We start from the raw sequence: 56,433 nt of genomic DNA, 5'->3' as shown, positions 1-56,433 counted from the left end.
GTCAATGCTGAACAGCGCAATGTCGTCGCGGCTCAAGCCCAATTCGCGCATTGCCTGCAGCGCGCCCAGGGTCATCAGCGCGTTCAGGCCGAAAATGACATCGGGCCACTTGCCGCTCTGCAGGTAGTTGCGCACCGCGTCCCGGGCCGGCGCCTGGACGAAGTCGCCGTGCACAACCTCCAGAACGGTCGGTTCTGGCCACTGTTCCAGTGCCCGACGGATCCCGGCAAGGCGCGACAAGGAGATATTGGAGCGTTGCGGCCCGGCCACTACCAGCAGCCGGCGCAAGCCCTGTGCGAGCAGCGCCCGAGCGCCCTGGTAACCACTTTGCTCGTTGTCCAGGTACACGCCGGCGAATGGGGCGCCAGTCAGCTGACGGTCGATCTGCACCACCGGAATCGACGACATCACCAGCTTGGGCAGGTAGCTTGGCTGGTAGGTATCATCATCGCTGATAGCCGACAGGATCAGCCCCGCCACCTGATAGCTGAGCAGCGTATCGATCGCCCGCGCCTCCAGCTCTTCGGAGCCATCGGTATCGAACAACATCAAGGTGTAGTCGCGCTTCTTCGCCTCGCGCGTGATCGCCTTGATGATTTCACCGTAAAACGGGTTCTCCAGGCTTGCCGTCACCAGGCCGACCAACCGGCTTTCACGGTTCTTGAGGTTGCGGGCAAAGGCATTGGGCACGTAGTTGAGCTCGCGAGCCACTTTCAGTATCTGCTCTAACGTCTCCTTCTTGACCTTCTCCGGCTGGTTGAGCGCACGCGAGACCGTGACGGTGGTCATGTTCACACGCTTGGCGATGTCGGTGATGGTGGCTTTGACTGGTCTGGTCATGAACGCTCGGAAAGTGGCGAAGGCGCGGGTACGTTGATGACCGGATTTTCGCCGATTCGGGGCCAACCGACAAATCGCAGCAGATTGTAGGAGAAAAGATGCTGTGTTAGCTTCCGCAATGTAAACGTTAACATTGCACTGCCCAACGCTTGATCAGCCTGTCATTGAGCAAGATCCGGCTGATCTGCTTTTGCAATGCTGACAATCACCAAAACCCAACAGACCAACAACAAGGGTGTACGCATGGATTACGTGATCGGTGTCGACATCGGCACGCAGAGTACCAAGGCACTGCTGATGTCAACGCAGGGAGAAGTGCAGGCCCAGGCATCAGCCAGCTATCAGGTGGAGCAGCCCCGCCCGTTGTGGGCACAGCAATGGCCACAAGTATGGCTGGATGCGGTGTACGACACGGTAGCCGCCAGCGTCCGCCAAAGCCAGGTGCCAGCAGCCCGGGTCAAGGCCATTTGCATCAGCAGCCTCTACGGTGGCTCGGGCATCCCGGTAGACGCCGGCATCGAGCCTCTGCACCCCTGCCTGATCTGGATGGACCGGCGGGCTATCGCCGAGGCCGAATGGGTGCGTAGCCACCTGGACGTCGAACAACTGGCGCGCATCACCGGCAACGGCGTTGACAGCTATTACGTCTACACGAAGATGCTCTGGATCAAGCGCAACCTGCCAGAGGTCTGGAGCAGGACCCGCTACTTGCTGCCTCCCAACAGCTATGTGCAATACCATCTGACCGGCGAACTGGCGGTGGACCACAGTTCTGCAGGCAATATCGGTGGCATCTATGACCTGGCGGCACGCGCCTGGTCGCCCGACATGATGGAAGCACTGGGCATCGACCCCGCGCTCATGCCACAACGCCTGGTGGCGCCCGGGCAAATCATCGGCCACCTGCTTCCGGCGGCAGCGCAGCGGTTGGGGCTGCTGCCTGGCACGGCGGTGGTCGCTGGCGGTGTCGATGCGGCGATGGCAACGCTGGCAGCCGGGGTGGTTGCCCCGGGCAACCATGTGGCGATGCTGGGCACCAGCATGTGCTGGGGCTTTATCAAACAGCACAGCGATGCAAGCCCGGGCCTGATCAACATGCCTTATGTGCACGAAACCGCCACCACCACCTACAGCTTTGGCGGTGCAATTACTGCAGGCGCTGCAATCAGCTGGTTCCGTGAGCAGTTCTGTACCGAGGAAAAGCAGGCGGCGGCCCTGGCACCCGGCGTCGAGGTGCACCAGTTGATCGAACGGGAGGCTGCCAAGACTCCCGCAGGTGCAGAAGGCCTGCTGTTTTTGCCGTACCTCATGGGCGAGCGCACCCCTATCTGGGACGCCAGGGCCTCGGGTGCCTATGTCGGCCTGTCGCTGTTCCATCACAAGGCCCATCTGTACCGCGCGGTCCTCGAAGGCCTGGCCTTTGCATTGCGCCACAACATGCAACAAGGCGGTGATGCGGGGTGCAACCTTGACCCGCAACTGATCGTGGTAGGCGGTGGCACGGCATCAGACCTGTGGATGCAAATCATCGCCGATGTTACCGGGTATGACGTGTTCACCATCGAAGAGCAAGTGGAAGCACCTTTAGGCGGCGCCGTCCTCGCGGCCATGGCAATAGGCGCGGTCGAAAATGTCGAGGTCATCCGCCAGTGGCGCACCCTGCGCCTGAGGGCCCGACCAGACCCTGCGAACACAGCCTTGTATGACCAGATGTTTGCCCATTACTGCGCTTCCTATGACGCATTGAAACCGATCATGCATCGCCTGGCCGACCTGGCAAGGCAGCAGCTAGCACCTGCGCCTGCCACCCTGTCACGCACCGCCCAGCCACTTGCCGACTGAGATCAATCACAAGAGAGATGCCAACATGTCCACATGGCTTAGCCAGCTGAAGCAACACAGCACAGTGGTCGCCGACACCGGCGATGTCCAGGCGGTACGCCGTTTCGCGCCGCAGGATGCCACCACTAACCCTTCATTGGTGCTCAAGGCCATGAAGTCGGGCCAGTACGACACCTTGCTCGAAGACCTGTGCACCACTGCCGTCGCCTCCGGCTTGCCCACACCGGAGGCGATCGAATATGTCTGTGACCGCCTGGTGGTAGCCTTGGGCTGCAGCTTGATGCAGTACGTCCCAGGCCGGGTATCGAGTGAGGTAGACGCAAGGCTGTCGTTCGACACACAGGCAAGCATGATGAAAGCCCGGCGGTTGACCGCACTGTATGAGGCCGCCGGCGTCTCACGCGACCGCATCCTGATAAAGCTGGCGGCAACCTGGGAAGGTATCCGCGCGGCGGCTGAACTGGAGCGCGAGGGTATTCAGTGCAATCTGACGCTGATCTTCAGCCTGGCCCAGGCCCGCACGTGTGCGGAAGCCGGGGTGTTCCTGATTTCGCCATTCGTGGGCCGGGTACTGGATTGGCATCGCCAGGCCCTGCCTGAAACAACGTTCGTGCCAGCACAGGAGCCGGGGGTCGGGTTGGTCATGGCCTGTCAGCACTTCATGCGCCGCCACGGTTACGCGACATCGGTGATGGCGGCGAGCTTTCGCAACGTGGGGGAAATCGTTGCGCTGGCAGGATGCGATCGGCTGACGATCAGCCCGGCACTGCTTGAGGAGCTGGCTGGCACCGAGGGTAGTCTACCGGCTGCCCTCGTCGAAAACGCAGAATGCGAGACGCCGCCAGCACCACTGAGCGAGGCTGATTTTCGCTGGCAAATGAATGAGGACGCGATGGCGACCGAAAAGCTGGCTGAAGGGATACGCGGCTTCACCCACGATCAGCGGGCGCTGGAGGCAATTGTTGGGAAACGTTTCGGGGGATGAGGATGGGTGCTCACCCAGTTGCCTGAGCCAACCTGAAAGCGGGGCAATGCCCTCGGCAATGTATGGTCGCCGAGGGCTTTGCTCATCAGCCATCAACCGTCAATTGGTTTCCAGCTGATACGCCTTGCTCACGAACAACGCCGCAAACAGGCTCTTGCCTTCCTTGAAGGTGTACTGCTCTTCGAACTTGCCTTCCTCGACCAACTTCTGCCCGATGGCACATTCCGAGTCACTGTGGTTCTTGCCCTTGGAGCCAAAATCACTGCTCCACGATGACAGCCCAACCTCCTGGCAGAAAGCTGCGAACTTCGCCTTGGGGACTTGCTGCTGGTAATCGCTGAAAGCCTCTTTCAGCGGTTTGAAGCCGCTGTAGCTCACCGAGTAGTTCTCGACCTTTGCCTTGCGCGCAAAACCACTCACTGTTTCGGCCAATACCGACTGGCCGGTGTAAGGGCTGTATGCCCCGATCAGCATGGCACTGAGCGCACTCTTGAGCTGGGTTTCGACATCGTCCAGCTCCGGCAGCGACTGGAAGTCGGCCTTGCGCACGATCTCACCTACCTTGGAGCCATCGTTACGGTGGGTCACGACAAACGCCATCGAGCCTTCACCGTCACTGGAGCGCTTGATGGTGAAGTCCAGGTCAACCGTGGTGCCAAAATCGCCCGTACTGCTGACCAGAAACGCGCCAGTCACCGGCTGGCGGACCGCCATGTTGGCCCCCCAGGCGAACCCCGACTCAGTGGCCCGGCCATTGGCGGTCAGCTCTGCACGCGGCTGGATCTCGTCGCTGACATCAGCCACCAGAACCACTTCGGCGCCCTTGCTGGCAACGAACGGGTTGGCCATCTGCATGCCGAGCAACTGGATGTGAATGGTACCGTCCTTGCTGTCACCGTCGTGAGACAGCTTCAGCGCATCGGCTTTCAGGTATATGCCGGCAACATTACGGCTGACGTTGAGCTGGTACTTGGCCCAACCCGCCAGGCCTTCTTCCGTCGAACTGCCGCGAACCGATTCCATCAAGCCTGACAGGCCGCGCATGAACTGTTGGGCGCCGTTGGTCTGCGCCGCAGTGACACGGATCTCAGGCTCGGCGACGGTCAGGTTGCCCGAGAACGCCGAGTAGGAAATGTCACCCTCAGAGAGTACATCCTCAAGGAAGTAACGCTCCTTGAAGTCGTCGTAGTAGGCCAGCGCAGCCTTCTTGCCCGAGCTGGAGACCATCGCATAGCCACCGCCGAGCACCAGCACCGCCGCGGCCACACCGCCAATCAGCAGCTGCTTCTTGTTCATCTGTTTGATCATGGTGTTTGCCTCACTGGACCATCGCGGAAGCGTTGTTCCAGTCGTTCACGTACTTTTGGGAGACCTCGGGGGTCCAGCTGAAATCGATACCGGCGTTGGGGAATTCCTTGGCCAGTACGGCACCGAACGACACGCGGTCGGCACAGTGGTCCTGCTTGCAAGCCTCGGGCTCACCCACGCTGTAGGCCCGGTAGGTAGGCACGGCACGGCCATCGTCCAGCGGGTAGTACGGCGTGGCGTTGGCCACCTGGGTCACGTACCAGCCTTCGCTGTATTCCTCGTCCGCAACCAGACGGCCCTTGCTCGGGAAGTCGATGGTGTAGAAGTCGCCCTGCGTGCCGGTAACGTGCACCATCATCGGCGTCACGCTGGCCGAGGTCGCAGGGTTTTGCTGCTCCAATGGCGAAGCGAAGCGCACCTTGATGCCGGCCATTTGTGCCAGCGCCTCGGTTTCACGCCCCTTGAAGTCGCTCATGCCATCCTGCAACTGCTGGTAACGCTCCAGTACGCGGGTATGCACGCGGGCCAGTTCCTGTTGGCGCTGACGCTCTTCACTCACCCGCCGCTGCTCACGCTGAACCGCCCAGTTCGTACCCTCGCGCACATCGAAGAACAGGCCCTGACGGTTGATGCCGATGCGGTTGCGGGTAATCTTCTGCGCGTCATTGCCCCAGATGTTGTTCGAGATCGCCGACAGGTCCTTGACGATGAACAGGGTGGCCACATCAGTGGTGGTCGGCGAGGTGGTCTTGATCAGGTCGAAGATTTCCAGCGCGGCTTCCTTGTACTTGGCCGCGTCCAGGGCAAACGACTCGTCCGGGGTGACCACCACGTAGTACGGGTCGCTGCCGAACGGGCGCAGTACGCCGTAGCTGGAACGGCTGAAGGTCAGGTACACCTTCATCTGCCGGCCGGGGATTTCGCCCACCAGGAACGCGGCTTGGTCAGCTTGCGCGGTGAGGTAGGAAACAGCCTTGTTCTTCACCGCAGGCTCGAGGTTCCTGATGAAGATCAGGCCGCTCGGGTGCGCGTAGACGCGGTTCCAGTTATCACCCCGGTAGGTGCCCACGGCCTTCCAGCTGATTTTTTCGAAGCTGCCTTCGCCAAAGCCGGAGGCCGGGCACGGCATGGCCGGGGTGGTGCCGAACGACAGGGTGTCGCCGTCGCCGATGATCGACTTGCTGAGCACCCATTTGCAGCCGGCGCCGTCCGTTACCTGCATCAGGTTGCGGTTTTCCAGGACCACCGAGCGGCCGAAGTCCGAGGCGGGGGCTGCTGCTACTGCTGTGGCAGGTGCCGGGACAGGCGGCACAGCAGGGGCTGGTGCCGGGGCTTCGGCGGCCGGCGCAGGGGCCGGTTCTGCAGCTACGGCTGGGGCAGGCGCGGGTGCCGGGGTAGCTTCTGCTTTCGCGGGTGCGGCTTCAACTACCGCCGGGGCTGGCTCAGCAGCAGGGGCTGAAGCCGCTGCAGCAGCAACCGGTGCTTCTGGCTGCACAGGTGCCGGCACTGGCGCAGGTGCTGCAACCGGCGCAGGGGCAACTGCAGCAGGCGCGGCCGCCAGGGTGACCAGCCCCAAGTTGCTGGCATTGCCCGAGCCGCTGGCGTACAGGTTGCCCTTGGCATCGACCGCCTTCCAGTTCACCTTGGCAGTGGAGCAGTCCTTGGCGAACACGAACGGCAGCTTGGTCAGCAGGCCAGACAGCAGTTCCTGGTTGTCCCACGCCGGGCGGGTGATGGTCAGGTCGACCTGGGGCTTGCACCAGCTGGTGGCATCCCCAGGCACTTCGACCTTGATGTTGTCTTTCTTGGAAAAGGCCAGCTCATGGGCGAACGCCTGCGGTACCAGACCACAAGCGCCGATCACTGCCAGCGCGAGCGCGTGCTTTTTCATGGAGTTCCTCAGATCAGTTCCCAGGTGCCATTGGCTTGTTTGCAGAAGGTGTTCTGCTCTTGCTCAGTCTTGCCGCTTTGCGATTTCAGGCTGACGGTGACAGGGCGGCAGGCCGCTTCGGCGGCAACTGTCTGGGTCGGCAGCGACTGCACCGAGTCCAGGTCGAAGCCTTGGGTTTCCTTGCTGGCAGCAACGTCCAGCTCGTCCAGGTTCACCGCCGGGGTCACGCGCTTGGCCACGGCCTGGGCCTTGGGCTCGACGTAGTTCTTGTGCACATAGCCAACGGTCACACCCTTGCGCCCGACCAGGATCCAGTCACCGGTGGAGCCCACGGCAGTGAATTCGGTGTGATTCTTCAGGCTGCCGACCTTCTCGCCAGTCTGATTGGGCGCGGCGCGCACATTGAGGTTGTCGCTGGTGGTCACATACGGCTCGTTGATCAGCTTCATCGACGGCACCGCCTGGATCTTCGGCGCGCGCTTGACCTCAACCTGCTTGGTCTTGGTGTACTCCTTGCCCGGCACGATCTGCGCGGTGGCGCCGGAGTGGTCGGACTTCCAGGTCACTGGCTGGGCACTGGCAGTGGTTTGCTGCTGGCTCAGCACTTCCTGCGTACGCAGCGCCAGGGCTTGCTGGTCCTTTTCATCGAGCATGTGGCCGATGCGGTTGCCCACGTAGGCGCCAATGCCACCTGCGATCAGCGCGGCGGCGATCTTGCCGTTGCCACTGCCCATGGTCGAGCCGATGGCCACACCGGCCAGGCCACCGATCACGGTGCCCGCTTGCTCTTTGCTGATCCCGAGCTGTGCACAGGCCGTGGTAGAGGCGATGGCGACCGCCAGAAGGGACGCGACGAATTTCTTACGCAAGTGGAGCACTCCATTTTCGGTGGGGCGCACAGCCGCGTACCGCAGCCAATGGTTGGCGGCAGCATTCAAAGTTGTGCGGGGTTTTCAGAAAGTGTGCAGCACTGGCCGCAGACGACAATTCAGCCGTCCAGCGATGGGCGCAGGGGGAGACCAGTACGGCGCAAAGCATCCAACGAATCCATGTCAGGAAGAGTTCATCGCCCAGCGCGCGTAATCATTACGGCGTGTGGCCTGGGCGTGAGTGGCGTATCAGAGGGCCGCATTGTAGCCCAAGGTGCCATTGGCAGTTCAAGACAAAATGTTGCAGGAAGCCTGTCTGATTGATTAGTAGAAATCCGTCCTACAACTTGTACTCAGAATTATCCCCTTCCTTGTAGGGCGTTTCCCAAACATACTGCCAACCCGCTCAAACGGTTGCGACGGATTCGGTCGCGCTCTAGTCTCGGCTCGTCGTTGTGAAATCAGCGACCGGCTTTGACAGGCCGACTACTCAAGTTTCCGTTGCAGCGCTTAATGGCAGCTGTGCATGGGGCACATTCGTGTGCGCCGGGTCCTTGGGTACCGGTCTGTCAACCCATGTATAGCTGCCTCCATTCGTTTGACAGCGTTGCCAGGCGGCTCCACTACCCAAGGAGCTTACATGCGCAAGACAGTCCCCGATCCACCCTACTCCCCCCATTCCACCCAGATCCTGCAAGACACCCTGATCCAGTCCTCAGAGTACGTGCTCTGCGCCCTGTCCGTGGCCCGCCAATCCGTGCAACTCAAACCTACCGCCCACAGCTCGATCGTGATGCAGGCCGTGATCCATGAAATGGAAGCAGTACAGGGGCTGGTCGAGTCGGCGTTGATGCAGTTGCAGATGCGGCCGCATTTACCCACAGAGCCTTACACCTTGCATTAGCAGGTCAGGCCTCTTCGCGGGCACGCCCGCTCCCACAGGGTCATCACAGCCGTCACGCACTGCACAGTACCTGTGGGAGCGGGCGTGCCCGCGAAGAGGCCAGCCCAGGCAACCCAGAATCCAGGGAAACAAAACAATGCCCACCGACAACACGACAGAACCCACCACAGTTGGCAAGACCTGCTTCTACCAAGGCGAAAACAACACCCACCCGCTGTTCCGCATCGAACCCGGCATCCCCTGCCAGGACGCCCGCGAGCAGGCTTCCGAACTGATGGGTTACGTGCGCGACCTGATAATCACCGGCCTGATGGACGGCGACCAGAAACTGATCTGGGCCTCGCATTACCTGAGCGCAATGGCCAAGGCGCTGTTGGATGATGCTGAGTTGGGGATGATGAAAAAGTAAGTACGAGGAAGCCCTGGAAACGCAAAATATCCCGGGGCTTCACCGATTGCATCATGTCGCAAGCGCACCTAAGCGAGCCCCCACGCTGACAGCTGGAGTGCGACATTCTCTACCGCCATGTAGTCCATTTCCCAAACGCTCAGCAAACCCGCGCTATCCGTTGCCAGCGCTCCGCTCGCGCCCTAGCCTCATCACGTCGCGGCCAAACCAAGCGCCGACGATGGGAGGCGAACATCGCTGCAGGCGTATACACCCGTTGCGTAATGGGCAACCCACTCCGTTTATAGAGCCGCAGGCCCACTCGGCCGCTCACTCATCGACAAGGAGTAGCCAGTAGGCTACATTCAATGCATGCCGAATCAGATAGACACAACGTCTGAATTTGACGATTGGCTAGATGGCCTAAAAGATCCAATTGGCAGAGGTGCTGTTTCCTTGAGGATTGCCCGAGCAGAAAACGATTGCTTCGGTGATATCGAATCCGTTGGCGAGGGTATCAGTGAGATGCGCGTATTTGTAGGCCCCGGATATCGAATCTACTTCGTTCGAACGGGCTTAATCCGCTACCTGATGCTCTACGGTAGCGATAAAACAGATCAACGCAGAGCCATCAAACGAGCAAAGGAAATTTTTGATGCTTTACGAGGTAAAAAATGATGAGCAAAAAAATTTCGCCGCAAGACATGCCAATCCTTGATCTGGATTTGAGCAAAACAAGACGCTTCGAGGCCTCCCGGTTTCTCGACAGCCCGGAAACCATCGCGGCATTTCTGGCAGAAGCGATGAAGGCTAATGACGCTCAGACCCTGATGCATGCATTGGGTGAAGTGGCAAAAGCCAAGGGCGTGAATCAGTTTGCGCAAGACGCAGGGGTCAATCGAGAGTCTCTTTATAAAACGCTGAAGGGCGGAGAAAAGACCCGTTTCGCTACTATTCAAAAACTGATGGTTGCCTTAGGTGTAGAGCTCACGGTCAGGCCGCTCGAGAAGCTTCCGGGCTCTTGATTTAACCGCTCGGGCAATTAGCATGCTGGCTGTAAATCTTTGCCTTCCATAACGAAAAAGCCCCCGGAAGCTTTCGCTTCCAGGGGCTTGATCTTGTATGGCGGAGAGATAGGGATTTGAACCCTAGGTACTGTTGCCAGTACAACGGATTTCGAATCCGTCCCGTTCGACCACTCCGGCATCTCTCCAATGCCGCGCATCATACCAGCGTTCTTTTAAAACGCAAATCTTTTTTTCAAAAAAACCGCGTGGTATCAGGCGCTTGCGTGAACGCGCCGCTTACAGCGGCACGCCCAGGCGCTTGGCAACTTCTTCGTAGGCTTCGATCACGTCGCCCAGGCCCTGGCGGAAGCGGTCCTTGTCCATCTTCTTGCGGGTTTCTTTGTCCCACAGGCGGCAGCCGTCCGGGCTGAACTCGTCGCCCAGCACGATCTGGCCGTGGAATACGCCGAACTCCAGCTTGAAGTCGACCAGCAGCAGGCCGGCGTCATCGAACAGCTTGGTCAGCACTTCGTTGACCTTCAACGACAGCTTCTTCATTTCTACCAGTTGCTCGGCGGTGCCCCAGCCGAACGCGACAACGTGGGATTCGTTGATGAAGGGGTCGCCCTTCTCGTCGTTCTTCAGGAACAGCTCGAAGGTGGACGGCTCCAGCTTGATGCCCTCCTCCACGCCCAGGCGCTTGACCAGGCTGCCGGCAGCGTAGTTACGCACCACGCACTCGACCGGGATCATGTCCAGCTTCTTCACCAGGCACTCGTTGTCGCCCAGCAGCTTGTCGAACTGGGTCGGCACGCCGGCTTCTTCCAGTTTCTGCATGATGAAGGCGTTGAACTTGTTGTTCACCATGCCTTTGCGGTCGAGTTGTTCGATACGCTTGCCGTCGAACGCCGAAGTGTCGTTACGGAACAGCAGGATCAAGCGGTCGGCGTCGTCGGTCTTGTAAACCGATTTGGCCTTGCCGCGGTAAAGTTCTTCGCGTTTTTCCATGATTGGGCTCCGCTTGCTTGAGGTGTTGGGCTAGGCGATTTCGCGCCAGTCGAGCCCGTGTTCCTGATTCGCCACCTGGAGCCAGTCCGGGTCGCACCCAAGGGTGTCGACGAAGCACTGGCGGGCCAAGTGTGGCAGGTTGTTCTTGCTGCTGAGGTGGGCCAGCACCAGGTGTTGCAGGTTGTTCCAGCCCAACTCTTGCACCAGGCGCGCGGCCTGGTGGTTGTTCAAATGCCCTTGCATGCCACCCACCCGCCGCTTCAAAAAGGCCGGATAGTGACCGCGTGCCAACAGGTCGCGGCAGTGGTTGGCCTCGATCAGCAGTGCATCCAGGCCCTGGTAACGCTCCAACAGCAGCGCGTCGTACGAACCCAGGTCAGTGAGCATGCCAAAACGCCGCTGACCATCGCTGACCACGTACTGCAATGGCTCGTAAGCATCGTGCTCGACCCGCGCTGCGGTTACTTCCAGGCTGCCGACGCGCAGGCTTTGGCCACAAGCGAGAAAACCGGCCACCTCCACCGGCTTACGCATGCCGCGCAAGGTCCCTTGGCTGAGGTAGACCGGTACATTGTAGCGCCGTGACAGCAAGCCGACGCCATGCACGTGGTCGGCATGTTCGTGGGTGACCAGTACCGCACTGAGCTGGGCCGCCGACACGCCGAGCAGCGCCAGGCGCCGCTCGGTTTCGCGCAGGGAAAAGCCGCAATCGACCAGGATGAACGTGTCACCACTGGCGATCAGCGTGCCGTTCCCTTGGCTGCCGCTTCCGAGTACCGCGAAGCGCACTTAGCCCAGGTGGTCCTGAATGGCGCTCAGCACGCGGCGGGCGACATCGGCCGGAGCCACGGTGTTGATGTTTTTCTCGACCGTGACCTGCACGCTCTCACCCACCTTGCTCAGACGAACCTGGTAACGCTCGGCACGGGCTTCACGCTCTTCCTTGGTCGGCTCGCTGCCGAACAGGCGGCTGAAGAAGCCAGGCTGGTTCTGCTTGTCGTCAGGCTTTTCGGACAGGTTGATGTAGTACAGGCCCAGGCTGCGGTTGATGTCTTCAACACGCCATTCGCCACCCTGCTCCAGGGCACGGCCTACGCCAGACCAGGCGCGGTCCAGGTCAGAGCCCAGGTACAGCACCGGGTTGCCGCTGCCGTCTTCGCTCAGGCTGACGCGGCTTGGGGCGTCGAAATCGCGCGCGGCCAGCAGCGACACCGAACCACCCTTCTCGGCGCTGCGGTTCATGCTGGCAAGCATTTCGTCGACCAGCAGGGCATCGGTGCCGATATTGCTGGAGGTGGACGGGAACGCAGGATCGGCAGTGCTGCCCGCCGGGCGCTCGACGCTGACCACATACACCTCGGAGGTGTTGCGCTGCACGCCAGGCTCCATGCGCACACGCACACGCACCTCGCTGTCACCGCTGCTGGCAGTGCTGGCCAGACGCTGGCCAAGCGATGCCGACAGCTCATCGAAACGCTGCCAGGTTGTATTGAACTCACCTGTCTGCGGGCGCTCTTCAGCAATGCGGAAGCCGTTGTCCTCGAAGAACTGCCGGGCTACCGGCCACACTTCGGCTGGCGAATGCTGGGCCAGTACCCAGCGGCTGCTGCCGCTGCGCTGCAGGCTGTAGTCGGTAACCTGGGCGGCACCGCCAGTCAGCGGTTGCGGGCGAGGCACTTCGAACTCACCCTTGACGTTATCGTCAGCGACGTTACGCGGAATCGGCAGCAGCGGGTCAAGGCGCTTGACGTTGCTGGCGTCCGGCGGCAGTTGCATCGGCGCGGTCGGGTGGGCCTGCAGGTAGTCACTGCCGCGGTCGCGGAAATAGCCATCCTCGCCCCACAGCCAGCCACACCCGCTGGTGCTGGAGATAATCAGGGCAAGGGCGGAAAGACCAGCCAGTCGCTTCATGCGGTGTACTTCCTCTTAAACCAGTACGCCGGACTGGCGCAAGGCAGTACGGACTTTTTCGTGGCAGCCTTCGCTCAGCCAGGTCAGGGGCAGGCGAATACCTTTTTGCATCAGGCCCATTTCGACGAGCGCCCATTTCACCGGGATCGGGTTGGACTCGCAGAACAGGTCTTTGTGCAGCGGCATGAGTTTTTCGTTGATTGCGCGGGCCTTCTCGGCATTGCCCTCAAGGGCGGCCTCGCACAGGTCGGCCATTTCGCGCGGAGCGACGTTGGCGGTGACGGAGATGTTGCCCTTGCCACCCATCAGGATCAGCTCGACGGCAGTCGGATCGTCGCCGGACATGACGATGAAGTCCTTGCTGACGCCATCGAGGATGGCCTTGGCGCGGGCCAGGTCGCCAGTTGCTTCCTTGATGCCGATGATGTTCGGCACGGTCGACAGGCGGATCACGGTCTCGGCCTGCATGTCGCAGGAGGTACGGCCGGGAACGTTGTAGAGGATCTGCGGGATGTCGACGGCTTCGGCAATGTGCTTGAAGTGCTGGTACAGGCCTTCTTGCGTTGGCTTGTTGTAGTACGGCACAACCAGCAGGCATGCGTCGGCGCCAGCATTCTTGGCGTTCTGGGTCAGGTGCACGGCTTCGGCGGTGGAGTTGGCACCGGTGCCGGCGATGACCGGAATCGGTTTGGCGCTGCGTTTGACGCGCTCGACCACGTGCTTGATGACCAGGATGTGTTCTTCGACATCCAGCGTGGCCGACTCACCGGTGGTGCCGACAGCGACGATCGCATGGGTGCCGTTTTCCAGGTGGAAGTCTACAAGTTTGTCGAGGCTGCCCCAGTCAACACGCCCTTGTGCATCCATGGGTGTGACCAATGCCACCATACTGCCCGCAATCATGTAACTGCTCCTGCCGGAAAAAGAGAGCGGTAATGGTACTGGGGGCATCGACCTTGCACAAGCGAAGCAGGCGGGTGGAGCATTCCCCTCGGCGGCTTATTTCGCTACCCTTGACCCTTTGATCGGTGCAGCGCGGCCCGCCGGGCCGTCGACCTTGCTCCCCGCCAGCGTCCAAGACCTCGCATGCGAGCCCCGGGCCCTGCCGACAGGAGGCTTTTGCCCGTCCTGTGCCGACCGCTCATCGCTTTAGGAATGCTGCATGTCCACCCCCACCGTCCGCGAACAATTCCTTGTCATCAGTGCCCTGGGCCCGAACCCCATGGAGCTGGCCAACGTCCTCAGCCGCGCTGCCTTTGAAAACCGCTGCGCGGTGGTCACCTCGCGCCTGAGCCGCCACGGCGAGACCAGCGCCCTGGTGCTGCAGGTGGGCGGCAGCTGGGACGCCCTGGCACGTCTCGAATCCACCCTGCCAGGCCTGGGCAAGAAACACGGCCTGACGCTCGACGTGGTCCGCAGCGCCGACCAGGAAGTGCGCCCGCAGGCCCTTCCATATGTGGCCTACGTCAGCGCTGCCTACCGCCCGGACATCATCAACGAGCTGTGCCAGTTCTTCCTCGACCACCGCGTCGAGCTGGAAGCCATGACCTGCGACACCTACCTGGCGCCGCAAACCGGTAGCAGCATGCTCAACGCCCAGTTCACCGTGATTCTGCCGGCCGGCACGCAGATCAGCTGGCTACGCGACCAGTTCCTGGACTTTGCCGATGCCCTGAACCTCGACGCACTGATCGAGCCATGGCGTCCACAGAACCCAATGTAAGGAAACCGATCATGGCTGTAGCACTCGACCAACCTGTTGCCGACTTCCAGGCCCAGGCCACCAGCGGGCAAACCGTCAGCCTTGCCGAACTCAAGGGCCAGCAGGTGGTGGTGTACTTCTACCCCAAGGACAGCACACCAGGCTGCACCACCGAGGGCCAGGGCTTCCGCGACCAGCACGATGCCTTCACCGCAGCCAACACCGTGGTATTCGGTGTATCGCGCGATGGCATCAAGTCACACGAAAACTTCAAGGCCAAGCAAGGCTTCCCGTTCGAGCTGATCAGCGACAAGGACGAGGCCCTGTGCCAGCTGTTCGATGTGATCAAGCTGAAGAAGCTGTATGGCAAGGAGTACATGGGCGTTGACCGCAGCACCTTCCTGATCGACAAGGACGGTGTGCTGCGCCAGGAATGGCGCGGGGTGAAGGTGCCCGGGCATGTGGATGCAGTTCTGGCTGCTGCTCAGACCTTGAACAAGGCTTGAAATTGAATGGGGCTGCCTTGCAGCCCTTCGCGGGCACGCCCGCTCCCACAGGAATTGTGCAGGGCCCAGTGGGAGCGGGCATGCCCGCGAAGGACCGCAGAGCGGCCCCAATTACCTTCAAAGCATCGGTGAAACGCTAGGCTCCTGCTTGGGCCACGCATCCAGCACGGCCTTGATCAGCGTCGCCAGCGGGATGGCGAAAAATATCCCCCAGAACCCCCATAGCCCGCCAAACAGCAGCACTGCACAAATAATCGCCACCGGGTGCAGGCTCACCGCTTCAGAGAACAGCAGCGGCACCAGCACATTGCCATCCAGCGCCTGAATGATCGCGTACACCGTCATCAGGTAGATGAACTGGTCGCCCCAGCCCCACTGGAACAGCGCAATCAAGGTGACCGGCACAGTCACGACCACTGCGCCCACGTAAGGCACCACCACCGACAGCCCCACCAGCAACGCCAATAGCGCTGCGTAGTTGAGCCCCAGGCTGATGAAGGCAATGTAAGTGGCAATGCCGCAGATCAAGATCTCGATGCCCTTGCCGCGGATGTAGTTGGCGATCTGCCGGTTCATCTCGCTGCCCACCCGGCTCAGCAAGGTGCGCTGGCGCGGCAGGTAGCCGCTGACCCAGCGGCCAATGAGTTCGCGATCCTTCAGGAAGAAGAACACCAGAATCGGCACCAGCACCAGATAGATCATGGCATTGACCAGCAGTGGCAGGCTGGACAGCGAGAAGGTCAGCGCCCATTGACCAAATTTGCCAATTTCACCGCGCACCGACTCGATGGCGTGCAGCACCTGCTCGTCCGACACCAGGTGCGGATACCGCTCCGGCAGCAGCAACAACAACGACTGCCACTTGCCGAGCATCCCCGGCAGCTCGTTGAACAGCGTAATCAGCTGGTGCCACAGCAGCGGCACCAGCACCAGCATGAACACCGCCAGCGCCCCCATGAACAGGGCGAACACCAGCATCACTGCCAGCCGTGTTGGTACCCGCACGCGCTCCAGCGCGTTGACCAGCCCCTGCATCAGAAACGCCAGCACCATGCCCGCCAGCACCGGCGCGAGCATGCCGCCCAGGGTGAGCACTGCGGTAAACGCCAGGAACAACAGGACCGCCAGCACCACCGCTTCCTCATCGGAGAAGTAGCGCTGCACCCAGTCGCGAAAGACTTTGAACATTGACGATCCTTGGAAAAGACTCAGGCCTTGCGCAGCCAGTAAGTGTAGGTACCGGCCTCGGCCGTTTCATGCAGTAGGGTATGACCGGCCAGCTGGGCGAAAGTGCGGAAGTCGCGCTGGGAGCCTGCGTCAGTGGCGATTACCTTGAGCACCGCGCCACTGGCCAGGCGATTGAGCTCCATCTTGGCCTTGAGCAGTGGCAAAGGGCAATTCAGCCCGCTGGCGTCCAGTTCGGCGTCGCAGGTCAGGGTGTTACTCATCGCAGGGTCTCCAAAGGCATCGCCAGGCTGCTTCTTGGCATGGCTGGCTAGGATAGCGCCACTGGTCGTCAACGTGTGAGCCCGCTACAGTAGGTATCTTTGATCCGACGCGAGCTTCATGCATGAATCTACTGCGCCCTACCCTGCTGACGCTGGCCTGCCTGATGGCCCTTCCCGGCCATGCTGACGACCTGCCATCACTGGGTGATGCCAGTTCTGCGATCGTCTCGCCGCAACAGGAGCACCAACTGGGCCGTGCCTGGCTCAGCCTGCTGCGCGGCCAGGTCAATCAGCTCAACGACCCTCAGCTCAAGGACTACGTCGAAACCAGCGTTTACAAGCTGGCCGAAACCAGCCAACTGCAGGACCGGCGCCTGGAGTTCATCCTGATCGACAGCCGCGAGCTCAACGCCTTCGCCGCCCCGGGTGGCATTGTCGGGGTCAACGGTGGTCTGTTCCTCAACGCCCAGACCGAGGGCGAATATGCCTCAGTACTGGCCCACGAACTGGCGCACTTGTCGCAACGCCACTTCGCGCGTGGCGTCGAGGCCCAGCAGCGCATGCAGTTGCCGATGATGGCGGCGCTGCTGGCCGGCATCGTGCTGGCCGCAGGTGGCGCCGGCGATGCGGGCATCGGCATGATTGCCGGCACCCAGGCAGCAGCCATTCAGGAACAGCGGCGCTTCTCGCGCCAGAACGAACAGGAAGCCGACCGCATCGGTATCCAGAACCTGGAAAAGGCCGGCTACGATCCACGCAACATGCCGACCATGTTCGAGCGCCTGGCACGCCAGTACCGGTATGACGCCAAACCGCCGGAATTCCTGCTGACCCACCCGGTGACCGAATCACGTATTGCCGACACCCGTAACCGCGCCGACCAGGCGCCCAAGGGTGGCATTGAAGACAGCATGCGCTACCAACTGATCCGCGCCCGGGTGGCACTGATCTACGAGGGCACACCGGGGCTTGCCGCCAAACGCTTCCGTGCCCAACTGGACGAAGACCCAAAGCTGGACGCTGCACGTTATGGCCTGGCCTTGGCGCAGATCAAGGGTGGGCGATTGAACGAGGCGCGTGAAATGCTCAAGCCGCTGCTGGCCAAGGCGCCCAACGACATCACCTACAACCTGGCACAGATCGACCTGGACATCACCAACAACCGCCTGGCCGACGCCCAGCAGCGGGCCGAGCGGATGCAGGGGCTGTACCCGGGCAACTACCCGTTGAAACAGGTACGTGCCGACCTGCTGGTGAAACAGAACAAGCCGGCCGAGGCCGAGAAGGTGTTGAACGAGCTGGTCAAGAGCCGCCCGGATGACCCGGATGTGTGGTACGACATGGCTGAAGTGCGGGGCTTGTCGGGCAATACCATCGGCTTGCACCGGGCACGGGCCGAGTACTTCACACTGGTCGGCGACTTTGACCAGGCAATCCAGCAGCTGGATTACGCCAAGCGCCGGGCGGGTGGGAATTTCCCGCTGGCCTCACAGATTGACCAACGCCAGCGCGAGATCATGGAGCAGCGGCGCATGGTTCAGGAAATGATGGGGCGCTGAAGGCGATTCGCGGGCTTGCCCGCTCCCACAGGTACTCCACCGCCTTGGTAAACGGTGCAATATCTGTGGGAGCGGGTGAGCCCGCGAAGAGTATGACGCGGTCTGGCGTCAGGCATTACCAGACAGCTTCAGCCGCGCCGCCTGGGTAAAGTCCAGCATGCGATTCAGCGGCTTGATCGCCTTGGGCACCAGCGCCGGGTCGACAAAAATTTCGTTGGTGCCGTTACGCAGGCAATCCAGCACCCGCTCCAGGGTGTTCATCGCCATCCACGGGCAGTGCGCGCAACTGCGGCATGCCGCGCCGTTGCCGGCGGTGGGGGCTTCGACGAATTCCTTGTCCGGGCACAGCTGCTGCATCTTGTAGAAGATGCCGCGGTCGGTGGCGACGATGAAGGTTTTGTTCGGCAGGGTCTGGGCAGCCTTGATCAGCTGACTAGTGGAACCCACCGCGTCGGCCAACTCGATCACCGCTTCCGGCGACTCGGGGTGCACCAGGATCGCAGCATCCGGGTACAGCGCCTTCATGTCGGCCAACTGGCGCGACTTGAACTCTTCGTGAACGATGCAGGCACCGTCCCACAGCAGCATGTCGGCACCAGTCTGCTTCTGGATGTAACGGCCCAGGTGCTGGTCCGGGCCCCAGATGATGGTTTCGCCGTTGTCCATCAGGCTTTCGACAATTTCCAGCGCGCAGCTCGAGGTCACTACCCAGTCGGCGCGTGCCTTCACCGCTGCGGACGTGTTGGCGTAGACCACCACGGTACGTTCAGGGTGCTGGTCGCAGAAGGCCGAGAACTCTTCTACCGGGCAGCCCAGGTCGAGCGAGCAGGTGGCCTCCAGGGTCGGCATTAGCACGCGCTTTTCCGGGGTGAGGATTTTTGCCGTCTCGCCCATGAAGCGCACACCGGCCACGATGACCGTTTCGGCAGGGTGATTCTTGCCGAAACGGGCCATTTCCAAAGAGTCGGATACACAGCCGCCGGTTTCTTCAGCCAGCGCCTGGATGACCGGGTCGCAGTAATAGTGGGCAACCAGCACGGCATTCTGGGCCTTGAGCTCGGCAGCGATGGCCGCACGGTATTCGGCCTCCTGCTCGGCTGTCAGCGGGTTGGGCTGCTTGGCGTCGAGGTGGGCCTGAACCAAAAGGCGTTCGGAAATCTGGGTCATGATCGCTGGACCTGCAGGCGCGCTTGCGCGTCAAATCGAGTGTATCACCCGGCCCTGGCAGATCGGCTAAGGGTGCCGGACGGCACACTGACCGCCACGGCCCTCTGCGGGCGCGGATTATTATCGGAGGCCGAAGGCTACAGACAATCCAGCGATTACTAAAGTGGTTTTTGTGTTGCCTGTGCTGGCCTCTTCGCGGGTAAACCCGCTCCTACACTGTGAAATCCTTGTAGGAGCGGGTTCACCCGCGAAGGGGCCGCAACAGGAGAAACCATCACCCCTGCGGCGACAGGGCCGCCAGATGCGCCGCCATGAACATGGCAAATTCTTCCACGGTCATTTTTCGGCCATTGAAATCGACCATGCCCTCGGCATAGTGCAGGCTGCTGACCACATCATCGCCCTGCACGGTGGCCATGCCGCTCTGCAACGCCATCATGCCGACCATCTCCCCCGCCTGGCTCGATTGCATGGCAATCGCTTGGGCGTCGGTCTGGCCATCCAGCAACGCCTGCAAGGTCGCCAGGTCACCGACCATCGGCTTGGACAGCGACAGTTGGCTCTTCACCTCGGTAACCAGCTGCTTGCCCAGCTGATCCGGCGGCAGGTCGAAGCTGGCGGGTGCCGCAAAGTCCATGGACAGGTTGAAGCGGCTCTCGCCATTGGCAGTCTTGAACGAGAGATTTTCCAGCGCCACCCTGGGCTTGGCAGCCAGCAGCTTGTGCAGGTCACCCTGGAACTTGGCTTTCTCGGCATCGTCCATCTGGATCTGCGGCACCGGCTGGCCAGCCGCACTGGCGGCCTCGAACTCCGGCAAATGCGACTGGTACCACTTCGACAATGCCTGCAACGCCGGGGCGTTAACCGAAGTCACGCTCACCGCCATCTGTGCCTTGCCTACCGCGCGGCCATCCCAGCTGATGTCGCCGACCTTGTACTCCGCGCGCCCACCCACGGTGTCCGTGCCCTCGAGGGTTTGCAAGGCCTTCTGCTCCAGCCCCTTGATCAGCAGCACCTGCTGTTTCGGCCCAAGTGTGACCTTGGTTTCAGCCAACGCCAGATCGACGTTGCCCACATAGATGGCGTCGTGTGCAGTGGCTGCGAGGTTACCGCCAAACGTCAGCCCTTTGAGCTCGAACGTGGCCGGCGGCTGGTCGTCTTGCACCCTTTTAATCACGAGACTGTCGGCCTGGCCGTGGAACGTCGAGGCCTTGCCCTCCTTGTCCCCGCTGACTTCGAACTGCATGCCCGAGAAGTCCAGGCTGTTGCCATCCGCTTCATCCAACTTGAGCGGCGCCAGCTGAACCTGGCTGACCACACTGCCGCTGTAACCCAGGCTGGTCTGCGCACTGATCGGGGCCTTTTCACCCGCAGCGGCAAACCATGGCGCGACGGCCTCATCCTTCTGCAGCGTGCTGTTGCTGACCGCCATTACCGGCATCAGCTTCAGCGCCCTGACCCTGGACCAGGGAAACGGGCCGTGCTCGATCTGGTCGGTCACGCCCACGTCAAAATTGATCACTTCGCCCTCACCCACGTTGATGTCGCGAGCCTTGAGCCGGTACTGGGCAGTACTGCTGAAGAGGTGCTGCTCCAGCGACACGCGCTCGATGCTCATGCTACCGCCGGTGCTGACCAGGGCCTTTCCGAGTTCGGCGTTACTGCGGGCAAGCGCGTTGTCCAGCTCTGCCGGCAGCTGCTTGCCGGTGTACCAGGCGCCTGCGGTAGTTGCGACGGCAATGGCGATAGCCAGGCCGGAAAGGATGCCAACTGATTTCTTCATGAATAGAACCGATTGCTGTCCGTAAGGGCTTCGAAGGCGGCCAGAGGCCACGCAGAAAACGAAGAGTACCACCCCCGATTGGGCCGAGCGCTGGCCCAGGTCGAGAAATGCCATTTTTCGGACACGTCTGACACCGAGGCAGGCAAGCAAAGGATTCGTTAATTTTTACGAACACGCCAGTTGATCACAATCGCAAATAAACGCGCAGAAACCGAACAAAACCCGGATTTAATCGATAAATATTTCAATTCAGCAACATATTGTCATGTTTAACTTGACACCCACCTATCCATCGTTTTTTATTTTCACCACTTTGCGCGCTCCCCCCGCGCCTCCCGCCGCTCCAACATAAAAGGTGAACAACATGGAGCCCATCCGCTCGCCCTTGCCGCATGCGCAATACACCGTGCCCGTCGTTTACGCCCAGCAGCAGGAGCCATGCCAGCATGCAGCCTGACCAGAGCGCTTCCGGCCACGGCCAACTCCGCAAAACCCTGCGCCTCTGGCACGTGATCATCATCGGCCTGGCCTACCTGACCCCGATGACCGTGTTCGACACCTTCGGCATCGTCAGCGGGATTACCGCCGGCCACGTACCCAGCGCCTACATTCTGGCGCTGGCCGGCATCCTGTTCACCGCCGTGAGCTACGGCACCCTGGTAAAGCGCTTTCCGCAGTCGGGTTCGGCCTACACCTACACCCAACGCGCAATCAACCCGCACGTGGGCTTCCTGGTGGGCTGGTCTTCGCTACTGGACTACCTGCTGCTGCCTATGGTCAACGCACTACTGGCCAAGCTTTACCTTTCAGCCATGTTCCCGGAAGTGCCGGAGTGGATGTGGGTGGCCGGCTTCGTCACCCTGATCAGCCTGATCAACATGCGCAGCGTGAACCTGGTGGCACACTTCAACCTGCTGTTCGTGGGTGTGCAGGTGGCAATCATCGCCGTATTCATTTACCTGTGCGTGCGCGGCCTGGACCATGGTGAAGGGCTGGGTACCACCTGGAGCCTGATACCGTTCGCCGACAGCCAGACCCAGTTCAGCGCCCTGGCCGCCGGTGCGACCATCCTGTGCTTCTCGTTCCTGGGCTTTGACGCGGTCACCTGCCTGTCCGAGGAAACTCGCGATCCGGCCAAGACCATCCCCCGGGCGATCTTCCTCACCGCATTGATCGGTGGCGTGGTGTTCATCACTGTGTCGTATTTCATCCAGGCCTACTTCCCGACCATGGCCCGTTTCCACGACCAGGAAGCGGCCCTGCCGGAAATCGCCCTGTACGTTGGCGGTAAGCTATTCCAGTCGATCTTCATCGCCTGCACCGTGATCAACACCATCGCCTCGGGCCTGGCCTCGCAAACCAGCGTGTCGCGCCTGCTGTATGTAATGGGCCGCGACAACGTGATCCCGGCCAGCGTCTTCGCCCGCCTGCATTCGCGTTACAAGACACCCGTGCTGAACATTGCCGTGGTCGGCGTCATTTCGCTGTCGGCGATCTTCTTCGACCTGGTGACTGCCACCTCGATCATCAACTTCGGCGCCCTGGTTGCGTTCAGCTTCGTCAACCTGTCGGTGATCAACCACTGCTACCTGCGTGAAGGCAATCGCAAAGGCCTGAGCAACCAGTTGAAGTACCTGGTACTGCCTACCATCGGCTTCTGCATCATCGTCTCGCTATGGCTGGACCTGAACGCACATTCGCTGATGTTTGGCGGCATCTGGGCTGCGCTCGGGCTGGTCTACCTGGGCTGGCTGACCAAAGCCTTCCGCTCGGCACCGCCCAACTATGTCGCCGAATGACCCCTGCTGCCCACAACGCCCGCGCCTGACCGCGGGCGTTGTACTTGATCGATAAGGAAAGCCCTCATGCCGCTGCGTCGCCTCTCCATCCAATGGAAGATCACCCTGCTCGCCGGGCTGTGCCTGCTGGCCATTGTCGTCTTGCTGGTAGCCACCTCGCTGACCCAGGCGCATCGCAGCGCTGCCCTGGTCAACCAAGCCAACACCGCCATGCTTGAAAACAGCGCCCGCCAGCGCCTGCAGGCCCAAGCCGAAACCCAGGCCTTGCGTATCCAGCGCTACTTCATGGATGCCTACCAGTACGGCAATGGCTTTGCCCGCCTGGTGCAAGTGCTGAAGGCCCGGGGTGGTGGCGACCTGCGCGCCGAACTGACCCGCCAGGCGCGTGCCAGCCTGGCCGGCAACCCGGATGTGATCGGCCTGTACCTGGTATTCCAGCCCAATGCCCTGGACCAACAGGACAGCCAGTACCTCGGCCAGGACGCCATGGGCAGCAATGAGAGCGGGCGTTTCTCGCTGTACTGGTCACAACCCAGCCCCGGCACCCTGGAGCTTGAAGCCATGCCGGAAACGATGCTCGGTGACAACAGCATTGGCAGCAACGGCGCGGCGAAGAACCGCTGGCTGACCTGCCCGCAGGACACCGCCAGAACCTGCATGCTCGAACCGTACCTCGACGAGGTCAACGGCCGCCAGGTACTGATGACCAGCATCGCTCTGCCATTGCTGGAACACGGCAAGGTAGTCGGCGTGGTCGGCCTGGACATCGGCCTGGCCAATCTGCAGCAACTGAGCGTGGACGGCCGCCGCGATCTGTTCGACGGCCAGGGCCAGGTAAGCATCGCAACCGCCGCCGGCCTACTGGCCGGCAACAGTCGCGACGACAGCGCGCTCGGCAAGCCCATGGACAATGCAGTACCCGACGGCCTGCTGCGCGTGGCCCACCCCTTCACGCCCATCCCTGACACAGCCCCGTGGCAGATATTGCTGGAGCTGCCGGAAAGCGTGCTGCAGGCCCCTGCCGTCGCCCTCAACCAGCGCCTTGATACCCATAACCAGAACGCCAACCTCACCAGCCTGCTGATAGGTCTTGGCACGGCAATCGCGGGTTTGCTGTTGGTGTGGCTGACCGCGCGCGGCGTTAGCCGGCCAATCCTGGCCGTGGCCGCACGCCTGGAAGACATTGCCAGTGGCGAGGGCGACCTTACTCGCCGCCTGGACTACGCCCGCCAGGATGAACTGGGCCAGCTCACCAGCTGGTTCAACCGCTTCCTCGACAAGTTGCAACCGATTATTGCCCAGGTAAAAGGGTCGCTGCAGGAGGCACGCGACACCGCCGACCAATCGGCGGCCATCGCCAGCCAGACCAGCAACGGCATGCAGCAACAGCACCGCGAAATCGAACAGGTGGCCACAGCGGCCAACGAAATGAGCGCTACAGCCCTGGATGTCGCCCACAACGCCTCGCAGGCGGCCCAGGCCGCACGTGCTGCGGATCAGGCCAGCCAGGAAGGCTTGCAACTGGTGGACAGCACGCGCCAGGGCATCGACCGCCTGGCCGCAGGCATGAACACTGCCATGGACGAGGCGCGCGCACTGGAAGACCGCAGCGGGCAAATCGGCTCGGTGCTGGAAGTGATCCGCACCATTGCCGAGCAAACCAACCTGCTGGCACTGAATGCCGCCATCGAAGCGGCCCGCGCAGGCGAAGCCGGGCGTGGCTTCGCCGTGGTTGCCGATGAGGTGCGCGGCCTGGCCCAGCGCACGCAGGTTTCGGTGGAGGAAATTCGCCAGGTCATCGAAGGCCTTCAACAAGGTACACAGGACGTTGTCGGGGCCATGCATGCAGGCCAACGCCAAGCCCAGGACAGCGCCGCACGCATGGAGCAGGCGTTGCCAGCACTGCAGCGCATTGGCGAGGCGGTGGCGGTTATCAGTGACATGAACCTGCAGATTGCCTCGGCAGCGGAAGAGCAGAGCGCGGTGGCCGAGGAAGTGAACCGTAACGTGGCCGGCATTCGAGACGTGACAGAATCACTGGCCGGGCAGGCCGATGAATCAGCACGCATCAGCCAAGCCCTGAACCGGCTGGCCAACCAGCAGCAAGCGCTAATGGAGCAGTTTCGCGTCTAGCCTGTGAGGGCCTCTTCGCGGGTAAACCCGCTCCTACAAGGGATTTGCACTGCTCTTGTAGGCGGCGCCAGCCCCTGTAGGAGCGGGCTTGCCCGCGAAGAGGCCGGTACAGACACCACAGCATCATCGTTTTTACTGAGCACTATTCATGCAAACCGCAACCCGATCCACTTTCTTCGACATCACCAGCGAACAAGGGCTTTTACGCACCTCGATCGCTGCCACCCTGTTCATCGCCACCATCGGCATCGCCTTCGGCCTGGCCTCCGGCTCGTTTTCCATCGTCTTCGACGGCGTCTACTCGCTGGTCGACGCCAGCATGAGCGGGCTGTCGCTGGTGGTGGTCAAGCTGATCACTTCGCACACCACCAGCGTGCAGATGTCGCGCAAGCTGCGCGAACGCTTCACCATGGGTTTCTGGCACCTGGAGCCAATGGTACTGGCGCTCAACGGCATCCTGCTCAGCGGCGTGGCCATCTACGCGCTGATCAACGCCGTCAGCAGCCTGCTGCAAGGCGGGCGCCACCTGGAGTTTGGCATTGCCATGGCCTACGCAATGCTGACGGTGATCACCTGCGTGAGCATCGCCGTCATCGAGGCCCGCGCCAACCGCAAACTGAAGTCAGACTTCGTGCGCATGGACGTCAAGGGCTGGGTGATGTCAGCCAGCATCACTGCCGCGCTACTGATCGCCTTCTGCTTTGGCTATGCCGTGCAGGGCACTTCGCTGCAATGGGTATCACCGTACATCGACCCGGCGGTGCTGGCGCTGGTGTGCCTGGTGATCGTGCCGTTGCCGATGTCGGTGGTGCGTCAGGCGCTGTCTGAAATCTTCCTGGTCACCCCCGGCGACCTCAAACTGCACGTAGATGAAGTGGCCAAGGCCTTCGTCGCTCGCCACGGCCTGCAGTCTTACCGCGCCTATGTCGCCAAGGTCGGGCGCTCGAGGGAAATTGAGCTGTATTTCATCGTGCCCAAGGCCATGGCGGCCAAGACCATTGATGAATGGGATGCGTGGCGTAACGAGATTGGTGACGCGGTGGGCGGTGAAGGGCCGGACCGTTGGCTGACGGTGGTATTTACCGGGGATCCTGAGTGGGCCGAGTAAATCGGGGGCGCTTTGCGCCCCATAATTCCGAAAACGAAAAAGCCCGCGACCATTTCTGATTGCGGGCTTTGACGTACTGAGTATGGTGGGTCGTGTAGGATTCGAACCTACGACCAATTGGTTAAAAGCCAACTGCTCTACCAACTGAGCTAACGACCCGTTGGATGGCGCGTATAATACTGATTTCTAACGGGAAATCAATACCCCATCAAACTTTGTTCAAAAATACCGCGTCGGGTCTTCGATACCGGCCGCCTTGAAACCATCGGCGCGCAGGCGGCAGCTGTCGCATTTGCCACAGGCGCGGCCGTCATCGTCGGCCTGGTAGCAGGAAACGGTCAGGCTGTAGTCCACACCACGGGCCATACCAGCCTGCACGATCTGTGCCTTGCTCATGTTCTGCAACGGCGCCTGGATGCGGAAGCCCTGCCCTTCTACGCCAGCCTTGGTCGCCAGGTTGGCCATGCGCTCGAAGGCCTCGACGAACTCGGGGCGGCAATCCGGGTAGCCGGAGTAATCCACGGCGTTGACGCCAATGAAGATGTCGCGCGCTTCCAGCACTTCTGCCCAACCCAGGGCCAGCGAAAGGAACACAGTATTGCGCGCCGGCACGTAAGTGACCGGAATGCCTTCACCCGGGACTTCCGGCACGTCGATGCTGCTGTCGGTCAATGCCGAACCGCCTATGCCGTCGAGGTTCAGCCCAATCACCTTGTGCTCGACCACGCCCAGGTCCCGGGCCACGCGGGCAGCGGCGTTCAGCTCGGCACGATGCCGCTGGCCGTAGTCGAAGCTCATGGTGTAGCAGCTGTAGCCTTCGGCTTTGGCCATGGCAACCACGGTGGCTGAGTCCAGGCCGCCGGACAACAGGATTACTGCGCGTTTTTCGGTCATGTATACGTGCTCCTCAATCAACGTCCGGGCTCGTCGTTCCACAGCAGCTTGTGCAGCTGCAGCTGGAAGCGTACGGGCAAGTTGTCAGCAACGATCCAGTCAGCCAGGTCACTGGCGTTCACCTGATGATGGCTGGGTGAGAACAACACCTCACCGGCACGCTCAGCCAGGTTGTACTGAATCAGCTTGGATACCGCCCAGTCATAATCCTCGCGGGAACAGATGACGAACTTGACCTGGTCGTTACGTGTCAGCTGCTCGATGTTCTCGTAGCGGTTACGGTGCGACTCTTCGGAGCCTGGGGTTTTCAGGTCGACCACACGGCTGACGCGGGTGTCGGTGCCGGCAATATCCAGCGCGCCGCTGGTCTCCAGCGACACCTCGTAACCGGCGTCACACAGCCGCTTCAACAACGGCAAGGCGTTGGGCTGGGCCAGTGGTTCGCCACCGGTGACACAGACGTAGCGCGGCTTGAAGCCGGCCACTTGCTCAAGGATCGAATCAAGGGTGCGTACGGTACCGCCACTGAAGGCATAGGCACTGTCGCAGTACTGGCAACGCAGGGGGCAACCGGTGAGGCGCACAAAAACCGTGGGCAGCCCGGCCGTTCGCGTCTCACCCTGCAAAGAGTAAAAGACTTCGGTGATGCGTAATGTGTCTTGCATGCTCGCCACGGGCGTGACAGCTAAACAGGCTGTCCGCCTCCGTCAGGCACTGTCGCGGACTCGACATAGCGTTATCCGCAGCAGCGTGTTTACGAAAAAAGGGCAGTGATTCTAACGAAAAAACCCGCGACTGGCGCGGGTTTCTTTCGAGCGGTACAGCGGCAACGCCTAGAGCTTCTGCAGGTCACGCTGGGCCAGTTGAGCAGCAGAGGTGCCCGGGTACTGGGTGATGACCTGCTGCAGGATGCCCTTCACCTTGTCGGTATGGCCCATACGGCGCTCGACATCAGCCAGTTTGTACAGCGAATCTGGCACCTTGCTGTGCTTTGGGTACTTCTGGCTGACCTGGGCAAAGGCCTGGCTGGCGCCTTGCAGGTCGCCTTTTGCCAGGTTCACCTCACCCAACCAGTATTGGGCATTACCGGCATACTGGCTGTTGGGGTACTTGCGCAGGAAGGCATTGAATGCCTGACTGGCCTTGTCGAAGTCTTTCTGTTTGATCAGGTCGAACGCAGCATCATAGTAGAGCTTTTCTTTCGCCGGATCGCCGGGCTGGCTACTGCCGGCCGGCTGTTGCGCAGCAGCACCTGCTGCGGCATCGGGGGCGGCATTGGACGCACCACCACCGGAGGAATTGTCAGGGGTTGCGGCAGGCGCAGCGCCACTGTTGATGCGACGGTCCAGGTCCTGGTAACGCTCCAGGCTTTCCTGCTTCATGCGCGACACATCGTTTTGCAGCTCTTCGATGATGCCTTGCTGGCGGGAAATCTGATCCTGCATCTGTTGCAGCTGCATGAACAGCTGACCCTGTGCAGAGGCAGGGGCCGAAGCCCCTGACCCGGCATAGGCGCCGCTCGTGCCATAACCCGCAGGCGGATAGCTGCCTGCGTTGTCATCTACTACAGGGACCTCAGCCCAGGCCGCAAGCGGCAGACTGAGTGCGAGGACGGTTACTACACGGCGGCACATACGCATAAGAACTTACTTACGCAGTTCTACGCGACGGTTTTGAGCCCAGGACTGCTCGTCGTTGCCGGTAGCAACTGGACGCTCTTCGCCGTAGGAAACCAGTTCCAGCTGAGCAGGGGAAACGCCCTGCAGAACCAGGTAGCGCTGAACGGCTTTCGCACGACGCTCACCCAGAGCCATGTTGTACTCGCGGGTGCCGCGCTCGTCGGTGTTACCTTCCAGAACAACACGGTTGCCGTTGGCTTTCAGGTCCTTGGCGTGAACGTCCAGAGCGCGCATGGCTTCTGGCTTCAGGTCCGAGCTGTCGTATTCGAAGTAGAAGGTGGTGATTGCGCGCAGGGCGGCTTCTTCGCTCAGGGAGCCGTCAACAGCGCCAGTGTTGGCACCGTAGCCAGCGTTAGGGTCTACAGCAGCGCCTTCGCCCGCGTTGTCACCGCCCTTCGAGGAGCAACCTACAGCTACGGCCATGGCCAGGGCCAGCGCAGCAAATTTACCAAACTTCAGCATTTCCATCGTGAAACTCCTAATGAAACCCCAGTGTGTTAAGCAAAATGTATTACGCCGCAATCAGTTCAGGTAAGGGGACCAGGACGGTTCTCTGACTTCGCCTTGAGCGGTAGGAAGTGGGAGCCTCACGCGGCCATTAAGCGACACGAGCATCAAGACTCCCCGGCCCTGCTGGCGGGTGGCGTAGATTAGCATGGTGCCGTTTGGCGCAACAGTGGGAGACTCATCAAGACTTGTTTCAGACAGAATCTTTACACTTCCGCGCTGCAAGTCCTGTGCCGCCACTTTAAAGTTGGTAAACCCTTGTTGGCGATGAATCATTACCAAGGTCTTTTCGTCCGCCGAAAGTTTCGGGTTGGCGTTGTAGTTACCCACGAACGTTACGCGCTCGGCACCACCACCACTGACCGACTGTTTATAAATCTGCGGTTTGCCGCCACGGTCTGAAGTGAAGTAAAGGGTGTTGCCATCTTTGCCCCAGAACGGCTCGGTATTTATACCGGGGCCTGCAGTAACACGGCTGATCTGGCGCGAAGCCATATTCATCACGTAGATGTCCGGGTTGCCGTCCTTGGACAGCACGAACGCCAGGCGCGAACCGTCTGGCGACCAGGCTGGCGCGCCGTTCAGGCCTTCGAAGTTGGTGACCTGCTCGCGGCGGCCAGTATCGATGTTCTGCACGAAGATACGTGGGCGCTTCTGCTCGAACGAAACGTAGGCGATACGCTTGCCATCCGGCGCAAAGCGCGGTGACAGGATCGGCTCACGCGATTGCAGCAGGGTCACCGCACGCGCTCCGTCATAGTCCGAACGCTGGAGGGTGTAGCGGGTGTTGTTGGTGGAAAAACGCTCGGCCGTCACGTACAGCATGCGCGTAGAGAACGCGCCCTTGATGCCGGTGAGCTTCTCGAACGACTGGTCGGCAATGTAGTGCGCCATGTCGCGCAACTGGTCGGTGCTGCCCGCTACGCTGCCGGTCAGCACTTGCTGCTCGGTGGCGACGTTGAACAGCGCGTACTGCACCTGCAGGCGACCGCCCGACGGCACGATGCTGCCGACCATTACGTACTGGGCTCCCAGCGCTTTCCAGTCACGGAAGATCACTTCGCTGGCCTGCGACGGCTGGCTGATCATGTTCTGCCGCGGAATTGGCGAGTAGTAGCCAGAGTTGCGCAGGTCGTTGCCGATGATGTCGGCGATGTCTTCCGGCAGCACGCTGCCGCCCTGCAGACCGAACGGCACTACCGCGATGGGCGTAGCCCGGTCGCTGCCGCTGGTGACCAGGATGTTCTTTTCCTCTGCCACGGTCATGCCTGCCACGCAGCACAGCATGACCAGCAGTCCTCTCAGACGTTTAATCACAACGCTAGATCCTCAGGTGTAAATGTCATCTTGAACGAACGATAACGGTTGAAATCGCTCGGCTTCATACCCTGCATCTCGGTCAGACGACCAATGTTCTTGACCGCAGCCACCGCCGAACTGTCGTACGGGCCGTCACCACTGGAACGGGCCACGCTGACACTGGTAATGGTACCGTCCGGCAACATGCTGACCTGCAGGGTCACCGTCATGCCCTTGCGCGCGGAAGGCGGACGCGCCCAGCCCTCGGCCGCGCGCATACGGATCAGGTCGTCGAAATCACCAGCCACCTGATCGCCCTGCTCGTCGGCCAGCGCCTGCTGCCGCTCGGTGGTGTCAGACAACAGCTCGGCCAAGGCCTGGGCTTTCTTGTCTTCTGCCGCCTTGCGGGCCGCTTCCTGTGCCTTTTTCTTCTGGGCGTCTGCAGCGGCCTTTTTCTTGGCCTCTTCAGCTGCCTTCTTCTTCGCATCCTCGGCCGCCGCTTTCTTCTTGGCGTCCTCGGCTGCTTTCTTCTTGGCCTCTTCGGCTGCCTTTTTCCTGGCGTCCTCGGCGGCTTGTTTCTTCGCCTCTTCAGCGGCCTTCTTCTTGGCCTCTTCTTCGGCTTTTTTCTTGGCGATGTCGGCCTGCTGCTTCTCGGCGGCTTTCTTCGCCTCATCGGCTTTCTTGGCTTCGGCAGCTTTCTTTGCCTCGGCAGCCTTGGCGGCTTCAGCGGCCTCGGCTTTTTTCGCTTCAGCGGCCTCGCGAGCCTCTTCGGCCTTTTGAGCGGCGTCGGCCTTCTTTTGTTCCGCGGCCTTCACGGCCTCTTGCTCGACCTTCTTCTGTTCCAATTGCTCGACTTCGGTCTGGCGCGAGGCGGTTTTCTTCGCCTCCCCGGCAATCTTCTGATTGGTCTGGGTGGTCGCCTGGCTCTTGGACTTGAGTTGATACAAGGTAGCCTGAACAATCGGCTTGGATGGCGGCAGCTCGGGCGTCATGGCAAAACTGACGAACAGCAGGGCGAACACCAGTACATGCAGGCCGATGGCCCAGACACTGGGCCAGAAGTAGCTTTCCGAGGCGGATGGCTCTCGCTGTTGCATCAGGGCGCCTCGGTAATCAGGCCAACGTTACCGACACCGGCCTTCTGCAACCCGCCCATGGCACCCATGACCGCGCCATAGTCGACAGCCTTGTCGCCACGAATGAACACCTGGGTCTGCTTGCCCTGGTCACGGCCGGCAGCAATGATCTTGGTGACGGCATCGGTCATGGCCGGCAAGGTCATGGCTTTGTCCATCTGCTTGTCGGTATCGACTTCGCTGCCGAGGTTCCAGTAATAGGTTTTATCGGCCTTGATGGAGATGGTGAGGATCTGGACGTTGTTGTCCTGCGGCAAGGCTTCGCTGGAAACCTTGGGCAGGTCGACCTTCACGCCCTGATTGAGCATGGGCGCCGTCACCATGAAGATGACCAGCAGCACCAGCATCACGTCGATGTAGGGCACCACGTTCATCTCGGCGACGGGCTTGCGTTTGTGGCGAACTCGGGCCATGGGCTTCTACCTGATTACTCTTCGCTGGTGTGCACTTTGCGGTGCAGGATCGCCTGGAACTCGTCGGCGAAGGTGTAGTAACGGCCGATCAGCACTTCACTGCGTGCGGCGAAACGGTTGTAGGCAATGACAGCCGGGATTGCCGCGAACAGGCCGATGGCGGTTGCGATCAGTGCTTCGGCGATGCCCGGAGCAACGGTGGCCAGGGTGGCCTGCTGGGCGCTGGCCAGGCCGCGGAAGGAGTTCATGATGCCCCATACAGTGCCGAACAGGCCGATGTACGGGCTGGTCGAACCGACTGTGGCCAGGAACGGCAGGCTCTGCTCGAGTTTTTCTTCCTCGCGCGAAATGGCAACGCGCATGGCACGGCCAACGCCTTCCATGACCGCATCAGGATCAACGCCCGGCTGCTGACGCAGGCGCGAGAACTCCTTGAACCCGGCACGGAACACCTGCTCCACGCCAGAGTCCGGGTCTGGGTTGCTGCCTGCCTGGCGGTACAGCTTGGACAGGTCGATGCCCGACCAGAAGCGCTCTTCGAAGGCATCCAGCGCACGACGACCGGCGCGCAGCATGGTGCTGCGCTGGAAGATCATGATCCATGAGGTGACCGAGGCAGCCACCAGGGTCAGCATTACCAGCTGTACCACCACGCTGGCATTGCTGACCAGACTCCACATGGAGGTATGGTCGACGACGTTAGCTTCCACGCTTATTCTCCTGCATTCGATTGATTACCCGAGCCGTCCGCCGCAAAGGCGTCGCGCAGCTGGGGGGGTATGGCTCGGGGTTTGAAAGTGTCGGCGCGCACGGCGGCCACCAGGAACTGCCCTTCGCAAAGCAGTGTTTCATCCTTTTCCCGCCACACCTGCTGTACGAAACGCAGGCTGGCGCGATTGAGTTCAAGTACTTGCGCGGTCACCCGCAATTCGTCATCAAGCCGCGCCGGCGCGTGATAGCGCGCTTCGCTGGAATGGACCACGAACAGCAGGTTGTCTTCCGCCAGCTGCGACTGGGAAAAGCCCAGGTGCCGCAGGCGTTCGGTGCGCGCGCGCTCCATGAATTTCAGGTAGTTGACGTAATACACCACGCCGCCCGCATCGGTATCTTCGTAATAGACGCGACACCGATGTGCGAACGGTTCGAGCTGATTTTGCGCGCGCATACTCTAGTGCTTACTCCTCAGCTTGCCAATCCGCTATGGCAACTGTTTTTCTTCATTAATGTCTTATTGCCAGCGCACCAAGGGCATGCCAGCGGTAGGACCACAAAAAGTCGCTTTTGATCTGTCATTCATCGCCTGGCTCGGAAAAATCGCCCCCCTCCCCCAAGCGCCCGGGGATATTCAGCCCAAAGTGCAGGTAGGCATGCCGGGTGACCACGCGGCCGCGCGGCGTGCGCATGATGTAGCCCTGCTGGATGAGGTACGGCTCAAGCACATCCTCGATGGTATGACGCTCTTCGCTGATGGCGGCAGCCAGGTTGTCCACGCCCACCGGGCCGCCATCGAACTTCTCGATCATGGTCAGCAGCAGGCGACGGTCCGAATGGTCGAAACCACGCTCGTCGACGTCCAGCAGGTTCAGCGCCATGTCAGCCACGGCCTTGGTGATCTGGCCCTTGCCGCGCACCTCGGCGTAGTCACGCACGCGGCGCAGCAGGCGGTTGGCGATGCGCGGCGTGCCACGGGCACGGCGGGCAATCTCGTAGGCGCCCTGGTCTTCGATGGCCAGGCCAAGGATGTTGGCCGAGCGACTGACGATGGTGCTCAGATCCTTGTCGTTGTAGAACTCCAGGCGCTGGACGATACCGAAGCGGTCACGCAGCGGGTTGGTCAGCATGCCCGCACGGGTAGTAGCCCCCACCAGGGTGAAGGGTGGCAGATCAAGCTTGATGGAACGGGCTGCCGGGCCTTCGCCGATCATGATGTCGAGCTGGAAGTCCTCCATGGCCGGGTACAGCACCTCTTCGACAACAGGTGACAGCCGGTGGATTTCATCGATGAACAGCACGTCGTGCGGCTCGAGGTTGGTCAGCATGGCTGCCAGGTCGCCGGGGCGCTCGAGAATCGGCCCCGAAGTGCTCTTCACCGACACGCCCATTTCATGAGCGATGATGTTGGCCAGGGTGGTTTTGCCCAGGCCGGGCGGGCCGAAGATCAGCGTGTGGTCAAGCGACTCGCCGCGACCGCGGGCGGCCTGGATGAACAGCGCCATCTGCTCGCGCACTACTGGCTGGCCGATGTACTCATCCAGGCTCAGCGGGCGAATCGCACGGTCCTGGACTTCTTCGCGGTCGCGGCCACTGGCGGCAATCAGGCGGTCGGCTTCGATCACTTGGTAATCATCCCTTTCAGGCTGCGGCGGATCAGCTCTTCACTGCTCAGGCCGGCCTTGTCCTTGATCGCGGCGATGGCCTTGCTGGCTTCCTGCGGCTTGTAGCCCAGCGAGACCAGGGCACTGACTGCATCGGCCTCGGCACTGGACTCGCTGGCGACCGGTAAAGGCCCATCGGAGACCAGGGTGAACATGGCCGGCGAGGTTTCCCAGGCCTTGAAACGGTCCTTGAGCTCGACCAGCAAGCGCTCGGCGGTTTTCTTGCCGACGCCTGGCACGCGCACCAAGGCCGAGGTGTCCTGGGCCTGCACGCAGCGCACCAGTTCATCCACTTCCAGCCCGGACATCAGCGCCAGGGCCAGCTTCGGCCCTACGCCGTTCAGGCGGATCAGCTCGCGAAACAGCTCGCGCTCGCGTTTTTCGGCAAAGCCGTAGAGCAAGTGGGCATCTTCGCGCACGACCAGATGGGTATGCACCGTGACGGGTTCCCCCACTTTGGGCAGCCGGTACAGCGTGGTCATGGGAACTTCCAGTTCGTAACCCACGCCGTTGACGTCGATAATCAGGTGAGGCGGTTGTTTTTCCGCCAGGGTGCCGCGCAAACGTCCAATCACGTTCCGATCCTTCCTCTCGGGGAGCCGGTCAAAGACCGCTCAACCCTATCAGCAAATGCAGCAGGTGAACCTATCACCCGAACAAAATGTGTATCAGCGCATGAAGCGCTTACAGACGCAAGCGCCCGCCGCGTCGCCGCGCGGTGGTCAAGCCATGCGGCACCAGGCTGGAGCGGGTGTGGGCGTGGCACAGCGCGATGGCCAGGGCATCGGAAGCGTCAATCTGCGGCTTTTGCGTCAATTTCAGCAGATGCATGACCATCATCATCACCTGCTCCTTGTTGGCACCACCTGTGCCGGCCACAGCCTGCTTGACCTGGGTGGCGCTGTACTCGGCGATCTCCAGGCCAGCCTCGGCGGCGGCGACGATAGCCGCACCACGTGCCTGGCCAAGCTTTAGCGCCGAATCGGCGTTGCGGGCCATGAACACCCGTTCGATGCCCATGGTCACCGGGCCGTGCTGGGCAATGATTTCACTGACACCACGAAAAACAATCTGCAGCCGCTCGTGCAGCTCACCGCTGCCGGTGCGGATGCAGCCCGACGCCACGTACTCGCAACCACGGGCGGTCTGGCGTACCACGCCATAGCCGGTGATGCGCGAGCCAGGGTCGATACCTAGAATCAGAGTCATAAAGCCCGTCGAAAAAATGATGCATCTCTACAAACTGCGCCGGCCCTTTCGCGGGTAAACCCGCTCCTACAGGTACTGCACCACATTTGAAATGGGCGTAATACCTGTAGGAGCGGGTTTACCCGCGAAAGGGCCGGCACAGGCGCTATCAAACGCTCAGCGTTGGCACAAAATGCCAAATCACCTTAGCCTAGGTTTTCCATGATCTCGTCGGAAATCTGGGCATTGGAATAGACGTTCTGCACGTCGTCCAGGTCTTCAAGCATGTCGATCAACTTGAGCACCTTTTCGGCACCGTCCTGGTCGAGCTCGGCACTGGTGGTCGGCTGCATGACGATTTCTGCATCAGCGGCCTTGAAGCCAGCCTCTTCCAGGGCATTACGCACGGCATAGAAGCTGTTGAACGAAGTGAATACGTCGAACGAACCGTCGTCGTTGGCCACCACGTCGTCGGCATCGGCCTCCATAGCCGCTTCCATCAACGCGTCCTCTTCCACGCCCGGGGCAAAGCTGATCTGGCCTTTGCGCTCGAACAGGTAAGCCACCGAGCCGTCAGTACCCAGGTTGCCGCCACACTTGGTGAAGGCATGGCGCACGGCGGCGGCGGTACGGTTGCGGTTGTCGGTCATGGCTTCGACCATGATCGCCACGCCACCCGGGCCGTAACCCTCGTAGCTGAGCTCTTCGACGTTGTCGCTTTCGTTGGTGCCGGCACCACGCGCTACGGCGCGATCGATGATGTCGCGGCTCATGTTGGCGCCCAGGGCCTTGTCCAACGCCAGGCGCAGGCGCGGGTTGGATGCCGGGTCAGGGCCACCCTGCTTGGCAGCGACCGTCAGTTCACGGATCCACTTGGTGAAGACCTTGCCTCTTTTGGCATCCTGGCGCTCTTTGCGGTGCTTGATGTTCGCCCACTTGGAATGACCAGCCATAACGACTCCGAATCCTTTGAATCACAAACAGCCCCGCCCCATGACGGGGCGGGACGGGAAAATACCTGCGTCGAAACGCAAAGGCGCATCCATGTGGATGCGCCCGGGGACTGCTTACTCGACCTTGGTCTGTTCGCGCAGTCGGATGTGCAACTCACGCAGGGCCTTGGCGTCGACCATGCCAGGGGCCTGGGTCATGACGCACGCGGCGCTCTGGGTTTTCGGGAACGCGATCACTTCACGGATCGACTGAGCGCCAGTCATCAGCATGACCAGACGGTCCAGACCGAACGCCAGGCCACCGTGAGGCGGTGCCCCGAACTTCAGAGCGTCGAGCAGGAATCCAAACTTCTCTTCCTGTTCTTCTGCCTCGATACCCAGCAGGCGGAATACCGCCTGTTGCATCTCTTTACGGTGGATACGGATCGAACCGCCACCCAGCTCGGTACCGTTCAGGACCATGTCGTAGGCACGGGACAGGGCGCTGGCCGGGTTGGCTTCGAGCTCCTCCGGGGTGCACTTCGGCGCGGTGAACGGGTGGTGCAATGCAGTGAAGCTGCCGTCTTCGTTCTCTTCGAACATCGGGAAGTCGACGACCCACATCGGCGCCCACTCGCAGGTCAGCAGCTCGAAGTCGTGACCCAGGCGAATACGCAGCGCGCCCAGGGCTTCGCTGACCACCTTGAACTTGTCGGCACCGAAGAACACGATGTCACCGTCTACGGCGCCAACGCGATCGAGGATGTTGTTGAGGTTGGCCTCAGGGATGTTCTTGACGATCGGCGACTGCAGGCCTTCGACACCCTTGGCGCGCTCGTTGACCTTGATGTAGGCCAGACCCTTGGCACCGTAGATACCGACGAACTTGGTGTACTCGTCGATTTTGCTGCGCGGCATGCTGGCGCCGCCTGGCAGACGCAGGGCGGTAACGCGGCACTTCGGATCGTTGGCCGGGCCGGCGAACACTTTGAAGTCGACATCCTTCAACTGGTCGGCAACGTCGACCAGTTCCAGCGGAATACGCAGGTCTGGCTTGTCGGAGCCGTAGCGGCGCATGGCCTCTTCGAAGGTCATGTGCGGGAATTCGCCGAATTCCAGGTCGAGCACTTCTTTGAACAGCTTGCGGATCATGCTTTCGGTCAGGCCCATGATCTCGCTTTCATCGAGGAAACTGGTCTCGATGTCGATCTGGGTGAATTCCGGCTGGCGATCGGCACGCAGGTCTTCGTCACGGAAGCACTTGGCGATCTGGTAGTAGCGGTCGAAGCCGGCGACCATCAGCAACTGCTTGAACAGCTGGGGCGACTGCGGCAGGGCGAAGAAGCTACCGGCATGGGTACGGCTTGGCACCAGGTAGTCGCGCGCGCCTTCCGGAGTGGCACGGGTGAGGATCGGCGTTTCGACATCGAGGAAGCCGTTGTCGTCCATGAAGCGACGGATGCTGCTGGTGATGCGCGAACGCAGGCGCAGCTTTTCAGCCATTTCCGGGCGACGCAGGTCGATGAAGCGGTAGCGCAGGCGGGTTTCCTCGCCGACGTCGGAGTACTCGTTCAGCGGGAACGGCGGGGTTTCCGCCTCGTTAAGCACGGTCAGCTGGTAGCCGAGGATCTCGATGGCACCGGAGGCCATGTTGGCATTCACTGCACCTTCAGGGCGCTTGCGGACCTTGCCGGTGATCTGTACGACGTATTCGCTGCGCACGCGGTCTGCGGCGGCGAAGGTTTCGGCGCGATCCGGGTCGAATACGACCTGGGCCATGCCTTCGCGGTCACGGATGTCGAGGAAGATCACCCCGCCGTGGTCGCGGCGACGATGGACCCAGCCGCAAAGGGTGACTTCCTGGCCGTCCAGGCTCTCGTTCAGTTGGCCGCAATAATGGCTGCGCATCATGATGGTGGTTTCGCTTCTCGTGATTCGTGTATTCGGTGGAGGCCTTGGCCGCCCGGAGGGCTAATACTGCAAGACCCGGTCACAGCATTCAACTCAGTCGGCCTTGTCGCCGCCTGCCAGATTCTTTTTCGCCCCGGTCTTGAAGTCGGTTTCGTACCAACCGTTACCGCTCAGGCGAAAGCCTGGCACCGACAGCAGCTTTTTCAGTGCCGGCGCCTGACAGGCCGGGCAATCGGTCAGCGGCGCGGCGCTGATCTTCTGCAGCACTTCCATGCGGTGCTCGCAGGACGCACATTGATAGTCATAAAGGGGCATGGGTGTCTCTCGTCAACCATAACGCTGGCTGCCGGGGGGCAGCAAAAAGCGGGATTATATATGGTTAGCAAGCACTGCGCAGCCCGCCTGGCGATCAGCGCACACTTGGCGGGTCCTGCAGCCACGCCACGCAGATGACCCGGATCAGCCCGCTGAAGTTGCGCACTCCGCCCTGGCGCAGGTGCACTTCACGGTCCACGTAGGACAACACGGCACTGACCGAACAACGGTTGGCGGCGGCGATGCGCTCCAGGATACCCCAGTAGACAGCCTCCAGGCGCAGACAGGTAGAAAAGCCGTTGAGCCGTACGGAACGTGACACCGGTTGCGTCTGCAACATGTCGAAGTCCGCCTTGAACGGATCGATGCACTGTTTTCCTGGCCAACCGCCCTGGCCAGCCATACGTTTGCTCGCTTGCATCATGCGCCACACTTCCTCGTCACAGGTACCAGGTGGCCTATGAAGCGCTGACGGGCGAGCTTAAAGCAGCGGCAAAATGTTCCTTCGCAAATACCAGGTTGCCAGGCGGACCCTGTGGGAGCAGGCGATGCGGTGGATGGCACCGGCTGTGCCGGTGTTCGCGGGCGCGCCCACTCCCACAGGGGTTGCGCAAGTTTTCCGCCTTGAGCAACGGTTACTTGTCGTCGAGCAGTACTCGCAGCATCCAGGCGGTTTTCTCGTGCACCTGCATGCGCTGCGTCAGCAGGTCTGCGGTCGGCTCGTCACTGACCTTGTCCACCACAGGGAAAATGCTGCGCGCAGTGCGCACCACGGCCTCCTGCCCCTGAACCAACTGGCGGATCATCTCGTCTGCCGGAGGGACACCTTCTTCCTCCTTGATCGACGAGTGCCGTGCATAGAATGCATACGAACCCGGTGCCGGGAAGCCCAGGGCACGGATGCGCTCGGCGATCGAATCAACTGCCAGCGCCAATTCGTTGTACTGCTCTTCGAACATCAGGTGCAGGGTGCGGAACGACGGGCCGGTGACGTTCCAGTGAAAGTTATGGGTTTTCAGATACAGTACGTAGGTATCCGACAACAGGCGGGACAGCCCATCGACGATGGACTTGCGATCTTCTTCACTGATACCGATATCAATTGCCATGAAGCTCCCCTTTCCATAAGGCTTGAGACTCAAGCGGGCGCCGACCACTGTAGCAACACTTGCCGCATGCCGCATGTGACATGGCGCAACACATCGCCCACTGGGCGGCATGCGGTTTGAGTAGGCTGCGGCTTTACTGTTAAATAGGCACTGTGCCACCCGTGCGGACTGTCATTGCCGGGTGCATAGGCTGGCCTGCCACGTGTTCGCGCTCCATATCTCATGCGCACCGTGCTGCCAGCTCTTCCTGTGATCGGCCTTATCAACAGTGAGCCAACCCCATGTTCAAGATCGTCCATCTGGTGACGGGCGTGGCAGCTTTGCTGCTATCGCTCATACCCAGCCTGAAAACCGATGCGACACCCTTCCTGCAACAACCTGACGCGGTCTACCTGGCCCTGCTCGGCCTGCTCAACCTGGTGCTGGCGCCGGTGGTGCCACTGTATCATCGCGGCGCGCGGCAACAACTGCAGCATCTGGCCTGCGCCCTTTTGGTGGTCGCCGTCGTGCTGCAGACCCTGACGCTACTGGCCCGCCCGGAAATGGGTAACCTGGCAGCCCTGGTCTGCGCGGCGCTGGCCGTGGCCCTGCATCTGGCCGTGGGCTTTGCTCGCAGCCCGCGCAAGGCACGCAACAGCCAACACGTGGCACAAGATGCCGGCAACCGTGATACTGGCACCGTCAAATGGTTCAACACATCGAAAGGCTTTGGCTTCATCTCCCGCGACTCGGGTGATGACATCTTCGTGCACTTTCGAGCCATCCGCGGTGAGGGCCACCGCATCCTGGTCGAAGGCCAGCGCGTGGAGTTTTCGGTGATGCACCGCGACAAGGGCCTGCAGGCCGAAGACGTGGTTGCGGTAACCCGCCGCTGACCAACGGCTGACCGGCTGACGTCATCAACGGCAAGCCAGGCTCCACAAGGTCCGCGCTGCTCCTGAGGGCAGCATCATACCTGTGGTAGCTGGTTTGCCGGCGATATCAGCCTGGAAGGCCTCAATAATGGGGAGGCGGCGCCTCTTCCCCTTCACTGCCATACTGGCCAACCATCTCTTCATGACGCTTGATCAGCTCGGCCATCTGCAATTGCAGCCGCTCGATTACCCGCGCTTGCTCCACCACCACGTCATTCAGTGCCTGGATAGTGTCATCCTGAAACGCCTGACGGGTTTCCAGTTCGACCATACGCATTTCCAATGTCATCTCAGGCCTCTTGGTAACCAGCAAGCTGCAGCCCGCGCAGGCGCTGACGAACCGCTTGCAGTTGATCATCGGTGTAACCCACAGGCGCACACTTGCCCCATACTGGAGCCGGCCACGCGGCGTCGTCGCGCTGGCGCACGATCACATGCATGTGCAACTGGCTGACCACGTTGCCCAAGGTAGCCACGTTCATCTTGTCAGCTGCGTAGCTGGCCTTCAGCGCTTCTGCCAACAGGGTGGTTTCCTGCCACAACTGCTGTTGCTCTGCCGCATCCAGCTCGAACAGCTCACTGATACCCGCGCGCTTGGGCACCAAGATGAACCATGGGTAATTGGCATCCTTGCTCAGCAGCAACTGGCACAGCGGAAACTCCCCCAGCACCAGCGAATCCTGCTGCAAACGCGAATCGAGGACGAACACGGCATATCTCCTTCAGGCAATACCATCCCGCGTCAGGCGGAAAACAGGTCAGCAAGGATACCTTGCACACTCCCGGTAACACAGCGCTACTTTTCGCACCAAAATGAGGCCCCCTGACCACCTTCCCCACACCTGCCACCCCACAAATGCCCCTGGATTAACAAGTTGCGGTAACACCTTGACTCTAATGGCAGGTTTTTAAATTTTAATGATTCTCGATCCCAAAAAACACTCAAGCCGCCTTCGTCCCGCATTTACGGCACTTTCCGACCCTCGGTAGCAGGTTTTGTGAAAATTTCATGAAGTGTTGCGAATTTTGAGCACGCTTGTTGCATTCCCTTCCCGCCAAGTCGGCACGACATCTGCAGTGGCAGGTGACCGCGACAAATAACAACAGCGACATGGGTTACCAGGGAGTTTCCTCAACCGGAATCGGCAGTTACAGATTCGTTACGGTGCCAGGAACAGCGCTGAGGTTATACGGCCCCTGAACAGGGGCGTGATTTGCGACATGGAAATACTTAAAAGCGACACGGTGAAAAAGTTCCGCAAAGAGTGCTTATAGCCATATCGCCAACAACAGTCTGCGTGCTATACATTTTCGCCGACATAACAAGAAAGAGCTGCCCCATATAACTAAAAGACTTGGACGCAGCGGTACTCTTCCTAAAAACCAAAGGAGCAAATCACGATGCGCGTGATGAAGTGGAGCATGATCGCCCTGGCCGTTGCGGCAGGGACCTCGCAGTTGGCAATGGCCTCGGCACAGGACGAGTCCAAAGGTTTCATCGAAGACAGCAAGCTGAACGTCAAGACCCGCATGCTGTATTTCAGCCGTGACTTCCGTAACAACGATAGCGGCAAGAGCCGCGTTGAAGAAACCGGCCTTGGCTTCCTCGGCACCTTCGAATCGGGCTTCACCCAAGGCACCGTAGGCTTCGGTGTCGACGCCATCGGCATGCTGGGCCTCAAGCTGGACAGCGGTAAAGGCCGCGCCGGCACCGGCCTGTTCCCGACAGGTTCCGACGGCCGTTCGCAAGACGAGTACTCCGAAGGCGGCGGCGCAGTGAAAATGCGCATTTCCAACACCGTGCTCAAGTTCGGCGACCAGTTCACCGCCCTGCCAGTACTGGCTACCGACGACAGCCGACTGCTGCCGGAAGTGGCTGAAGGTGGCCTGATCACCAGCAACGAAATCGATGGCCTGACCCTGCATGCCGGTCACTTCACCGCGCTCAACGCCCAGGCTCAGACCTATCACGACAGCCTGAACCTGACTGAAGCCAACGTCTTTGGTGGCACCTATGCCATTACCGACAGCCTCAGCACCAGCGTCTACTACTCGCGTATCGAAGATCACTTCCGCAAGTGGTACGGCAACATCAACTGGGCACTGCCGATCAGCGACAAGCAAGGCCTGGTGTTCGACTTCAACATCTATGACACCAAGTCGATTGGCAACAACCTGACCGGCGCATGGGTAAGCAAGTCCGACGGCACCAATGAGCTGGACAACATCGCAGCCAGCCTGTCGGGCGCCTACAACATTGGCGCCCACACCTTCACCCTGGCCTACCAGAAAGTCAGCGGCGACGGTGATTACGCGTACGGCGTGGACGGTGGCGGTACCGTCTTCCTGGCCAACTCCGTTGCCCGCTCCGACTTCAACGCCGAAGACGAAAAATCCTGGCAAGCGCGCTACGACCTGAACTTCGCCGAGTTCGGTGTACCTGGCCTGACCTTCATGACCCGTTACGTTCGCGGTACCGGCGCCACCACCCGCACCACCGACAGCGGCAAGGAATGGGAACGCGACATCGACGTCAAGTACGTGATGCAAAGCGGCCCGGCCAAGGACCTGAGCTTCCGCGTGCGTCAGGCCACCTACCGCTCCAGCGACGGTGTGTACTACGGCTCCTCGTCGATCGACGAACTGCGTCTGATCGTGGAGTACCCGCTGAGCATCCTGTAAGCCTGGCTTGCAGTGCCCCGCACCTGAAAAAGCCCGGCAATCACGCCGGGCTTTTTCTTGGCTGACAAGTGTCACGCCCTGGGGCATCCTGTACGCCTTCGTTTCCCCCCCGTACAATGCGGGGCTATTTCAACGTCTTAGGCAATCGACACGGCTAACCATGCGCACCAGTCAATATTTGCTCGCCACCCAGAAAGAAACCCCTGCCGACGCAGTGGTCATCAGCCATCAGCTCATGCTGCGTGCCGGCATGATCCGCAAACTGGCCTCCGGCCTGTACACCTGGCTGCCGATGGGCTTGCGGGTAATGCGCAAGGTCGAAGCCGTGGTGCGTGAGGAAATGAACGCCGCCGGCGCCCTGGAAGTGCTGATGCCGAGCATCCAGCCCGCCGAACTGTGGCAGGAATCCGGTCGCTGGGAGCAATACGGCCCTGAACTGCTGCGCGTGAAAGACCGCCACCAGCGCGACTTCTGCGTCGGCCCTACCCACGAAGAAGTGATCACCGACCTGGCCCGTAACGAGCTGTCCAGCTATAAACAGCTGCCGCTCAACATGTACCAGATCCAGACCAAGTTCCGTGACGAGATCCGCCCGCGCTTCGGCCTGATGCGTGGCCGCGAGTTCATCATGAAGGACGCCTACTCGTTCCATGCCGACCAGGCTTCCCTGCAGGAAACCTACGATCGCATGCACCAGGCGTACACCAATGTGTTCACCCGCCTGGGCCTGGACTTCCGCCCTGTGCAGGCCGATACCGGCTCGATCGGTGGCAGCTACTCGCACGAGTTCCACGTACTGGCCGAGTCTGGCGAGGATGACGTGATCTTCAGCGACAGCTCCGACTATGCCGCCAACATCGAGAAAGCCGAGGCCATCCCGCGTGAAACCGTGCGTCCAGCGCCTACCGAGGAGCTGCGCCTGGTCGACACCCCGAACGCCAAGACCATCGCCCAGTTGGTGGAGAACCACGGCCTGCCGATCGAAAAGACCGTCAAGACCCTGATCGTGCGCGGCGCTGAAGCGGGCAAACTGATTGCCCTGATCGTCCGTGGCGACCACGAACTGAACGAAATCAAGGCCACCAAGCTGGAACAGGTTGCCGACCCGCTGGTCATGGCCACCGAAGCCGAACTGCGCGATGCCATTGGCGCCGGTGCCGGCTCGCTCGGCCCGCTCAACCTGCCACTGGAAATCATCATCGACCGCTCGGTTGCCCTGATGAGCGACTTCGGCATTGGCGCCAACATCGACGATAAGCACTACTTCGGCGTCAACTGGGAACGCGATCTGCCGGTTCCACAAGTCGCCGACCTGCGTAACGTGGTCGAAGGCGACCCAAGCCCTGACGGCCAAGGCACCCTGGTTATTAAGCGCGGCATCGAAGTGGGCCACATCTTCCAGCTGGGCACCAAGTACAGCGAGGCGCTGAAGTGCCAGGTGCTGGGCGAGAACGGCAAGCCGGTCGTACTGTCGATGGGTTGCTACGGCATTGGCGTGTCCCGCGTGGTTGCTGCTGCCATCGAGCAGAGCTATGACGACAAAGGCATCATCTGGAACGACGCCCTGGCTCCGTTCCAGATTGCCCTCGTACCGCTGCGCTACGAAACCGACGTGGTCCGCGACGCAACCGACAAGCTGTATGCCGAACTGACTGCCGCCGGCTATGAAGTGCTGCTGGACGACCGCGACAAGAAAACCAGCCCAGGCATCAAGTTTGCCGACATGGAGCTGATCGGCATCCCACACCGCATCGTCGTCAGCGATCGCGGCCTGGCCGAAGGCAACCTGGAGTACAAGCACCGCACCGAGCAAGACGCCCAGACGTTGCCGCTCAATGAAGTGCTGACCTTCCTGCAGGCCCGCGTTCGCCGCTGATAATCAATGCACGAGTGATCATGTTCAAGCGAAGTACCTTTACCCTGGGGGGGGCCGCACTGTGCGGCACCCTGCTCCTCAGCGGCTGCGCCAACCAGATGTCCCAGCGCAGCGACCATGAGGAGCGCGTCGAGCGCAAACTGCTCGAGCACACCCTGCAGATCGATGTCGGTGAGCCGAAGGTGATGGAGCTTCCGCAGCGACGTGTGCGCGTGCACGAGCAAAAGCGCTTCGAAGTCACCGAGTTCGAAGTGACCCGTCGCTATGACCGCTACACGCCGTACCAACCCTGGCGGGAGATTTACGAGATCCCGCTGGGTGCAGTGGCCGTGGTGGCGGGTGTCGGCGCCAATGTGGTCAACGTCTTCGCCCTGGGCAACCTGCCGCAAAGCATCACGCATGACTGGCTCAGTTATGGCGTGGATGGGCTCAACCCGTTCATGAATGTGCCATCCAACGGCCGCGCCCAGCAAAACCTGGCCGGGATCAGCGAAGTGCAGAAAGGCAAGCGCGAGGAATCCACCAGCCTGCCCTGGAGCGAGCGCCTGGTCGAGGTCAAGGCCGGTAAGATGACTCACGAGCTGACCACCGACCGCAACGGCGTGCTGCGTCTGAACCTGCTCGACAGCCCGTTTTCCGAGCAGAACCTCAACCACGTCGGCACCTTGCACCTGCAGGTACATGATGAGGACAATGCGGTAAGAGGCGATGCCAGCCTGCTGGTCAGCGCTACCCTGCGCAATAAGCTGCTTGAAGCACATGAGCTGATCTTCGATGACCTCGAAGATGATGATGTCGGCCAGTGGGTGCACCGGGTCAAGCGCTTGTCCGAGCTGGGCCTTGAAGAGGAAGCCAGTGAAATGGAACAGAGCCTGATCGAGCTGACCCGCAACGATCCGGAGCTGCAGCAGGAGTTCTTGCAGTCGCTGACCAAAGCCACTGGCCGGTTGGTGGCCGATCCGGGCGTGCATTAACAGAAGGGGCTGCGTTGCAGCCCCTTTCATTTATTAGGCGGGAACAGCTCTAGCTGTTCATGCGCTCCCCGCAAGTCACGCAACCGCACCCCTACCCCTAACAAGCGTACCGGCTTGCCACCACGGGCGAACGCCTGCCCCAGCAACTGCCGATAACTCTCCAGGTCCCGGCCCGCGCCCGCCTGCTCCATGGTGGTCTGGCTGAAGTCATGGAACTTGACCTTGACGAACGGTTTGTCTGGCCGGTAACTGCTGTCCATACGGGCGATGCGTTCGTTCAGGCTGTCCAGCAACTCGGGCAGCCGCGCCAGGCAACTGGCCAGGTCTGGCAGGTCGGTGTCGTAGGTGTTTTCAACACTCACCGACTGGCGTCGGCTGTCGTTGTGCACCGCACGCTCATCGATCCCCCGCGCCAGCCCCCACAGTCGCTCGCCAAAACTGCCGAACTCGCGCACCAACGCCAGCCGTGACCACTCACGCAAATGCAGGCAGGTTTCGATACCCAGCCGTGTCAATTTGTCGGCCGTCACTTTGCCCACCCCATGCAACCTGGCCACCGGCAAGGCTGCGACGAACGTTTCCACTTCATTTGGGGTAATCACGAACAACCCATTGGGTTTGCGCCAGTCACTGGCGATCTTGGCCAGAAACTTGTTAGGCGCCACGCCAGCCGACACGGTGATATGCAGGGTGCGGGCAACACGCCGACGAATATCCTCGGCGATGCGCGTGGCGCTGCCCGAATACCACTGACTGTCGCTTACATCCAGGTAGGCTTCGTCCAGCGACAAAGGCTCGATGAGCTCCGTGTAGTCGCGAAAGATCGTGTGGATTTCCCGTGAGGCCTCACGGTAGGCCTCGAAGCGCGGCTTGACGATCAACAGATCGGGGCAGAGCTTCAGCGCATGCCGCGACGACATGGCCGAGCGCACGCCATAGGCGCGCGCTTCATAGTTGCAGGTGGCGATTACCCCGCGATGGTCGGGCGAGCCCCCCACCGCCATGGGCCGACCGGCCAGGCGCGGATCGTCACGCATCTCGATCGCAGCGTAAAAACAATCGCAGTCGACGTGAATGATCTTGCGCAAGGACATGGGCGACCGTCAGCACTGTAAATTCATACAGATAGTATCGCATGCGCCCTGCTCTGAAACAGCTCACCTGCCTGGCTACACGATAATCGGCCTGAAAGCCCCGCCGTGCCTGAGCTGCATACTGTTATCAAGCGCTAAGGGTTTGAACAAAAAAGGTTTTTCCAAAACAATTGCTTGACATCGGAGCGCAAATCCGTAGAATTCGATCTCACAGGCGCGGGATGGAGCAGCCTGGTAGCTCGTCGGGCTCATAACCCGAAGGTCGTCGGTTCAAATCCGGCTCCCGCAACCAGATTCGAGAAAAGGCCACTGTTAACGCAGTGGCCTTTTTCTTTGCCCGCAAAAAAGCCTTTTCAAAAAAGCTCGAAAAATCAATGCCTAGCGCTTGACATATAAACTGTACGCTGTAGAATACGCCCCACTGACGCGGGATGGAGCAGCCTGGTAGCTCGTCGGGCTCATAACCCGAAGGTCGTCGGTTCAAATCCGGCTCCCGCAACCAGATTCAAGAAAAGGCCACTGTTAACACAGTGGCCTTTTTCTTTGCCTGCTGATAAGCGTTTTCGAAAAAACATCGGTAAATCAAAGCCTAGCGCTTGACATACAAACTACACACTGTAGAATCCGCCCCACTGACGCGGGATGGAGCAGCCTGGTAGCTCGTCGGGCTCATAACCCGAAGGTCGTCGGTTCAAATCCGGCTCCCGCAACCATATTCGTCAGAACAAACCCCGCCTGTGTAAAAGCAGTGCGGGGTTTGTTGCTTTATACCTTCCTGATTTTTGTCGCCTCGATTTTCCCTACCCTCATGCCAACTCGCAGGCTTGAGATGTCGTGCCCTGGATGAACTATCTTTAACCCTGCCAAGCCGCTGCAAACGCCTGAGGCCGGAGTAACATTGGATACGTTTTCCTAAGGGACTTTCACTTGGCCGCACCTCTCCTTCACCTCGCGCAGCATGCCCGGGGCAATTCATGACTTCGCACAATCCCGAACCTGCGGTGCCACTCGCTACGGCGCTACCCGGTGCTGTGCAGCGCCTGCCCTTGCTCGAACGCCTGAGTCGCTACCGCCAGCCCATAGGCCTGATGGTGACCCTGTTACTGTTCACGATGGCCTTGATTGCCTGCCGCCATCTGCTGAACGAGCTAGACATCTATGCCTTGCACGATGCGATGCTCAGCGTGCCGACCCAGTCATTGCTGGGCGCCTTGCTGGCAACGGTAATCGGCTTTGTGATCCTGCTGGGCTACGAGTGGTCGGCCAGCCGCTATGCCGGCGTGAAGCTGCCAGCACGCAGCTTGGTACTGGGCGGTTTCAGCGCCTTTGCCATCGGCAACGCCATCGGCCTGTCGATGCTCTCTGGCGGCTCGGTTCGCTATCGCCTGTACGCACGCCTGGGGCTTGGTGCTGGCGAAGTCGCACGCATGACCGTGTTTGCCAGCCTGTCACTGGGCTGCGCGCTGCCGCCCCTGGCCGCCCTGGCGACATTGAGCAACCTGCCGGCGGCCTCGACAGCACTCGGGTTGGCGCCCGGCCTGCTGGCAGCTGTTGCCAGCGCCGTGCTGCTGCTGTCTGCCTTGTTGGTAATTGGTTTGTACCGCCGACGCCTGGCCGAGCAACCGTTGACCGATAACCTGCTCGTTCAACTGGGCCGGCGCACACTTCGCCTGCCCAATGCGCGCCTGGCGGCCCTGCAACTGCTCATTACCGCGCTGGATGTAGCGGCGGCTGCCACCGTGCTCTACCTGTTGCTGCCCGAAGCCCCTCCTTTCGGCGCATTCGTACTGGTATACCTGCTGGCCTTGGCTGCGGGCGTGCTCAGCCACGTACCGGGCGGCGTCGGAGTATTCGAAGCGATCCTGCTGGCGGCCTTTGCCGACCAACTCGGTGCCGCACCGCTGGCCGCTGCCTTGCTGCTGTACCGGCTGATCTATGTGGTACTGCCACTGCTGCTGGCCTGCGTGTTGCTGCTGGCCAATGAAGCCCGACGCCTGCTGTTTGCACAACAGGCCATCAAGGCCGCTTCGGGTCTGGCCGCACCGGTCCTGTCGATTCTGGTGTTCCTGTCCGGCATGGTGCTGCTGTTTTCCGGTGCCACGCCCGAGATAGACACGCGCCTGGAGCACATGGGCTTCCTGGTGCCACACCGGCTGATCGATGCCTCTCATTTCGGCGCCAGCCTGATCGGTGTGCTATGCCTGCTGCTGGCCCAAGGCCTGCGTCGGCGCCTGTCCGCCGCCTGGCTACTGACCACCGTGCTGTTGCTGGTCGGCGCCCTGCTGTCGCTGTTGAAGGGTTTTGACTGGGAAGAGGCTTGCCTGCTGACCTTCACCGCCGCCCTGCTCGCTCTGTTCCGCCGCTCGTTCTATCGCCCCAGCCGCCTGCTGGAGCTCCCCTTCTCGCCGGTGTTCCTGGTGGCCAGCGCCTGTGCAGTAGGCGCATCGGTGTGGTTGCTGCTGTTCGCCTACCAGGATGTGCCTTACAGCCATCAGCTATGGTGGCAGTTCACCCTGGATGCCGACGCACCACGGGGCCTGCGCGCTGCCATGGGCAGTGCCTTGCTACTGGCTGCCGTGGCACTGACGTGGCTGCTGCGCACAGCGCCGCCGGTGATCCACCTGCCCGATGAAGAAGAGTTGCAACGCGCCAACCGTATCCTCCAGGCCTCCGACCAGCCCGACGGTGGCTTGGCGCTGACAGGCGACAAGGCGTTGCTGTTCCATCCGCGTGATAACGCGTTCCTCATGTACGCCCGGCGCGGCCGCAGCCTGGTGGCGCTGTATGACCCGATAGGCCCGGCCCAGGAACGCGCCGAGATGATCTGGCAGTTCCGCGACCTGTGCGACCTGCATAACGCACGGCCAGTGTTCTACCAGGTGCGCGCGGAGAACCTGCCGTTCTATATGGACATCGGCCTGACCGCATTGAAGCTGGGCGAAGAAGCCCGGGTCGACTTGCGCCGCTTCGACCTTGAAGCCAAAGGCAAGGAGATGAAGGACCTGCGCTACACCTGGAACCGCGGCGGACGCGATGGCCTGAGCCTTGAGATCCATGAGCCCGGCCACGCTCCGCTGGCTGAGCTGAAGGAAATTTCCGATGCCTGGCTCGGCGGCAAGAGCGTGCGCGAGAAAGGCTTTTCGCTGGGGCGCTTCAGCCCGGACTACCTGCAACACTTCCGCATAGCCCTGATTCGCTTCCAGGGCCGCCCGGTAGCCTTCGCCAACTTGCTGGAAACCCATGGAAACGAGCTGGCGAGCCTCGACCTGATGCGTGCGCACCCCGAAGCGCCAAAGCTGACCATGGAATTCATGATGATCGGCTTGATCCTGCACTACAAAAGCCATGACTACGGGCGTTTCAGCCTGGGCATGGTACCGCTGTCCGGCCTGCAACCAAGGCGTGGCGCCCCCTTGACCCAGCGCTTGGGTTCGCTGGTGTTCCGCCGTGGTGAACAGCTTTACAACTTCCAGGGGCTTCGACGCTTCAAGGACAAGTTCCAGCCGGACTGGGAACCCCGCTACATGGCCGTGCCAGCCGGGCTCGACCCGCTGGTGGCACTGGCCGACACCGCCGCCCTGATTGCAGGCGGCCTGACTGGATTGGTGAAACGCTGATGACCCGACGCTTTTGGCTGTACCTGCTGGTTCCCCTGTTGCTGGCCGCCTTGGGTGGCGCGCTGGCCTTCTGGCTGTGGACGCGCCCGGCCCCCGAGGCACGCCTGGAACAAATGAGCATCAACGACACCAGCATCACCCTTGTTACCCCTGGTGTGCACCCCAAGGTTCGGGTAGCCATCGGTGTGCCACAGGACCAGGCACTGACGGGCAAGCAACTGCTCGACCTGAGCCAGGCCGGTGAAGCCCAACTGGTGCAGGTGATTCTGCCGCCTAATGACTGCAGCAAGCAGCAACAGGCCATGGACCAGGCGCTGGCCCAACTGCCAGGAAAACCTACCCTGGTCGCCGGTATCGGCCCCGGTGCCGCTCAGGCCTGGCGTTGGCTGGCCAGCCAGAACAATGACAAGGCGCGGGCCATTTCCGTGGGCTTCGCCCTCGAACAGCCTGGCTGCCAGGCACCGCTGCCCAAATCGGCTGCCCATGGTCACTGGAACGTCGCCTGGAACGACAACCCGGATGACGCCAGCGCCGCCTTCGTGCGCGACCAGACCAATGCCGAAACCAGCATCAGCGACTACGACATCCACTTGCCACAAGTGCTCAAGGCGCAACTCACCCAAGCCCTGGTCGGCCATGACGGTAACGCACTGGCCATGCCGGTGGTCGAGGTGCCGGCCGGGCAAACGACAGACACGGTCACCTTGTTCCTTTCTGGTGATGGCGGCTGGCGCGACCTGGACCGCGACGTGGCCGGGGAAATGGCCAAGCTGGGTTACCCGGTGGTAGGCATCGACACGCTACGCTACTACTGGCAGCACAAGACCCCGGAACAAAGCGCCGCCGACCTTTCCGAGCTGATGCATCACTACCGGCAGAAGTGGGGTACCAAGCGCTTCGTATTGACCGGCTATTCGTTTGGCGCCGACGTGCTGCCGGCGATCTACAACCGCCTGCCAGTCGAGGACCAACAGCGTATCGACGCGGTGATGCTGCTGGCCTTTGCGCGCAGTGGCAGCTTCGAGATCGAGGTCGAGGGTTGGCTGGGCAAGGAAGGCCAGGAAGCCCCAACCGGGCCGGAAATGGCCAAGCTGCCAGCGTCCAAGGTCGTGTGTGTGTACGGCGTAGAGGAAACCGACGAGAGCGGTTGCACGGAAAACACGGCAGTGGGTGAGCGCCTGAAACTGCCTGGCGGGCACCACTTCGACGAGAACTACCCGGCACTCGCCAAGCGGTTGATTGGCGAGATCGAAACGCGCCAAGGCAAGTCCCGCGTAGCTGAGCAGAATTGACAGGCATCAGGGCCGCTTTGCGGCCCTGACAGTACCGTATAACCCAATTCAGATCTCGACCTGCGTCCCCAGCTCGATCACCCGGTTCAACGGCAGGTTGAAGAAGCGCAGGTTGCCGTTGGCATTCTTCAGCAAGAACGCGAACAGGTTGCCCCGCCAGCGCGACATCCCCTCCAGCCGTGACGCGATCACCGTTTCGCGGCTAAGGAAGTAGGTGGTGCGCATCGGCGTGAAGTCCAGGCCATCCAGATGGCACAGCTTCAACGCGGCAGGCACGTCCGGCTCATCCATGAACCCAAAGTGCAGCAACACACGGAAGAATCCGTCGCCATAGGCTTCCACCTCGAAACGCTCATGTTCCGGCACCCGGGGCCGGTCTTCGCTGACCACAGTCAGCAGCACCACCTGGCTGTGCAGCACCTGGTTGTGCAGCATGTTGTGCAGCAGCGCATGCGGCACGGCATCGGAGCGTGCAGTCAGAAACACTGCCGTACCCTCGACCCGGTGCGGTGGCTGAATGCGGATGCTGCTGATGAATAATGGCAATGGCAGCGCACCTTCATCGATGCGTTCGACCAGAATCTGCTTGCCGCGCTTCCAGGTGCTCATCAGCAGGAACAGCACACCGCCGGCCAACACCGGGAAGGCACCGCCCTGGGCGATTTTCGGCACGTTGGCGGCGAAGAACAGCCCGTCGACTAACAGGAAGCCGACCAGAATCGGCACTGCGAGCAGCGGCGGCCACTTCCACAGCAGTAGCATTACCGCTGATACCAGAATGGTGGTCATCAGCATGGTACCGGTGACCGCAACCCCATAGGCAGCCGCCAGAGCGCCCGACGAGCCGAAGCCGATGACCAACAGCACCACGCCCGCCATCAGCGTCCAGTTCACCGCACCAATGTAGATCTGCCCCTGCTCGTCGCTTGAGGTGTGCTGAATGTGCATACGTGGGATGTAGCCCAGCTGGATGGCCTGACGGGTCAGGGAGAAGGCCCCGGAAATCACCGCCTGCGAGGCGATAACCGTGGCCATGGTGGCCAGCCCGACCAAGGGCAGCAGCGCCCAGTCCGGCGCCAGCAGGTAGAACGGGTTGCGCGCGGCATCCGGGTTTTGCAGCAGCAGTGCACCCTGGCCAAAATAGTTGAGCAGCAGCGCCGGTAGCACCAGGATGAACCAGGCCCGGGCAATCGGCTTGCGGCCAAAGTGCCCCATGTCGGCGTACAGCGCCTCGGCACCGGTCAGCGCCAGCACCACCGCGCCGAGAATGGCCACGCCGATGCCTGGGTGCACCACGAAGAAGTTGACTGCCCAGCCCGGGTTGAACGCCTTGAGCACTTCCGGGCTCTGCGAGATGCCATGCACACCCAACGCGCCCAGCGCCACGAACCAGGTAACCATGATCGGACCAAACAGCTTGCCGATCTTCTCGGTGCCGTGCCGCTGCACCAGGAACAGTGCCACCAGCACCACCAGCGAAATTGGCACCACCCAGTGGTCGATACCGTCGAAGGCCAGGCCTACGCCCTCCACCGCCGACAGCACCGACACCGCCGGGGTGATCATACTGTCACCATAGAACAGCGAAGCGCCGATCAAGCCACAGATCACCATCAGCGTGCGCAGCCGCGGGTACGCCGCCGTGGCCCGCCGCGCCAGTGCAGTCAGCGCCATGGTGCCGCCCTCACCCTGGTTATCAGCACGCAAGATGAACATCACGTACTTGAACGACACCACCCACAGCAGCGACCACAGGATCAGCGACAGGATCCCCAGCACGCCATCATGGTTGACCGAGACCCCATAGCCGCCGGTAAAGACCTCCTTGAGGGTATACAACGGACTTGTGCCGATATCGCCATAAACCACGCCGACCGCCGCCACGAGCAGGCCCACCGACCGCGACGCCCCCTGCTTCCCCTCGTGCCCGTCCTCAGCGTGACTGCTTGCCTGAACCATCGACCACTCCTGCAAACGGCCCTCACGGCCCTTGGTAATCACTTTGCCGCCAGGCCCTTGAAGGCACCCCGGCGCAACGGCGCGAAGCATAGCGCAGCGTTCGTCGTATTTCTGCTGGTCAAGCGCCCTTGCGCTCGCTAGAATTGCGCACTTTTTGATCAGAGGCGCCAAAAGCGCCCGTCAAGTTCGCCCCCGATTCCGGCCGGGCGACCTGCATTCAATACCGAGGTTAGTCATGTCCACCACGCCCGCCACCCCCAAGGTAGGTTTCGTAAGCCTGGGTTGCCCAAAAGCCTTGGTCGACTCTGAACGCATCCTGACCCAGCTGCGCATGGAAGGCTATGAAGTCGTGCCCACCTACGAGGACGCCGACGTGGTGGTGGTCAACACCTGCGGCTTCATCGACAGCGCCAAGGCCGAATCGCTGGAAGTGATCGGCGAAGCGATCAAGGAAAACGGCAAGGTCATCGTCACCGGCTGCATGGGCGTCGAAGAAGGCAGCATCCGTGACGTGCACCCAAGCGTGCTGTCGGTCACCGGCCCGCAGCAGTACGAGCAGGTGGTCAACGCCGTTCACGAAGTGGTGCCACCGCGTCAGGACCACAACCCGCTGATCGACCTGGTGCCGCCACAGGGCGTCAAGCTGACCCCGCGCCACTATGCCTACCTGAAGATCTCCGAAGGCTGCAACCACAGCTGCAGCTTCTGCATCATCCCGTCGATGCGCGGCAAGCTGGTCAGCCGCCCGGTGGGTGAAGTGCTGAGTGAGGCCGAGCGCCTGGTCAAGGCCGGGGTCAAGGAGATCCTGGTGATTTCCCAGGACACCAGCGCCTACGGCGTCGACGTCAAGTACAAGACCGACTTCTGGAACGGCCGCCCGGTCAAGACCCGCATGCTCGAGCTGTGCGAAGCGCTGAGCAGCCTGGGCGCCTGGGTACGCCTGCACTATGTGTACCCTTACCCGAACGTTGACGACGTGATCCCGCTGATGGCTGCCGGCAAGATCCTGCCGTACCTGGACATCCCGTTCCAGCACGCCAGCCCGAAAGTGCTCAAGTCGATGAAGCGCCCTGCCTTCGAAGACCGCACCCTGGCACGCATCAAGAACTGGCGCGAACAATGCCCTGAGCTGGTGATCCGCTCCACCTTCATCGTCGGCTTCCCGGGCGAGACCGAGGAAGACTTCCAGTACCTGCTGGACTGGCTGACCGAAGCCCAGCTCGACCGCGTGGGCTGCTTCCAGTACTCGCCGGTAGAAGGCGCCCCGGCCAACGACCTGGGCCTGGAAGAAGTACCGGACGACGTCAAGCAGTCGCGCTGGGACCGTTTCATGGCCCACCAGCAGGCCATCAGTGCTGCCCGCCTGCAATTGCGCATCGGCAAGGAAATCGACGTGCTGATCGACGAAGTTGAAGAACAAGGCTCGGTTGGCCGCAGCTTCTTCGATGCACCGGAAATCGACGGCAGCGTGTTCATCGATGGCGACCATGGTTTCAAGCCCGGCGACAAAGTGCGTTGCCGTGTGGTGGATGCCGACGAATACGACATGTGGGCTGAACCCATCTAAAACGGCTGAAGCCAGCAAAGCCCCTGCCCCGGCGTTCTACATAGGGAATGACCGGCGCAGGGGCTTTTTTGTCAGAACGTGTGAAACAGCATCAGGCCGCCCTCGGCATCCGGGCTGGCATCCGAGAAGCCTTTGACTGCGTAAAGTTGGACTTTCCACTGCGGGTTGAGCTTGTGGGTGAGGAACAGGGTAAGTTCCTTGATCTGCGCCCCGGTCGAGACCACTTTCTGCCGCCAATCGTAGGAGGCGCCGGCCGAAGTACCGACCGCCACCGGCAGGGCAAAACCGAGGCTGGCAAATACCGGGTCGTCGAAATCGCTATCGGGCGGGTCGCCGAATTTCTTCCAACCCAGTGTCGCGAAGCCGGTGACCGGGCCAAAGCCCTTGGTGATGTCGACCTGGGTGGTGTAGTCGTACTGTCCGGTGCCCAGGCACTGGTCTTCGTCGGCGGTGGGGAATTTGACCTTGCCGATCAGGTCCAGCATCAGGCCGCCGTCACTACCATCTAGCAATGCATAGGCGACGCTGGCAACCGTGTCACC

Annotated in this window: 53 protein-coding genes, 5 tRNA genes and 1 pseudogene (2 of these 59 running past the window's edge); 23 read left to right on the top strand and 36 right to left on the bottom strand. The window is 61.2% G+C overall.

All coding sequences use genetic code 11. The features are described from left to right. Positions 1-840, bottom strand: the 5' portion of a protein-coding gene (locus tag INQ47_RS18380; protein WP_209967569.1) for a LacI family DNA-binding transcriptional regulator. Its footprint begins 159 nt before the window's first position; the window shows 840 of its 999 coding nt (coding positions 1-840); its start codon is at positions 838-840; the stop codon falls past the left edge of the window. A 243-nt stretch (positions 841-1,083) separates the two neighbouring features. On the opposite strand from INQ47_RS18380, the gene INQ47_RS18375 reads away from it, so the two are divergent. After that, a complete protein-coding gene (locus INQ47_RS18375) occupies positions 1,084-2,682 on the top strand; it encodes an FGGY-family carbohydrate kinase (protein WP_404702288.1) in 1,599 nt (532 codons plus the stop codon). A 25-nt stretch (positions 2,683-2,707) separates the two neighbouring features. Next, on the top strand, positions 2,708-3,667 hold the full coding sequence (gene tal, locus INQ47_RS18370; protein ID WP_404702275.1) for a transaldolase: 960 nt from the start codon (positions 2,708-2,710) through the stop codon (positions 3,665-3,667). A 99-nt stretch (positions 3,668-3,766) separates the two neighbouring features. Here the strand turns inward: tal and INQ47_RS18365 are convergent, their stop codons facing one another. From INQ47_RS18365 to INQ47_RS18355, 3 genes are read right to left on the bottom strand one after another with little or no spacing between them, the layout of a single operon-like run. Next, positions 3,767-4,975: a hypothetical protein gene (locus INQ47_RS18365; RefSeq protein WP_392460375.1), complete on the bottom strand. Its 1,209-nt coding sequence runs from the start codon at positions 4,973-4,975 to the stop codon at positions 3,767-3,769. 10 nt (positions 4,976-4,985) lie between these two features. After that, entirely contained in the window at positions 4,986-6,866 is a 1,881-nt protein-coding gene (locus tag INQ47_RS18360) for a hypothetical protein (protein WP_404702274.1), read from the bottom strand. An 8-nt stretch (positions 6,867-6,874) separates the two neighbouring features. After that, positions 6,875-7,735 carry an SH3 domain-containing protein gene (locus INQ47_RS18355; protein WP_252459649.1) on the bottom strand — a complete coding sequence of 287 codons (861 nt, stop codon included), beginning with the start codon at positions 7,733-7,735 and terminating at the stop codon, positions 6,875-6,877. Positions 7,736-8,375: 640 nt separating this feature from the next. Between INQ47_RS18355 and INQ47_RS18350 the strand changes: the two genes are divergently transcribed. The 4 genes from INQ47_RS18350 to INQ47_RS18335 all read left to right on the top strand — a co-directional run bounded on the left by INQ47_RS18350 (position 8,376) and on the right by INQ47_RS18335 (position 10,052). Continuing rightward, positions 8,376-8,639, top strand: a complete 264-nt coding sequence (locus tag INQ47_RS18350; RefSeq protein ID WP_252459648.1) for a hypothetical protein — start codon at positions 8,376-8,378, stop codon at positions 8,637-8,639. A gap of 136 nt (positions 8,640-8,775) precedes the next feature. Beyond that, positions 8,776-9,048, top strand: coding sequence for a DUF3077 domain-containing protein (locus INQ47_RS18345; RefSeq protein WP_012051485.1), 273 nt, complete (start codon positions 8,776-8,778; stop codon positions 9,046-9,048). A 351-nt stretch (positions 9,049-9,399) separates the two neighbouring features. Next, a complete protein-coding gene (locus INQ47_RS18340) occupies positions 9,400-9,705 on the top strand; it encodes a type II toxin-antitoxin system RelE/ParE family toxin (RefSeq protein ID WP_404702273.1) in 306 nt (101 codons plus the stop codon). Next, complete coding sequence (locus INQ47_RS18335) at positions 9,702-10,052, top strand: addiction module antidote protein (protein ID WP_404702272.1); 351 nt, start codon at positions 9,702-9,704, stop codon at positions 10,050-10,052. Before INQ47_RS18340 ends, INQ47_RS18335 begins: the two co-directional genes overlap by 4 nt. A 98-nt stretch (positions 10,053-10,150) precedes the next feature. On the opposite strand, the gene INQ47_RS18330 is transcribed toward INQ47_RS18335, so the two are convergent. The 5 genes from INQ47_RS18330 to dapA all read right to left on the bottom strand — a co-directional run bounded on the left by INQ47_RS18330 (position 10,151) and on the right by dapA (position 13,856). Then, positions 10,151-10,240, bottom strand: a tRNA-Ser gene (locus tag INQ47_RS18330). A 91-nt stretch (positions 10,241-10,331) separates the two neighbouring features. Then, positions 10,332-11,042, bottom strand: coding sequence for a phosphoribosylaminoimidazolesuccinocarboxamide synthase (gene purC / locus INQ47_RS18325; protein WP_103444794.1), 711 nt, complete (start codon positions 11,040-11,042; stop codon positions 10,332-10,334). A 30-nt stretch (positions 11,043-11,072) separates the two neighbouring features. Next, positions 11,073-11,831, bottom strand: a complete 759-nt coding sequence (locus INQ47_RS18320) for an MBL fold metallo-hydrolase (protein ID WP_401102495.1) — start codon at positions 11,829-11,831, stop codon at positions 11,073-11,075. Then, entirely contained in the window at positions 11,832-12,953 is a 1,122-nt protein-coding gene (gene bamC, locus INQ47_RS18315) for an outer membrane protein assembly factor BamC (protein ID WP_252459646.1), read from the bottom strand. 15 nt (positions 12,954-12,968) lie between these two features. Continuing rightward, positions 12,969-13,856 (bottom strand): 4-hydroxy-tetrahydrodipicolinate synthase, encoded by an 888-nt coding sequence (gene dapA / locus INQ47_RS18310; protein ID WP_003254739.1) that lies wholly within the window; start codon positions 13,854-13,856, stop codon positions 12,969-12,971. Positions 13,857-14,115: 259 nt separating this feature from the next. Here dapA and INQ47_RS18305 point away from each other — a divergent pair, with 259 nt between their 5' ends. Together INQ47_RS18305 and INQ47_RS18300 are read left to right on the top strand one after the other, a co-directional pair. After that, the gene (locus INQ47_RS18305; protein ID WP_003254741.1) at positions 14,116-14,676 is read left to right on the top strand and encodes a glycine cleavage system protein R; all 561 of its coding nucleotides are present in this window, start codon (positions 14,116-14,118) and stop codon (positions 14,674-14,676) included. 11 nt (positions 14,677-14,687) lie between these two features. Continuing rightward, entirely contained in the window at positions 14,688-15,161 is a 474-nt protein-coding gene (locus tag INQ47_RS18300) for a peroxiredoxin (protein ID WP_176685092.1), read from the top strand. 117 nt (positions 15,162-15,278) lie between these two features. Here the strand turns inward: INQ47_RS18300 and INQ47_RS18295 are convergent, their stop codons facing one another. Beyond that, positions 15,279-16,349: an AI-2E family transporter gene (locus INQ47_RS18295; RefSeq protein ID WP_021783345.1), complete on the bottom strand. Its 1,071-nt coding sequence runs from the start codon at positions 16,347-16,349 to the stop codon at positions 15,279-15,281. Between the two features lie 20 nt (positions 16,350-16,369). Further along, on the bottom strand, positions 16,370-16,609 hold the full coding sequence (locus INQ47_RS18290) for a sulfurtransferase TusA family protein (protein WP_021783344.1): 240 nt from the start codon (positions 16,607-16,609) through the stop codon (positions 16,370-16,372). A gap of 122 nt (positions 16,610-16,731) precedes the next feature. On the opposite strand from INQ47_RS18290, the gene INQ47_RS18285 reads away from it, so the two are divergent. Then, positions 16,732-18,168, top strand: a complete 1,437-nt coding sequence (locus INQ47_RS18285; protein WP_209967580.1) for a M48 family metalloprotease — start codon at positions 16,732-16,734, stop codon at positions 18,166-18,168. Positions 18,169-18,276: 108 nt separating this feature from the next. Here the strand turns inward: INQ47_RS18285 and nadA are convergent, their stop codons facing one another. Then, positions 18,277-19,335: a quinolinate synthase NadA gene (gene nadA, locus INQ47_RS18280; protein WP_003254747.1), complete on the bottom strand. Its 1,059-nt coding sequence runs from the start codon at positions 19,333-19,335 to the stop codon at positions 18,277-18,279. Positions 19,336-19,609: 274 nt separating this feature from the next. Beyond that, positions 19,610-21,118, bottom strand: coding sequence for a YdgA family protein (locus INQ47_RS18275; protein WP_404702271.1), 1,509 nt, complete (start codon positions 21,116-21,118; stop codon positions 19,610-19,612). A 446-nt stretch (positions 21,119-21,564) separates the two neighbouring features. Between INQ47_RS18275 and INQ47_RS18270 the strand changes: the two genes are divergently transcribed. The 4 genes and pseudogenes from INQ47_RS18270 (at position 21,565) to INQ47_RS18255 (ending at position 26,158) form a co-directional block, all read left to right on the top strand. Next, positions 21,565-22,917, top strand: coding sequence for an APC family permease (locus tag INQ47_RS18270; RefSeq protein ID WP_404702270.1), 1,353 nt, complete (start codon positions 21,565-21,567; stop codon positions 22,915-22,917). A 66-nt stretch (positions 22,918-22,983) separates the two neighbouring features. Continuing rightward, a pseudogene (locus tag INQ47_RS18265) lies at positions 22,984-24,192 on the top strand (HAMP domain-containing protein); the annotation flags it as partial. 102 nt (positions 24,193-24,294) lie between these two features. Continuing rightward, positions 24,295-25,050, top strand: coding sequence for a methyl-accepting chemotaxis protein (locus tag INQ47_RS18260; protein WP_370688784.1), 756 nt, complete (start codon positions 24,295-24,297; stop codon positions 25,048-25,050). Between the two features lie 148 nt (positions 25,051-25,198). Then, positions 25,199-26,158 (top strand): cation diffusion facilitator family transporter, encoded by a 960-nt coding sequence (locus INQ47_RS18255; RefSeq protein ID WP_252459641.1) that lies wholly within the window; start codon positions 25,199-25,201, stop codon positions 26,156-26,158. A gap of 83 nt (positions 26,159-26,241) precedes the next feature. On the opposite strand, the gene INQ47_RS18250 is transcribed toward INQ47_RS18255, so the two are convergent. The 18 genes from INQ47_RS18250 to INQ47_RS18165 all read right to left on the bottom strand — a co-directional run bounded on the left by INQ47_RS18250 (position 26,242) and on the right by INQ47_RS18165 (position 39,916). Further along, positions 26,242-26,317: transfer RNA gene (locus INQ47_RS18250), tRNA-Lys, on the bottom strand. Positions 26,318-26,377: 60 nt separating this feature from the next. Next, a complete protein-coding gene (gene queC / locus INQ47_RS18245; protein ID WP_404702269.1) occupies positions 26,378-27,052 on the bottom strand; it encodes a 7-cyano-7-deazaguanine synthase QueC in 675 nt (224 codons plus the stop codon). A 17-nt stretch (positions 27,053-27,069) separates the two neighbouring features. Continuing rightward, a complete protein-coding gene (gene queE, locus INQ47_RS18240) occupies positions 27,070-27,717 on the bottom strand; it encodes a 7-carboxy-7-deazaguanine synthase QueE (RefSeq protein ID WP_252458638.1) in 648 nt (215 codons plus the stop codon). Positions 27,718-27,885: 168 nt separating this feature from the next. Further along, positions 27,886-28,692, bottom strand: a complete 807-nt coding sequence (gene ybgF, locus INQ47_RS18235; RefSeq protein ID WP_404702268.1) for a tol-pal system protein YbgF — start codon at positions 28,690-28,692, stop codon at positions 27,886-27,888. A 6-nt stretch (positions 28,693-28,698) separates the two neighbouring features. Next, positions 28,699-29,199: a peptidoglycan-associated lipoprotein Pal gene (pal, locus tag INQ47_RS18230; protein WP_003254755.1), complete on the bottom strand. Its 501-nt coding sequence runs from the start codon at positions 29,197-29,199 to the stop codon at positions 28,699-28,701. A 54-nt stretch (positions 29,200-29,253) separates the two neighbouring features. After that, complete coding sequence (tolB, locus tag INQ47_RS18225) at positions 29,254-30,525, bottom strand: Tol-Pal system beta propeller repeat protein TolB (protein WP_252458648.1); 1,272 nt, start codon at positions 30,523-30,525, stop codon at positions 29,254-29,256. Positions 30,526-30,551: 26 nt separating this feature from the next. Then, positions 30,552-31,634 carry a cell envelope integrity protein TolA gene (gene tolA / locus INQ47_RS18220; RefSeq protein ID WP_176685099.1) on the bottom strand — a complete coding sequence of 361 codons (1,083 nt, stop codon included), beginning with the start codon at positions 31,632-31,634 and terminating at the stop codon, positions 30,552-30,554. Continuing rightward, entirely contained in the window at positions 31,634-32,086 is a 453-nt protein-coding gene (gene tolR, locus INQ47_RS18215) for a protein TolR (RefSeq protein ID WP_003254760.1), read from the bottom strand. The genes tolA and tolR overlap by 1 nt, the downstream gene beginning before the upstream one ends. Positions 32,087-32,100: 14 nt before the next feature. Beyond that, positions 32,101-32,796: a protein TolQ gene (tolQ, locus tag INQ47_RS18210; protein WP_010952367.1), complete on the bottom strand. Its 696-nt coding sequence runs from the start codon at positions 32,794-32,796 to the stop codon at positions 32,101-32,103. A gap of 2 nt (positions 32,797-32,798) precedes the next feature. Then, positions 32,799-33,251 (bottom strand): tol-pal system-associated acyl-CoA thioesterase, encoded by a 453-nt coding sequence (gene ybgC / locus INQ47_RS18205; RefSeq protein WP_016711994.1) that lies wholly within the window; start codon positions 33,249-33,251, stop codon positions 32,799-32,801. 124 nt (positions 33,252-33,375) lie between these two features. Then, on the bottom strand, positions 33,376-34,422 hold the full coding sequence (gene ruvB / locus INQ47_RS18200; RefSeq protein ID WP_003254766.1) for a Holliday junction branch migration DNA helicase RuvB: 1,047 nt from the start codon (positions 34,420-34,422) through the stop codon (positions 33,376-33,378). After that, positions 34,419-35,036, bottom strand: a complete 618-nt coding sequence (ruvA, locus tag INQ47_RS18195; RefSeq protein WP_051099711.1) for a Holliday junction branch migration protein RuvA — start codon at positions 35,034-35,036, stop codon at positions 34,419-34,421. Before ruvA ends, ruvB begins: the two co-directional genes overlap by 4 nt. A gap of 109 nt (positions 35,037-35,145) precedes the next feature. Then, positions 35,146-35,670, bottom strand: coding sequence for a crossover junction endodeoxyribonuclease RuvC (gene ruvC / locus INQ47_RS18190; protein ID WP_010952366.1), 525 nt, complete (start codon positions 35,668-35,670; stop codon positions 35,146-35,148). 185 nt (positions 35,671-35,855) lie between these two features. After that, positions 35,856-36,602, bottom strand: coding sequence for a YebC/PmpR family DNA-binding transcriptional regulator (locus INQ47_RS18185; protein ID WP_003254770.1), 747 nt, complete (start codon positions 36,600-36,602; stop codon positions 35,856-35,858). Positions 36,603-36,716: 114 nt separating this feature from the next. Beyond that, positions 36,717-38,492, bottom strand: coding sequence for an aspartate--tRNA ligase (aspS, locus tag INQ47_RS18180; RefSeq protein ID WP_028698159.1), 1,776 nt, complete (start codon positions 38,490-38,492; stop codon positions 36,717-36,719). A 93-nt stretch (positions 38,493-38,585) separates the two neighbouring features. Continuing rightward, entirely contained in the window at positions 38,586-38,807 is a 222-nt protein-coding gene (locus INQ47_RS18175) for an FmdB family zinc ribbon protein (RefSeq protein WP_003254776.1), read from the bottom strand. 94 nt (positions 38,808-38,901) lie between these two features. After that, a complete protein-coding gene (locus INQ47_RS18170; RefSeq protein ID WP_404702267.1) occupies positions 38,902-39,231 on the bottom strand; it encodes a ribbon-helix-helix domain-containing protein in 330 nt (109 codons plus the stop codon). 211 nt (positions 39,232-39,442) lie between these two features. Further along, positions 39,443-39,916: a Dps family protein gene (locus tag INQ47_RS18165; protein WP_010952363.1), complete on the bottom strand. Its 474-nt coding sequence runs from the start codon at positions 39,914-39,916 to the stop codon at positions 39,443-39,445. Between the two features lie 281 nt (positions 39,917-40,197). On the opposite strand from INQ47_RS18165, the gene INQ47_RS18160 reads away from it, so the two are divergent. Continuing rightward, positions 40,198-40,791 (top strand): cold-shock protein, encoded by a 594-nt coding sequence (locus tag INQ47_RS18160; protein ID WP_289711600.1) that lies wholly within the window; start codon positions 40,198-40,200, stop codon positions 40,789-40,791. A gap of 121 nt (positions 40,792-40,912) precedes the next feature. On the opposite strand, the gene INQ47_RS18155 is transcribed toward INQ47_RS18160, so the two are convergent. Both INQ47_RS18155 and INQ47_RS18150 read right to left on the bottom strand, forming a co-directional pair. Beyond that, positions 40,913-41,119 carry a SlyX family protein gene (locus tag INQ47_RS18155; protein WP_010952361.1) on the bottom strand — a complete coding sequence of 69 codons (207 nt, stop codon included), beginning with the start codon at positions 41,117-41,119 and terminating at the stop codon, positions 40,913-40,915. A 1-nt stretch (position 41,120) separates the two neighbouring features. Next, positions 41,121-41,540 (bottom strand): HIT domain-containing protein, encoded by a 420-nt coding sequence (locus INQ47_RS18150; protein WP_021783329.1) that lies wholly within the window; start codon positions 41,538-41,540, stop codon positions 41,121-41,123. A 691-nt stretch (positions 41,541-42,231) separates the two neighbouring features. Between INQ47_RS18150 and INQ47_RS18145 the strand changes: the two genes are divergently transcribed. From INQ47_RS18145 to INQ47_RS18135, 3 genes are all read left to right on the top strand, one after another. Continuing rightward, positions 42,232-43,512: an OprD family porin gene (locus INQ47_RS18145; protein WP_021783328.1), complete on the top strand. Its 1,281-nt coding sequence runs from the start codon at positions 42,232-42,234 to the stop codon at positions 43,510-43,512. A gap of 160 nt (positions 43,513-43,672) precedes the next feature. Beyond that, on the top strand, positions 43,673-45,388 hold the full coding sequence (locus INQ47_RS18140; protein ID WP_252458646.1) for a proline--tRNA ligase: 1,716 nt from the start codon (positions 43,673-43,675) through the stop codon (positions 45,386-45,388). 20 nt (positions 45,389-45,408) lie between these two features. Further along, complete coding sequence (locus INQ47_RS18135) at positions 45,409-46,362, top strand: hypothetical protein (RefSeq protein WP_021783326.1); 954 nt, start codon at positions 45,409-45,411, stop codon at positions 46,360-46,362. 26 nt (positions 46,363-46,388) lie between these two features. Here INQ47_RS18135 and dinB read toward each other — a convergent pair whose 3' ends face one another. Continuing rightward, positions 46,389-47,450 carry a DNA polymerase IV gene (gene dinB, locus INQ47_RS18130; RefSeq protein ID WP_252458649.1) on the bottom strand — a complete coding sequence of 354 codons (1,062 nt, stop codon included), beginning with the start codon at positions 47,448-47,450 and terminating at the stop codon, positions 46,389-46,391. Between the two features lie 221 nt (positions 47,451-47,671). Here dinB and INQ47_RS18125 point away from each other — a divergent pair. The 5 genes from INQ47_RS18125 to INQ47_RS18105 all read left to right on the top strand — a co-directional run bounded on the left by INQ47_RS18125 (position 47,672) and on the right by INQ47_RS18105 (position 52,365). Continuing rightward, a tRNA-Met gene (locus INQ47_RS18125) sits at positions 47,672-47,748 on the top strand. 133 nt (positions 47,749-47,881) lie between these two features. Then, positions 47,882-47,958: transfer RNA gene (locus INQ47_RS18120), tRNA-Met, on the top strand. Between the two features lie 134 nt (positions 47,959-48,092). Then, positions 48,093-48,169: transfer RNA gene (locus INQ47_RS18115), tRNA-Met, on the top strand. Between the two features lie 261 nt (positions 48,170-48,430). Further along, positions 48,431-51,073 (top strand): bifunctional lysylphosphatidylglycerol flippase/synthetase MprF, encoded by a 2,643-nt coding sequence (gene mprF, locus INQ47_RS18110; protein ID WP_252458968.1) that lies wholly within the window; start codon positions 48,431-48,433, stop codon positions 51,071-51,073. Next, positions 51,073-52,365, top strand: coding sequence for a virulence factor family protein (locus INQ47_RS18105; RefSeq protein ID WP_404702266.1), 1,293 nt, complete (start codon positions 51,073-51,075; stop codon positions 52,363-52,365). The genes mprF and INQ47_RS18105 overlap by 1 nt, the downstream gene beginning before the upstream one ends. A 48-nt stretch (positions 52,366-52,413) precedes the next feature. Here INQ47_RS18105 and INQ47_RS18100 read toward each other — a convergent pair whose 3' ends face one another. Beyond that, entirely contained in the window at positions 52,414-54,324 is a 1,911-nt protein-coding gene (locus INQ47_RS18100) for a potassium transporter Kup (RefSeq protein ID WP_404702265.1), read from the bottom strand. Between the two features lie 235 nt (positions 54,325-54,559). Here INQ47_RS18100 and rimO point away from each other — a divergent pair, with 235 nt between their 5' ends. After that, positions 54,560-55,891, top strand: coding sequence for a 30S ribosomal protein S12 methylthiotransferase RimO (rimO, locus tag INQ47_RS18095; RefSeq protein ID WP_404702264.1), 1,332 nt, complete (start codon positions 54,560-54,562; stop codon positions 55,889-55,891). 71 nt (positions 55,892-55,962) lie between these two features. Here rimO and INQ47_RS18090 read toward each other — a convergent pair whose 3' ends face one another. Then, positions 55,963-56,433, bottom strand: the 3' portion of a protein-coding gene (locus tag INQ47_RS18090; RefSeq protein ID WP_392488179.1) for a hypothetical protein. Its footprint extends 279 nt past the window's final position; 471 of the gene's 750 nt are visible here — the last part of the coding sequence; its start codon lies off the right edge, out of view; it ends in the stop codon at positions 55,963-55,965.

The organism is Pseudomonas sp. 3HC3, assembly GCF_044904505.1.
Classification (GTDB): Bacteria; Pseudomonadota; Gammaproteobacteria; order Pseudomonadales; family Pseudomonadaceae; genus Aquipseudomonas; species Aquipseudomonas putida_Y.
Note: the sequence above shows the minus strand (reverse complement) of the source record. Positions and strands in the feature narration are given on the sequence as shown.

Excerpts from the sequence above, each read along its gene's own strand:
- INQ47_RS18375 (WP_404702288.1), top strand. The coding sequence starts at position 1,084 with ATGGATTACGTGATCGGTGTCGACATCGGCACGCAGAGTACCAAGGCA.
- tal (WP_404702275.1), top strand. The coding sequence starts at position 2,708 with ATGTCCACATGGCTTAGCCAGCTGAAGCAACACAGCACAGTGGTCGCC.
- INQ47_RS18365 (WP_392460375.1), bottom strand. The coding sequence starts at position 4,975 with ATGATCAAACAGATGAACAAGAAGCAGCTGCTGATTGGCGGTGTGGCC.
- INQ47_RS18360 (WP_404702274.1), bottom strand. The coding sequence starts at position 6,866 with ATGAAAAAGCACGCGCTCGCGCTGGCAGTGATCGGCGCTTGTGGTCTG.
- INQ47_RS18350 (WP_252459648.1), top strand. The coding sequence starts at position 8,376 with ATGCGCAAGACAGTCCCCGATCCACCCTACTCCCCCCATTCCACCCAG.
- INQ47_RS18345 (WP_012051485.1), top strand. The coding sequence starts at position 8,776 with ATGCCCACCGACAACACGACAGAACCCACCACAGTTGGCAAGACCTGC.
- INQ47_RS18340 (WP_404702273.1), top strand. The coding sequence starts at position 9,400 with ATGCCGAATCAGATAGACACAACGTCTGAATTTGACGATTGGCTAGAT.
- INQ47_RS18335 (WP_404702272.1), top strand. The coding sequence starts at position 9,702 with ATGATGAGCAAAAAAATTTCGCCGCAAGACATGCCAATCCTTGATCTG.
- purC (WP_103444794.1), bottom strand. The coding sequence starts at position 11,042 with ATGGAAAAACGCGAAGAACTTTACCGCGGCAAGGCCAAATCGGTTTAC.
- bamC (WP_252459646.1), bottom strand. The coding sequence starts at position 12,953 with ATGAAGCGACTGGCTGGTCTTTCCGCCCTTGCCCTGATTATCTCCAGC.
- dapA (WP_003254739.1), bottom strand. The coding sequence starts at position 13,856 with ATGATTGCGGGCAGTATGGTGGCATTGGTCACACCCATGGATGCACAA.
- INQ47_RS18305 (WP_003254741.1), top strand. The coding sequence starts at position 14,116 with ATGTCCACCCCCACCGTCCGCGAACAATTCCTTGTCATCAGTGCCCTG.
- INQ47_RS18300 (WP_176685092.1), top strand. The coding sequence starts at position 14,688 with ATGGCTGTAGCACTCGACCAACCTGTTGCCGACTTCCAGGCCCAGGCC.
- INQ47_RS18295 (WP_021783345.1), bottom strand. The coding sequence starts at position 16,349 with ATGTTCAAAGTCTTTCGCGACTGGGTGCAGCGCTACTTCTCCGATGAG.
- INQ47_RS18290 (WP_021783344.1), bottom strand. The coding sequence starts at position 16,609 with ATGAGTAACACCCTGACCTGCGACGCCGAACTGGACGCCAGCGGGCTG.
- INQ47_RS18285 (WP_209967580.1), top strand. The coding sequence starts at position 16,732 with ATGAATCTACTGCGCCCTACCCTGCTGACGCTGGCCTGCCTGATGGCC.
- nadA (WP_003254747.1), bottom strand. The coding sequence starts at position 19,335 with ATGACCCAGATTTCCGAACGCCTTTTGGTTCAGGCCCACCTCGACGCC.
- INQ47_RS18275 (WP_404702271.1), bottom strand. The coding sequence starts at position 21,118 with ATGAAGAAATCAGTTGGCATCCTTTCCGGCCTGGCTATCGCCATTGCC.
- INQ47_RS18270 (WP_404702270.1), top strand. The coding sequence starts at position 21,565 with ATGCAGCCTGACCAGAGCGCTTCCGGCCACGGCCAACTCCGCAAAACC.
- INQ47_RS18260 (WP_370688784.1), top strand. The coding sequence starts at position 24,295 with ATGCAGCAACAGCACCGCGAAATCGAACAGGTGGCCACAGCGGCCAAC.
- INQ47_RS18255 (WP_252459641.1), top strand. The coding sequence starts at position 25,199 with ATGCAAACCGCAACCCGATCCACTTTCTTCGACATCACCAGCGAACAA.
- queC (WP_404702269.1), bottom strand. The coding sequence starts at position 27,052 with ATGACCGAAAAACGCGCAGTAATCCTGTTGTCCGGCGGCCTGGACTCA.
- queE (WP_252458638.1), bottom strand. The coding sequence starts at position 27,717 with ATGCAAGACACATTACGCATCACCGAAGTCTTTTACTCTTTGCAGGGT.
- ybgF (WP_404702268.1), bottom strand. The coding sequence starts at position 28,692 with ATGCGTATGTGCCGCCGTGTAGTAACCGTCCTCGCACTCAGTCTGCCG.
- pal (WP_003254755.1), bottom strand. The coding sequence starts at position 29,199 with ATGGAAATGCTGAAGTTTGGTAAATTTGCTGCGCTGGCCCTGGCCATG.
- tolB (WP_252458648.1), bottom strand. The coding sequence starts at position 30,525 with ATGCTGTGCTGCGTGGCAGGCATGACCGTGGCAGAGGAAAAGAACATC.
- tolA (WP_176685099.1), bottom strand. The coding sequence starts at position 31,634 with ATGCAACAGCGAGAGCCATCCGCCTCGGAAAGCTACTTCTGGCCCAGT.
- tolR (WP_003254760.1), bottom strand. The coding sequence starts at position 32,086 with ATGGCCCGAGTTCGCCACAAACGCAAGCCCGTCGCCGAGATGAACGTG.
- ybgC (WP_016711994.1), bottom strand. The coding sequence starts at position 33,251 with ATGCGCGCGCAAAATCAGCTCGAACCGTTCGCACATCGGTGTCGCGTC.
- ruvC (WP_010952366.1), bottom strand. The coding sequence starts at position 35,670 with ATGACTCTGATTCTAGGTATCGACCCTGGCTCGCGCATCACCGGCTAT.
- INQ47_RS18185 (WP_003254770.1), bottom strand. The coding sequence starts at position 36,602 with ATGGCTGGTCATTCCAAGTGGGCGAACATCAAGCACCGCAAAGAGCGC.
- aspS (WP_028698159.1), bottom strand. The coding sequence starts at position 38,492 with ATGATGCGCAGCCATTATTGCGGCCAACTGAACGAGAGCCTGGACGGC.
- INQ47_RS18175 (WP_003254776.1), bottom strand. The coding sequence starts at position 38,807 with ATGCCCCTTTATGACTATCAATGTGCGTCCTGCGAGCACCGCATGGAA.
- INQ47_RS18170 (WP_404702267.1), bottom strand. The coding sequence starts at position 39,231 with ATGATGCAAGCGAGCAAACGTATGGCTGGCCAGGGCGGTTGGCCAGGA.
- INQ47_RS18165 (WP_010952363.1), bottom strand. The coding sequence starts at position 39,916 with ATGGCAATTGATATCGGTATCAGTGAAGAAGATCGCAAGTCCATCGTC.
- INQ47_RS18160 (WP_289711600.1), top strand. The coding sequence starts at position 40,198 with ATGTTCAAGATCGTCCATCTGGTGACGGGCGTGGCAGCTTTGCTGCTA.
- INQ47_RS18155 (WP_010952361.1), bottom strand. The coding sequence starts at position 41,119 with ATGACATTGGAAATGCGTATGGTCGAACTGGAAACCCGTCAGGCGTTT.
- INQ47_RS18145 (WP_021783328.1), top strand. The coding sequence starts at position 42,232 with ATGCGCGTGATGAAGTGGAGCATGATCGCCCTGGCCGTTGCGGCAGGG.
- INQ47_RS18140 (WP_252458646.1), top strand. The coding sequence starts at position 43,673 with ATGCGCACCAGTCAATATTTGCTCGCCACCCAGAAAGAAACCCCTGCC.
- INQ47_RS18135 (WP_021783326.1), top strand. The coding sequence starts at position 45,409 with ATGTTCAAGCGAAGTACCTTTACCCTGGGGGGGGCCGCACTGTGCGGC.
- mprF (WP_252458968.1), top strand. The coding sequence starts at position 48,431 with ATGACTTCGCACAATCCCGAACCTGCGGTGCCACTCGCTACGGCGCTA.
- INQ47_RS18105 (WP_404702266.1), top strand. The coding sequence starts at position 51,073 with ATGACCCGACGCTTTTGGCTGTACCTGCTGGTTCCCCTGTTGCTGGCC.
- INQ47_RS18100 (WP_404702265.1), bottom strand. The coding sequence starts at position 54,324 with ATGGTTCAGGCAAGCAGTCACGCTGAGGACGGGCACGAGGGGAAGCAG.
- rimO (WP_404702264.1), top strand. The coding sequence starts at position 54,560 with ATGTCCACCACGCCCGCCACCCCCAAGGTAGGTTTCGTAAGCCTGGGT.